Annotated in this window: 42 protein-coding genes and 14 pseudogenes (2 of these 56 running past the window's edge); 32 read left to right on the forward strand and 24 right to left on the reverse strand. The window is 68.2% G+C overall.

Features of this window, described 5'->3' with window-relative positions:
• Window positions 1-609, reverse strand: a pseudogene (locus OG522_RS39715) (phytoene desaturase family protein); its annotated part reaches 800 nt to the left of the window's first position; the annotation flags it as partial.
• 935 nt (window positions 610-1,544) lie between these two features.
• Here OG522_RS39715 and OG522_RS39720 point away from each other — a divergent pair.
• From OG522_RS39720 to OG522_RS39735, 4 genes and pseudogenes are all read left to right on the forward strand, one after another.
• The gene (locus tag OG522_RS39720; protein ID WP_329468336.1) at window positions 1,545-2,699 is read left to right on the forward strand and encodes an ice-binding family protein; all 1,155 of its coding nucleotides are present in this window, start codon (window positions 1,545-1,547) and stop codon (window positions 2,697-2,699) included.
• A gap of 369 nt (window positions 2,700-3,068) precedes the next feature.
• Entirely contained in the window at window positions 3,069-3,599 is a 531-nt protein-coding gene (locus tag OG522_RS39725; RefSeq protein ID WP_329468337.1) for a DUF5819 family protein, read from the forward strand.
• Window positions 3,600-3,678: 79 nt separating this feature from the next.
• The gene (locus tag OG522_RS39730; protein ID WP_329468642.1) at window positions 3,679-4,734 is read left to right on the forward strand and encodes an HTTM domain-containing protein; all 1,056 of its coding nucleotides are present in this window, start codon (window positions 3,679-3,681) and stop codon (window positions 4,732-4,734) included.
• Between the two features lie 564 nt (window positions 4,735-5,298).
• A pseudogene (locus tag OG522_RS39735) lies at window positions 5,299-5,590 on the forward strand (IS5/IS1182 family transposase); the annotation flags it as partial.
• Between the two features lie 85 nt (window positions 5,591-5,675).
• Here the strand turns inward: OG522_RS39735 and OG522_RS39740 are convergent.
• From OG522_RS39740 to OG522_RS41465, 4 genes and pseudogenes are all read right to left on the reverse strand, one after another.
• Window positions 5,676-6,596 carry a carboxylesterase family protein gene (locus OG522_RS39740; RefSeq protein ID WP_329468338.1) on the reverse strand — a complete coding sequence of 307 codons (921 nt, stop codon included), beginning with the start codon at window positions 6,594-6,596 and terminating at the stop codon, window positions 5,676-5,678.
• Window positions 6,597-6,639: 43 nt separating this feature from the next.
• Window positions 6,640-7,581 (reverse strand): helix-turn-helix domain-containing protein, encoded by a 942-nt coding sequence (locus tag OG522_RS39745; RefSeq protein ID WP_329468340.1) that lies wholly within the window; start codon window positions 7,579-7,581, stop codon window positions 6,640-6,642.
• Window positions 7,582-7,928: 347 nt separating this feature from the next.
• A pseudogene (locus OG522_RS39750) lies at window positions 7,929-8,033 on the reverse strand (GNAT family N-acetyltransferase); the annotation flags it as partial.
• 2 nt (window positions 8,034-8,035) lie between these two features.
• Window positions 8,036-8,205 (reverse strand): annotated as a pseudogene (locus tag OG522_RS41465) (IS630 family transposase); the annotation flags it as partial.
• 484 nt (window positions 8,206-8,689) lie between these two features.
• Between OG522_RS41465 and OG522_RS39755 the strand changes: the two are divergent.
• The 4 genes from OG522_RS39755 to OG522_RS39770 all read left to right on the forward strand — a co-directional run bounded on the left by OG522_RS39755 (window position 8,690) and on the right by OG522_RS39770 (window position 14,200).
• Window positions 8,690-9,604: a hypothetical protein gene (locus tag OG522_RS39755; RefSeq protein WP_329468341.1), complete on the forward strand. Its 915-nt coding sequence runs from the start codon at window positions 8,690-8,692 to the stop codon at window positions 9,602-9,604.
• A gap of 597 nt (window positions 9,605-10,201) precedes the next feature.
• Window positions 10,202-10,330 carry a hypothetical protein gene (locus tag OG522_RS39760; RefSeq protein ID WP_329468343.1) on the forward strand — a complete coding sequence of 43 codons (129 nt, stop codon included), beginning with the start codon at window positions 10,202-10,204 and terminating at the stop codon, window positions 10,328-10,330.
• 1,411 nt (window positions 10,331-11,741) lie between these two features.
• Window positions 11,742-12,845: a hypothetical protein gene (locus OG522_RS39765; protein ID WP_329468345.1), complete on the forward strand. Its 1,104-nt coding sequence runs from the start codon at window positions 11,742-11,744 to the stop codon at window positions 12,843-12,845.
• Entirely contained in the window at window positions 12,842-14,200 is a 1,359-nt protein-coding gene (locus tag OG522_RS39770; protein WP_329468346.1) for a replicative DNA helicase, read from the forward strand. The genes OG522_RS39765 and OG522_RS39770 overlap by 4 nt, the downstream gene beginning before the upstream one ends.
• Before the next feature lie 157 nt (window positions 14,201-14,357).
• Here the strand turns inward: OG522_RS39770 and OG522_RS39775 are convergent.
• The 3 genes and pseudogenes from OG522_RS39775 to OG522_RS39785 form a co-directional block, all read right to left on the reverse strand.
• Window positions 14,358-15,308, reverse strand: a pseudogene (locus OG522_RS39775) (transposase); the annotation flags it as partial.
• 204 nt (window positions 15,309-15,512) lie between these two features.
• Window positions 15,513-15,815 (reverse strand): hypothetical protein, encoded by a 303-nt coding sequence (locus OG522_RS39780; RefSeq protein ID WP_329468347.1) that lies wholly within the window; start codon window positions 15,813-15,815, stop codon window positions 15,513-15,515.
• Window positions 15,816-15,928: 113 nt separating this feature from the next.
• The gene (locus OG522_RS39785; protein WP_329468348.1) at window positions 15,929-16,075 is read right to left on the reverse strand and encodes a hypothetical protein; all 147 of its coding nucleotides are present in this window, start codon (window positions 16,073-16,075) and stop codon (window positions 15,929-15,931) included.
• A 1,013-nt stretch (window positions 16,076-17,088) separates the two neighbouring features.
• On the opposite strand from OG522_RS39785, the gene OG522_RS39790 reads away from it, so the two are divergent.
• The 7 genes from OG522_RS39790 to OG522_RS39820 all read left to right on the forward strand — a co-directional run bounded on the left by OG522_RS39790 (window position 17,089) and on the right by OG522_RS39820 (window position 29,525).
• Window positions 17,089-17,493, forward strand: a complete 405-nt coding sequence (locus OG522_RS39790) for a hypothetical protein (protein WP_329468349.1) — start codon at window positions 17,089-17,091, stop codon at window positions 17,491-17,493.
• Between the two features lie 504 nt (window positions 17,494-17,997).
• Window positions 17,998-18,195: a DUF5988 family protein gene (locus OG522_RS39795; RefSeq protein ID WP_329468643.1), complete on the forward strand. Its 198-nt coding sequence runs from the start codon at window positions 17,998-18,000 to the stop codon at window positions 18,193-18,195.
• A gap of 123 nt (window positions 18,196-18,318) precedes the next feature.
• A complete protein-coding gene (locus OG522_RS39800; RefSeq protein ID WP_329468350.1) occupies window positions 18,319-19,635 on the forward strand; it encodes a beta-ketoacyl synthase N-terminal-like domain-containing protein in 1,317 nt (438 codons plus the stop codon).
• Between the two features lie 274 nt (window positions 19,636-19,909).
• Window positions 19,910-26,227, forward strand: a complete 6,318-nt coding sequence (locus tag OG522_RS39805; protein ID WP_329468351.1) for a type I polyketide synthase — start codon at window positions 19,910-19,912, stop codon at window positions 26,225-26,227.
• Window positions 26,228-27,040: 813 nt separating this feature from the next.
• Window positions 27,041-27,787, forward strand: a complete 747-nt coding sequence (locus OG522_RS39810) for an IPT/TIG domain-containing protein (RefSeq protein WP_329468352.1) — start codon at window positions 27,041-27,043, stop codon at window positions 27,785-27,787.
• Window positions 27,788-27,880: 93 nt separating this feature from the next.
• Entirely contained in the window at window positions 27,881-28,900 is a 1,020-nt protein-coding gene (locus OG522_RS39815) for an IPT/TIG domain-containing protein (RefSeq protein WP_329468353.1), read from the forward strand.
• Window positions 28,901-29,060: 160 nt separating this feature from the next.
• Window positions 29,061-29,525, forward strand: a complete 465-nt coding sequence (locus OG522_RS39820) for an Ig-like domain-containing protein (RefSeq protein WP_329468355.1) — start codon at window positions 29,061-29,063, stop codon at window positions 29,523-29,525.
• A 378-nt stretch (window positions 29,526-29,903) separates the two neighbouring features.
• Here the strand turns inward: OG522_RS39820 and OG522_RS39825 are convergent, their stop codons facing one another.
• Window positions 29,904-30,329, reverse strand: a complete 426-nt coding sequence (locus OG522_RS39825; protein WP_329468356.1) for a hypothetical protein — start codon at window positions 30,327-30,329, stop codon at window positions 29,904-29,906.
• A 1,136-nt stretch (window positions 30,330-31,465) separates the two neighbouring features.
• Here OG522_RS39825 and OG522_RS41470 point away from each other — a divergent pair.
• Both OG522_RS41470 and OG522_RS41475 read left to right on the forward strand, forming a co-directional pair.
• Window positions 31,466-31,822: pseudogene (locus OG522_RS41470) on the forward strand (winged helix-turn-helix domain-containing protein); the annotation flags it as partial.
• 59 nt (window positions 31,823-31,881) lie between these two features.
• Window positions 31,882-32,448 carry an IS630 family transposase gene (locus tag OG522_RS41475; protein ID WP_443074873.1) on the forward strand — a complete coding sequence of 189 codons (567 nt, stop codon included), beginning with the start codon at window positions 31,882-31,884 and terminating at the stop codon, window positions 32,446-32,448.
• 18 nt (window positions 32,449-32,466) lie between these two features.
• On the opposite strand, the gene OG522_RS39835 is transcribed toward OG522_RS41475, so the two are convergent.
• The 3 genes and pseudogenes from OG522_RS39835 to OG522_RS39850 form a co-directional block, all read right to left on the reverse strand.
• Complete coding sequence (locus OG522_RS39835) at window positions 32,467-32,835, reverse strand: DDE-type integrase/transposase/recombinase (protein WP_329468357.1); 369 nt, start codon at window positions 32,833-32,835, stop codon at window positions 32,467-32,469.
• A 798-nt stretch (window positions 32,836-33,633) separates the two neighbouring features.
• Window positions 33,634-33,813 (reverse strand): annotated as a pseudogene (locus tag OG522_RS39845) (IS5/IS1182 family transposase); the annotation flags it as partial.
• Between the two features lie 192 nt (window positions 33,814-34,005).
• On the reverse strand, window positions 34,006-34,329 hold the full coding sequence (locus OG522_RS39850; protein WP_329468358.1) for a hypothetical protein: 324 nt from the start codon (window positions 34,327-34,329) through the stop codon (window positions 34,006-34,008).
• A 582-nt stretch (window positions 34,330-34,911) separates the two neighbouring features.
• Here OG522_RS39850 and OG522_RS41480 point away from each other — a divergent pair.
• A pseudogene (locus OG522_RS41480) lies at window positions 34,912-35,040 on the forward strand (transposase); the annotation flags it as partial.
• A gap of 52 nt (window positions 35,041-35,092) precedes the next feature.
• Here the strand turns inward: OG522_RS41480 and OG522_RS39855 are convergent.
• Together OG522_RS39855 and OG522_RS39860 are read right to left on the reverse strand one after the other, a co-directional pair.
• On the reverse strand, window positions 35,093-35,866 hold the full coding sequence (locus OG522_RS39855) for a serine hydrolase (protein ID WP_329468359.1): 774 nt from the start codon (window positions 35,864-35,866) through the stop codon (window positions 35,093-35,095).
• Window positions 35,867-36,296: 430 nt separating this feature from the next.
• Window positions 36,297-36,428: pseudogene (locus OG522_RS39860) on the reverse strand (PIG-L family deacetylase); the annotation flags it as partial.
• Between the two features lie 264 nt (window positions 36,429-36,692).
• On the opposite strand from OG522_RS39860, the gene OG522_RS39865 reads away from it, so the two are divergent.
• The 3 genes from OG522_RS39865 to OG522_RS39875 all read left to right on the forward strand — a co-directional run bounded on the left by OG522_RS39865 (window position 36,693) and on the right by OG522_RS39875 (window position 40,633).
• Window positions 36,693-38,561 (forward strand): ThiF family adenylyltransferase, encoded by a 1,869-nt coding sequence (locus OG522_RS39865; RefSeq protein ID WP_329468361.1) that lies wholly within the window; start codon window positions 36,693-36,695, stop codon window positions 38,559-38,561.
• Window positions 38,558-39,607, forward strand: a complete 1,050-nt coding sequence (locus tag OG522_RS39870; protein ID WP_329468363.1) for a 3-oxoacyl-ACP synthase III family protein — start codon at window positions 38,558-38,560, stop codon at window positions 39,605-39,607. Before OG522_RS39865 ends, OG522_RS39870 begins: the two co-directional genes overlap by 4 nt.
• Before the next feature lie 591 nt (window positions 39,608-40,198).
• Entirely contained in the window at window positions 40,199-40,633 is a 435-nt protein-coding gene (locus OG522_RS39875; RefSeq protein ID WP_329468365.1) for a hypothetical protein, read from the forward strand.
• A 579-nt stretch (window positions 40,634-41,212) separates the two neighbouring features.
• Here OG522_RS39875 and OG522_RS39880 read toward each other — a convergent pair.
• The 3 genes from OG522_RS39880 to OG522_RS39890 form a co-directional block, all read right to left on the reverse strand.
• Window positions 41,213-41,974, reverse strand: coding sequence for a class I SAM-dependent methyltransferase (locus tag OG522_RS39880; RefSeq protein WP_329468367.1), 762 nt, complete (start codon window positions 41,972-41,974; stop codon window positions 41,213-41,215).
• A gap of 31 nt (window positions 41,975-42,005) precedes the next feature.
• Complete coding sequence (locus tag OG522_RS39885; RefSeq protein ID WP_443074874.1) at window positions 42,006-43,187, reverse strand: alpha/beta fold hydrolase; 1,182 nt, start codon at window positions 43,185-43,187, stop codon at window positions 42,006-42,008.
• A gap of 651 nt (window positions 43,188-43,838) precedes the next feature.
• Entirely contained in the window at window positions 43,839-44,144 is a 306-nt protein-coding gene (locus OG522_RS39890; protein ID WP_329468372.1) for a DUF6303 family protein, read from the reverse strand.
• A gap of 308 nt (window positions 44,145-44,452) precedes the next feature.
• Here OG522_RS39890 and OG522_RS39895 point away from each other — a divergent pair, with 308 nt between their 5' ends.
• From OG522_RS39895 to OG522_RS39910, 4 genes and pseudogenes are all read left to right on the forward strand, one after another.
• Complete coding sequence (locus OG522_RS39895) at window positions 44,453-44,749, forward strand: DUF6431 domain-containing protein (RefSeq protein WP_329468374.1); 297 nt, start codon at window positions 44,453-44,455, stop codon at window positions 44,747-44,749.
• A 706-nt stretch (window positions 44,750-45,455) separates the two neighbouring features.
• Window positions 45,456-46,679, forward strand: a complete 1,224-nt coding sequence (locus OG522_RS39900) for a serine hydrolase domain-containing protein (protein WP_329468376.1) — start codon at window positions 45,456-45,458, stop codon at window positions 46,677-46,679.
• Window positions 46,680-46,793: 114 nt separating this feature from the next.
• Window positions 46,794-47,002, forward strand: a pseudogene (locus OG522_RS39905) (IS256 family transposase); the annotation flags it as partial.
• Between the two features lie 72 nt (window positions 47,003-47,074).
• Window positions 47,075-47,785, forward strand: coding sequence for an IS6 family transposase (locus tag OG522_RS39910; RefSeq protein WP_329468378.1), 711 nt, complete (start codon window positions 47,075-47,077; stop codon window positions 47,783-47,785).
• A gap of 78 nt (window positions 47,786-47,863) precedes the next feature.
• On the opposite strand, the pseudogene OG522_RS39915 reads toward OG522_RS39910, so the two are convergent.
• From OG522_RS39915 to OG522_RS39925, 3 genes and pseudogenes are all read right to left on the reverse strand, one after another.
• A pseudogene (locus tag OG522_RS39915) lies at window positions 47,864-47,992 on the reverse strand (transposase); the annotation flags it as partial.
• A 51-nt stretch (window positions 47,993-48,043) separates the two neighbouring features.
• Window positions 48,044-48,611, reverse strand: a pseudogene (locus tag OG522_RS39920) (ISL3 family transposase); the annotation flags it as partial.
• 31 nt (window positions 48,612-48,642) lie between these two features.
• A complete protein-coding gene (locus OG522_RS39925; protein ID WP_329468379.1) occupies window positions 48,643-49,311 on the reverse strand; it encodes an alpha/beta fold hydrolase in 669 nt (222 codons plus the stop codon).
• 153 nt (window positions 49,312-49,464) lie between these two features.
• On the opposite strand from OG522_RS39925, the gene OG522_RS39930 reads away from it, so the two are divergent.
• The 3 genes from OG522_RS39930 (at window position 49,465) to OG522_RS39940 (ending at window position 51,317) form a co-directional block, all read left to right on the forward strand.
• The gene (locus OG522_RS39930; RefSeq protein WP_329468380.1) at window positions 49,465-50,310 is read left to right on the forward strand and encodes an AraC family transcriptional regulator; all 846 of its coding nucleotides are present in this window, start codon (window positions 49,465-49,467) and stop codon (window positions 50,308-50,310) included.
• 271 nt (window positions 50,311-50,581) lie between these two features.
• Complete coding sequence (locus tag OG522_RS39935) at window positions 50,582-50,818, forward strand: hypothetical protein (RefSeq protein ID WP_329468382.1); 237 nt, start codon at window positions 50,582-50,584, stop codon at window positions 50,816-50,818.
• Between the two features lie 229 nt (window positions 50,819-51,047).
• Window positions 51,048-51,317 (forward strand): hypothetical protein, encoded by a 270-nt coding sequence (locus OG522_RS39940; RefSeq protein ID WP_329468383.1) that lies wholly within the window; start codon window positions 51,048-51,050, stop codon window positions 51,315-51,317.
• A 380-nt stretch (window positions 51,318-51,697) separates the two neighbouring features.
• On the opposite strand, the pseudogene OG522_RS39945 reads toward OG522_RS39940, so the two are convergent.
• Window positions 51,698-52,300, reverse strand: a pseudogene (locus OG522_RS39945) (transposase); the annotation flags it as partial.
• Between the two features lie 76 nt (window positions 52,301-52,376).
• Window positions 52,377-53,087, reverse strand: a complete 711-nt coding sequence (locus OG522_RS39950) for an IS6 family transposase (RefSeq protein WP_329468387.1) — start codon at window positions 53,085-53,087, stop codon at window positions 52,377-52,379.
• A 64-nt stretch (window positions 53,088-53,151) separates the two neighbouring features.
• On the opposite strand from OG522_RS39950, the gene OG522_RS39955 reads away from it, so the two are divergent.
• The 3 genes from OG522_RS39955 to OG522_RS39965 all read left to right on the forward strand — a co-directional run bounded on the left by OG522_RS39955 (window position 53,152) and on the right by OG522_RS39965 (window position 55,685).
• The gene (locus tag OG522_RS39955) at window positions 53,152-53,814 is read left to right on the forward strand and encodes a diguanylate cyclase (protein WP_329468390.1); all 663 of its coding nucleotides are present in this window, start codon (window positions 53,152-53,154) and stop codon (window positions 53,812-53,814) included.
• A gap of 184 nt (window positions 53,815-53,998) precedes the next feature.
• The gene (locus tag OG522_RS39960; RefSeq protein WP_329468392.1) at window positions 53,999-54,475 is read left to right on the forward strand and encodes a hypothetical protein; all 477 of its coding nucleotides are present in this window, start codon (window positions 53,999-54,001) and stop codon (window positions 54,473-54,475) included.
• A 7-nt stretch (window positions 54,476-54,482) separates the two neighbouring features.
• Window positions 54,483-55,685: a hypothetical protein gene (locus OG522_RS39965; RefSeq protein WP_329468394.1), complete on the forward strand. Its 1,203-nt coding sequence runs from the start codon at window positions 54,483-54,485 to the stop codon at window positions 55,683-55,685.
• Here the strand turns inward: OG522_RS39965 and OG522_RS39970 are convergent.
• Window positions 55,572-56,912: an ISAs1 family transposase gene (locus tag OG522_RS39970; RefSeq protein WP_329468396.1), complete on the reverse strand. Its 1,341-nt coding sequence runs from the start codon at window positions 56,910-56,912 to the stop codon at window positions 55,572-55,574. The genes OG522_RS39965 and OG522_RS39970 overlap by 114 nt on opposite strands.
• Before the next feature lie 276 nt (window positions 56,913-57,188).
• On the opposite strand from OG522_RS39970, the gene OG522_RS39975 reads away from it, so the two are divergent.
• Entirely contained in the window at window positions 57,189-57,311 is a 123-nt protein-coding gene (locus OG522_RS39975; protein WP_329468398.1) for a hypothetical protein, read from the forward strand.
• A gap of 32 nt (window positions 57,312-57,343) precedes the next feature.
• Here OG522_RS39975 and OG522_RS39980 read toward each other — a convergent pair.
• Window positions 57,344-57,671, reverse strand: a pseudogene (locus OG522_RS39980) (DUF6415 family natural product biosynthesis protein) (it continues 84 nt past the right edge of the window).

The raw sequence follows: 57,671 nt of genomic DNA on the forward strand, positions 1-57,671 counted from the left end.
GGCCGGAGGTGAGGATGCCGAGCCCGATCGCCGAGACGAGCGGGTCCCAGAACGGCCGGAACGCGTGCGCCGCCACCCCGGCCCACAGAGCCTGGGCCTGCGGGGTCCGGAAGAGGCTCGCGAGGACCGCGGGAGGCAGCACGGCCGGGAGGCCGAACCGGGCGAGCAGCAGTGGGTGCGCCGGGATCCGCAGCAGCGGACCCATCACGTCGTGCGCGAGGGCGTCCCAGCGCCGCACCAAGGGCTCCACGAGGGCCCGGTAGCGGCGGCCGTCCGGGCCAAGCCCGGCGGCGGTCTCCGTGACGGAGCGCAGCAGGACCCGGCCGTCCCGTCGTCCAGCGGGTGCACACAGTCGATCTCCGGCAGCCGCCAGCGCAGCCCGTGGCGTTCGAGGCCGAGGGCCCGGAGCGCGGGCGAGGTGACGGCCATGGGGTGGATGGCCGAACAGTGGTCGTGCAGCAGGCCGGGCAGGATCGCCTCGTGGCTGCGCGTGCCGCCGCCGACCTCGTCGGCGGCCTCCAGCAGCGTGACGTCCAGGCCATCCCGCGCGAGGAGGGCCGCGGCGGCGAGCCCGTTGGGCCCTCCACCGACGACGACCGCGGTCGTCATGACGCCAACACCGCGGGCGTAACGCCGGGCGCCGAGCGCACCGCATGACGAGACACGGCGCCGCACATGGGATAGTCCGGGCCATCGGTGGGCCCGGGCTGCCGGGTCACCATGTCGCGCACCGTGACGTGGCCTTGTTCGAGCACGCAGGGCGGCGTCGTGGATCTCATACGCCACAGTCTGGCGGTGGATGGGCTGCCCTTCCAAATGATCACTGACGTCTGCCGTGCTCTTATTCCTCGGTGCTTCCATGCGCCGAGGGCCTTGGTGCGTCAGGGCGATCCTTGCCGTTGGCCTAGTCAACGGATCGGGCCGTCACCGAAAGACGGGTGCGGCTGTGGTGAAGTCCTCTTCGCGGTACCTGGATTGCGGGGAAGTACCGCTCCGGTGACGCGCAGAGGTCGGTCCCCCTCCCTGGTCTCATGCAAAGCCTTCGTGGTCTTCTCGCGGTGTTCCTTCCGCTCCGCCAGTTACGGCTCTCCTCCGGAGAGAATCGCGGAGCTGCTCATTTTCTCAACACGCCGGTGAGGCGTCGGGGGTCGGATGAGGGCGGTCTCGGCCGAGGGGCTGCGGATGCATGAATTTCATTGCTGCCTGGGCTGACCTGGGAAGTGACGTCACCGTGTCGGCTGTTTCGACTAAGCAGGTACGACCATTCGGCCTATTAAAAATTTTCTGAGCATTTGTGATCGGCTCGCCAGGTTGGGCGAAACCACGCGTATGAGTTACAAGTTGAGGCATGCGTCTGCGTAATATTCCAGCGGCAGAGACAGGCGATTCCGTGTGACCGAGAACCGCCAAATACGTCTCCATCCCCCCTCACAGGAGCTGGCCCTTCGATGACGCTCAATATCCCTGTCGCGCCTCTGCGGCGCACTTTGTCGGTATGGACCGCGGCGCTACTTGCCGTGGTGATCTCCGCTGTCGTAGTCGCTGTGTCGCCGACACAGGCAAGTGCCCTCGCCACGTTTGTAGATCTGGGCAGGGCGGACAGCTTCGCGGTACTGGCCGGTTCGGCAACCACCAATACCGGCCCCTCGGTGATCACCGGAGATGTCGGAGTGTCGCCGGGAACGTCCATCAGCGGATACGGGCCGCCCGCCGTGGTGAACGGGACCCAGCACTCTGCGGACACTGTCGCTCAGGACGCCCAGACCGACCTGATCACGGCGTACAACGACGCTGCCGGGCAGCCCTCCGACGGGGCACTTCCCCCGGACGCCGGTGGCCTGACGCTGGTTCCGGGCGTCTACACCGCCTCCTCCACTCTCGGACTCACCGGCACCCTCACCCTGGATGCCCAGGGGAACCCCAACGCCGTCTGGGTCTTCCAGATCGGTTCGGGCCTGACGACGGCGTCCAGCAGCCGCGTATCCCTCATCAACGGCGCCTCACCGTGCAATGTGTTCTGGAAGATCGGCAGTTCGGCCACCCTCGGCACCAGCACCGCCTTCGTGGGCAACATCCTGGCCATGACCTCGATCACCGCCACCACGAGCGCGACCATCGAGGGACGAGCGCTGGCCCGTAACGGTGCCGTGACGCTGGACACCAACACAATCACCCGGCCGCAGTGCGCGGCCGGAACTACCGGTGCGACGACGTCCGGCACCACCGGCGCCACCACGTCCGGAACTACCGGCGCGACGACGGCCGGAACTACCGGTGCCACCACGTCCGGAACTACCGGCGCGACGACGGCCGGAACTACCGGTGCCACGACGGCCGGAACTACCGGTGCCACCACGTCCGGAACTACCGGCGCGACGACGTCCGGAACTACCGGTGCCACCACGGCCGGCACCACCGGCGCGACGACGTCCGGCACCACCGGCGCCACCACGTCCGGAACTACCGGTGCCACCACGTCCGGCACCACCGGCGCGACGACGTCCGGCACCACCGGCGCGACGACGTCCGGAACTACCGGCGCCACCACGGCCGGAACTACCGGTGCCACCACGGCCGGCACCACCGGCGCCACCACGTCCGGGACCACCGGGGGGAACGGCTATGGCTGCAAACCCGACCACAACGATTACGGCGACGAGTACGGCCAGGACGACAGCTACGGCTGTGATCCTGCCTAGCATGCGCAACCCACTCCGGCGGGGTGAGTGCTCGGACGCAACCACTCACGTGCGCGAGTAGGACAGGCGGCGTGCGGCGCGGATCGTCATCGATTCCGCCGCACGCCGCAAGCGGAAGCTCAGGAGAACCAGGTGAGAGAAGTCGGGACGGAAGGACCGGATGGGGCCGTGCAGGGTGGCATTGCGTCAGCAGACGCTGACGAATCGGACCAGGCGGGCGCTAGGCCGACCGTACAGAGGGGGGACGGGAGACCGACTGCGTTCCAAGCATCTTCAGAGCCACCCGTCGCCCTGAAGGCCGGAGTACAAGTCGCCGTGGTCCTGTGCCTGGCAGCGGCCCTGGTACATGTGCTCCTGGTATTCCTGCAAGTGGCACCACCGAATCCCCTCTCCCGGCAGTACAGCCGGCAGGTCAACGCCTGGGTCTTCCCGTTGTTCGAGCAGAACTGGCGGCTCTTCGCCCCGGACCCGGAGTCGGTCAACCGGCAGATTTCGGCGCGGACCATGCACACCGCCCCGGACGGCACCGCCCACGTCAGTGGCTGGTTCGACCTGACCGCCGTCGACACATCTGCAGTGAAACACGACCCCTTCCCCAGCCACACAGCACAGAACATGCTGCGCCGGGCCTGGACTTCCTACCTCGAAACACACGGCGGCGACGACCATCCGCACTCACAACGCGCTCTGATGATCCAGCAATACCTGCGCAACATCGCAGCCGATCGCCTCACCGCCCATCGCCACGGCACATTCGAGTCCATCCAACTGCGCGTGATCACCCTGCCCATCGCCGCGCCGCCCACAGCGGGCGGCCCCGGTCCCGGCACGGCCGCACCACGGCCCACCGACACCCGTTACCTGCCCTGGTGGAAGGTGGCCCGCCATGCAACAGGCTGAGCAGACATCGGCCCCGGCAACCCCGCCGTCGCAGCCCGGACACGGCACCGAACGGGCGAGCGCACACACACCGCAGCACATGCCGGCCCGTGTCGCTGCGCTCCTCACGCTCCTGCTGGAGCAGCCGATCTCCCTGTACGCCGCGGCGGTTCTACGCATCGGGTACGGATTCCTCTACTTCGCCTTCCTGCTACGCGAGTTTCCCCACCGCGACGAGATCTGGGGTCCCGGCTCACCGTGGACGCCGACACTGGCCAAACAGCTCTTCGACCAGACCGGGTGGGCCAGCATCCTCACCCTGTCCGACAGCCGCGCCTACTTCGAAGTCTGCTACACGGCAGCCCTCGTCACCTGCGCACTGTTCATGCTGGGCTGGCGGACCAGAGCGGTGTCCGTGCTCTTCGCGGTCGTAGTGACGTCGTTCCACGCCAGGGCGATCTTCATGACGGACGGAGGGGACACCCTCATCCTCCTCATGGCCCTCTACCTCGTCTTCACCGCATGCGGCCGACGCTGCTCCCTCGACGCGCGCAGAACCCGGCTCCGAGCATCCGCCGACAAGACTCCCCGGCTTCCGCTGGACCAGCCATCCGGCGAGCTGCGACGCCACTTCCGTGACGCGCGCCTGACAGTGGTCACCGTGCTGCACAACTGCGGCATGCTCGTCATCGCCGCCCAGGTCTGCTTCCTCTACGGATCCGCGGGCCTGTACAAGGTGCAGGGTGCCTCCTGGGGCAACGGCACCGCCCTCCATTACGCCCTGCACCTCGACCTGTTCCAGCCCTGGCCCGAGCTCTCCGCCATGGCGGACGAACACGACGTACTGATCGCCATCGCCTGCTGCCTGACGGTGCTGTTGCAGGTGGCCTTCCCGTTCGTCCTGTTCGGCAGGCTCAAGTACCCCGTCCTGACGATGCTGTTGGGCATGCACCTGGGTATCGCGGTGTTCCTGGGCCTGCCGCTCTTCTCCGGCGCCATGATCGTCGCGGACACCGTGTTCCTTCCGGACCGCTTCTACCGGTACTTGGGGCAGCTGTCGCGGCGAGTTGTCCCGTGGGCCGACGTCAGGGAGGCACAGACTCCGACTCCCGCAGAGGCTGCACTGGTACCTCCGCAGTCGGGACATACCGGCTGAGGCCGACACTTGGTGCCGCTGCACGACCGGAAATCTAACTCGCTGGCCGCTCGGTGCATCACGGCTTTCAGCCCTCGTCAGGGCCGCAGATGCCTTCGGCGTCGCCCTCCGGGCTGCCGGACCGGGTAGAGCACCGTGGTTGGGTGCCAGGTCCGGCAGCCCCACCCGTCCAGCGCGCAGACCTGCCTTCTGTCCCGGTCTGTTGGCCGGCCGCAAGCCCGAACGGCGGCGCCCTGGCTCAGTGGATGTTGCTGCCTGACTTCGACGGCCCCTGGTCTCTGAGGGGAAACCAGTGGCCGTCTGCCATGGCAGTCGGTCACCGCGGCCGAACGCGTTGTGGTCCCCCAGCTTGAGCCGAGGAAAGCAGCCGCGGAACCACAGGACACCGGTGCACGCGTGCCAACCCCAATAGCGCCTGTCACCGGCCGAGGTCACGGCACCAGTAACCACCCACGCTCCCCCAGTGAGGTTCCCCCGGTGTGTGGGAGGTGTTGACTAGCCTCGCCGCTTCGCTCGGGCTGCCTCGGCACCGACGGCCTGACGGCTGCTCGCCGACGTTGCGATCTGATTCCGCACGACCTGCCGCCGGGCGGCGCGGTGAGGTACTACTTCACCGAGCGGCGCGACGGCGGCATCGGCCACGCCATTCACGACCTGCTGCGCTGGCAGGTGTGGGAGAAGGCGAGGCGGAAGGCGGACCCGAGCCTGGCGGTGCTCGACCCGCAGAGCGTGCACGCGGCGGCCGGGGTCCCGGCTGAGTCGACGGGGCGTGATGCGGCAAGAAACACCGGGCCGCAAGCACGGCCTGGCCGTTGACGTGTTGGGCCTGGTGATCGCGGTGGTGGTGCTCGAAGCTCGCTGCTGAATGGGGAAGTGGCCCCCGCTGTCGGCGGGGGCCACGATGAGATGGGTGAGGCGAACGGCGGTTGGGCCGCCTGGGGTCAGCTGGTGGCGGGGTGGCCGTCCCACCATTCGCGTTCGCTCTCGCGTGGGTCCTCAACGACCTGGTTGGTGGTGGCGTTGTTGTTGCGGGCGTAGGTCATGACGGGGCGTTTGGTGGTGTCGTAGGCGTCCCAGGAGACCTGTCCTGTCTTGGCGAAGTCGGCCCAGGCTTGGTGGAGGGGGCTGTGGCCAGGGCCTGGGGCGGGTTCGGGCCGGTGAGCTTCTGGCTGTCGGGCAGGGCGAGGGTGTCCCAGGCGAAGGGCAGGTCGACGCTGTGGCAGGAGCCGATCTTGACCTGCAGGTTGTTGGGGGTGACCGGGGAGCGCCAGCCGAATTCGTACAGGTGGGTGGGGGCGGCGGCGTCGGTGGCGCGGGCTTCGCCGATGCGGTAGGTGGGGATACGGAACATGCGGTCGCTCAGCAGCGCGCATGCCACTCCGGAGGCGGCGTCGCGGGGGTAGGCGTTGGTGCCGCCCCTTCTTGTATTCGTCCCAGGATCCGGCGGGGACGCTGTATGCCTTCAGGTGCTTGTCGTACAGGACGGGAAGGTTCCAGCCCACCAGGACGGTGGTGACGATGAAGAGGCGGAACTCCTCGGTAGTGGTGCCCATCAGCAGCGGGACGTTGCTGCCCGCGCCGTCGGCGATGGCGTCGATGGGACACCGGGGCAGCACGTCGCCGTCGACGACGGGCATGAAGGCCAGGCCGCAGGAGGCCATGGTGCTCGGGCCGTACTTGCCCGAGGCCGGGCTTTGGCTTACGTCGGCGCTGATGATGTTCTGTGCTTTGAGCAGTTCTTCGGGGTCGACGCCGGCCAGGGCCTCTGCGGTGGCCTCGACCCCGAGTTCGTCGGCGACGGCCTTGAGGACCTTGCCTGCGTTGGCGGGGGTCTGACCGAGGTGGGCGGTGCCGCTCTGCACGATCGCCTTGTCGCTCCGCCCCAGGTCAGAACATCCCTGTCCCTCACCGAACCCCGGACGAAGAACTGGAGAGCATGTTGGGCGCAACTCCCTCGGTGAGGCCGTCAGAGTACTCAGGGGTGGCTTGCAGGTCGATGTGTGACTTGGTGGCGTCGGTGATGAAGTCGTGGGTGCTGTCTGGGCTGAGGGCTCGGGCCTGGAGGTGGTCGTACATCATGGCGTACTGCTGTACGGCAGACTGTCTTTCCAGGTAAAGGTCGCTGGTGAAGCGTTCCAGGTACACCACCCCTGTCTGCGGGCTGTCGGCGAACCGCAGGATGGAGAACTGTCCTGAGAGGCCCGGGTGGGCGCCCACCGTGTAGGGGAGGACTCGCACGGTGATGTGCGGCTCGGCACCGAGTGCATTCAGATGCTCCAACTGCTCACGCATGACGTCGGGACCGCCGACGACACGGCGCAGTGCCGATTCCTCCAGGACGACCCACAGACGCAGCGGGGAGGTGGGGTGGTAGATCCGGTGCTGACGGCGCAGCAGCACCTTGAGGCGTCTGGCGGCCTGTTCGGCAGTGACCGGGGGAATCGTTTCCTCGATGACGGCACTGGCGTAGGCAGGGGTCTGCAGCAGACTGGGGATCACCATGGGCTCGTAGGCATGGATCGAGGCGGCGTCCGTCTCGAGGCCGATATGGACGCTGTGGGGGTGCTCGCCGTAGGCGCTCCACCATCCCTGCTTTCCCGACTCCTGGGCCATGTGCATCAGGGAGTCGACGACCTGCTGGTCCGTCACCCCGTAGATGGCGCAGAGGTCGCGTACATCGCGGGGGCTGATGGCACGGCGACCGTTCTCCATATGGCTGATCTTGGGCTGAGAGACCATGAGCCGCTCGGCCACTTCCGTGCTCTTCAGCCCGCTGTCCTGGCGGAGGCGGCGCAGTTCGGCCCCCAGACGGCGTCTCCTCACTGTGGGATTGATGATCACCGTCATGCGCGGGTTTCCTCCGGATCCACGTCGTTGTCAGATCCGAAGGCTGCCATGGGACACGACTTGTCGATCATGTGCCATGCCGTCGTGCGCGCGGACCGGTGAAACGGACTGTGACGTTGTCATTTTCCTTTCCTGTGTCGGCATGCCGACTATTCGTGCCGCTGCGTCCCGGGGGCGTGCTCTGAGGGGTGCCGGAGGTGAGGAATTCGCCGGGGAGGCCGCTGGCGCAGGCGATCACCACGCCAGGGCAGAGGCGACGGCACACACGGAACGCGGGGCGTCCAGCGGCTGCTGCAAGCCAGTCACCATGCAGGCGAAGCCGGTGCCCCACCCACCGGCACACCGCGTCACCCCGAAGGAATGCGAAACTCGAATTCGGGACGGTCCCACGGCACGGCGGGCGGGTTCACAAACGCGGTCCCGGTCCGCACCGCACCAACGCGGTGGTAGAAGCCCTTCCCCGATCAGCCGACCGATCAAAATACGGAGGACCGCTGACCCGCAGCGCGGCAGCGATCTCGCTGTTCCTCTGCCTGCCCTCGAAGCGTTCCACGGCCTGCAGCCGGACCCGCTCCCTCGCGCCCTCCCGGCGTCGGTCAGCCCGCCGCCCTGTGCGTATCTCACGCCCAAGGGCTACCGGAACGGACCCGGCACCGCCAGGCGAACGGATCCGACATCACCCAATCAAGTTCAGTAGTTCGGATCGCGTACGGGTGCTGGTGCCCCGTGCCCCGGAGGCCGGGGCGCATGTGCATCGACCACCATCACCCGGATGGCGCACACCCAGACCAACACCGGCAGCGTTTATGGAATATGACAACAGCAGAGCTCCCCGCCTCCTTCTGCAGGCCTGCAGGGGCAGGAAGGCGGGGAGGCAGTATTCGCTCCGGTGTCACCAGGATCGGCAAGGAGACTTCCACTCCACGCTTAACCGACCGCAGCGAGACCCGGAACGCGACGTGGGGACACGAGAGCCTGGAAGTCGATCTGAGCTACCCCTCCTCGATCTTCGAGGAGTTCCTCCATGCGATGAGCGTGATCCAGTTCGAGTGCGGCAGACGGCCGGGCAGGACGGCACCCTCCGCACCGGCTGTCCGCGAGTGCTTGGGTGGCAGCTCCCGTGTATGAGCCGTACGGATACCCGTACTTCCACGGCCCCCACCCCCAGCCGGAGACCTCCGCCTTCTGGGCCCTGCCAGAGCAGCTACAGCACGTCTCGCCAGGGCACATGCTCGGGCCGCCCGGCGAGGCACATCAGCCATGGGATCCGGCCATGGAACTCGCCGGCCTTCTCCAGGAGAGCGCCGTACTGGGGCCGCCGGAGCCCTTCATGCCGGCCGGTTTCGAGAACATCGGTGACACGGCCAGTACGCTGGGCTTCGCCGCAGGGCTGCAGCACGCCCCTGCCGGGCGTTCGCCCGCACCACCCTCCCACGGCCACAGACGGAACCAGTCGAAGTCGCCGGTGATGACCCTGCTGCAGACGGGCAGTCTGTTCACCGCCGCGCTCGTCGCCGTCATCGCCGCTGTGGTGAGCATCCTCAGCGGGTTGGCCATCTGCAACGCCCTGCGCCACAGCGCCGCGCCCCACACGGCCCGTGAAGTGGTCATCTGGTGGCCCCTGCTGATCTACGGCCCATGGACGGTCGCCTCCCTGTCCATCCTCAGATCCGCCCTGCACCAGCGCCGGGCCCTCCATTCCTGGTCCATTGTCCTGCTGTTCTCCAGCCTGGCCACGCTCCTGTGCGTGGCCCAGACACCCAGAACGATCGCTGCCGCGACTGCGTCCGCTCTTCCCGCCGTCGCGGCGCTGGCCTGCTTCCAGCAGCTGGTCCGCCAGATCACCCTCACGCGACCGCCCCGCCAAGCCGCTCCACGACACCGGAACCCGACGCCCTCCGTGGCCGCGCAGCTCAGGCAGACGCCCGCGGCCAGACGTAGCCCGGACAGTGTCCCGGCGGCCTACCCCGCCGCGGACAGCTGGGTGGTCCGCTCTCCGTCGCACAGCCACAGGTTCGGGTAGGGCGCATGAGTGTCGTAGGTGTAAGGCAGTGCCACCTGCGCAGGTCCACGCAGCGCACAGAGGTTGGGGCCACGGGGTCCGGTTGCCGCACCAGCCAGCGGGACGTCGGGGCGGCGCTCGATGTCTCGGTGCGCCCGACAAGGGCCGCCGAGCCGTCACAGCGGGGCCGGGGACGCTGTCGGACGACGACACGGCAGCGGGTCTCACATCGGAGGCGACCGCAGAGGACGAAGCCGGTAGCAGCCGACGGTAACTCCTTGGTCAACCCGGTCCTTCCCACACGTCAAAGGGGCGCGTGCCCGCACCTTTGCAACGAAGATCGAAACCGATAGTCACGGCCCGTGTGAAGACTCAGTCCGACGGTCTACGCATCCGAAAGTTCATGCCCGGCAACGGGGTTCGCGCCGTCGGCACCCGCGGCGTGCGGGGCGCCGGAGTGATAATAAGCGCCGCGGCGCCCTTGGGGACTGTCGCGAGCAGTGCTGGCGCACCGCCAAGAGTTCCGCCGCCGACCTGTCGCCGCGCCGCGCTGCCGAAACTGAACACGCAACGCTTTCCGGCGCCCCATCCCCGCGCCTGCCTCGAAAGGTCAGCACCATGAAGTACAAGCGGCGCCAGGATGCCGCTCCCCAGGCCGGCGAGGAAGCCGTCACCAACCTCCAGCCGGCGCTCGCGCTCGCCGAGGCCATCGCCCCAAGGGTCCATGGTCTGCGGTACCAACGGTGAAAGCCCCATGCCCTGGGGCTCAGCCAGCTCGTGGCCGGTGCCCTCATTCCCCCGCGGCACCAGCCGTCCACTGCCCGGCACCGCCGGGCGCACGACCGCCGTGCCCGCTCCGAGGACGCCGCAGACCCGTCGACGCCCCTGTACGCACAGCTGGCCGCGGCCGACCCCGGATCCGGCGCCACCCAGGTGCCGACCGGACCCGGGCGGCGCCGGATCCGGCCGAGCGCACGATCCATCGGGATTCGCGTGACCTCGTGGACGATGCCGGCCACCACAACGGGCGGCCGGCGTACGGGGTGTACGACCTCTGCGGCAACGCGTGGGAGCGGTGTGCCACCGAGAGTGCTCCTGGGTGCCGGGAGCCGAGGGGCGCCGCATTCACGGCTCCGCTCTTTCGCGTCGCCCCTGCCTCGTGCAACGACGTGGATGACCGCAGGCAGGACGAGGGCACGGGGTTCCGCTGTGGGTCAACCCGTCCGGGCAGCCGTGCAGGTGATATGTCGTCATAAGCCTCCCCGCCGACTCGTCTTGACATGTATTTTCTGAGCGACAAGAGGGGTAACGATGACCGAGCCATCGGCCGTAGTGGACCTGCCGCTGCACGCATTCTGCACCGCCTTGCCGCCACCAGCGATGTGGGGGCGGTTCGGAAAGGCTCACGGCCTCATCCACACGGTGGCCCGGTGGGAAACGGGTGGAGCAGAGCTTCGGGGCCAGCGTCGCGAGGCGTACGCCCGGCTCCTTGCGGAACTGTCCGCTCAGTACCCTGAAGCCCTCGTAGCCTCTGTCGGGAAGAGTCTAGAGATACCGCCGTAAGCGCGCGGAGCGGTCTCCGTCGCCACAACAGAGACCGCTCCCCAGCGATCGACTCGCAGAGCCTTCCAAGAACCCGAGTCGTGAGCAGCGAGGTGACCTCGACTGCGGTGATACCCGTGAACCTTGGGTTCGCGTGGTCACCTACCCCAGGATAGGGAACCTCGTCAGGATAGCCAGCACAGGACATATTTTGCCCTGCATGTCTGGTGACGTCTCTGCTTTCGGCTCCCCTGCCAGGGGAGACCCACCACATGCAGCACCAGCCGTACCTCCGCCGTCGGCTTCCAGCCGATGCGGCTCTGAACTTTCCGCACCGAAGCGGCACACCGGTCCTCGATTTCACACTTGTAGCAGGTGTGACCACCTTCTCGGCCTTCAACACCCCGGCCTCCTGGCCCACCGGCGCCCCGGGCCCGCCCAGCCGGACCCCTTCGCGGATTCCTGGCCGCCCCGCGGAAGCGCAGTCGCCGGCGGAGGCCCACTCATCTCTGCTGACATGTCTTCTGGGGCGGGCACGGCAGACAACTACACGCCCTGGCACGCCTCCAGCAGCACAGCTCGGGATCCCGCTGGCCGCCGTGAGTGGTGGTGCCCGGTGACTGACGAGTTCGGGAACAGCTGTCTGGATCGCCCCTGGGAGGCCCCGGAGGAGGTGATCCTTCGGTGTGAGTTGGTGCGAACGCCGGGATTGCAGCCGGAGGATCTCGGCGTGCTGGCGGAGCTTCTGCTCCGGGACCCTCAGCTCCCCTCGACCATAGAGGTGATCCGCAAGGACCTCCAAGCGCGGGGCTGGAAGATGGGCAAGGACCGGTATAGCGCGATCGCGGGCCGACTGACCAAGGCCGGCCACCTCGCCCGAGTCTCCGTGTACGACGAGGTTGCCCAGCGTCCTACCTGGGTCACTCGCGTCTACCGCAACCCGGCCAACAACCAGCAGTACATCGATCTCGGCATCACCGCATCCTCGCAGGTCAGCACCGAACGGCGGGAAACCCGCGACCCGGAGCCGGAGCCCGGACACGAACCGTTGGAAACCCGCCTTTCGTGTGGGCAGAGCCGGAATGCGGGTTTCCCGCGATCCGGATCCAGATCGCGGGAAACCCGCGATCTGGAAACCCGCGTTTCGCCTGGGCAGAGCCGGGATGCGGGAAACCCGCGATCCGATGTCCACCCCCCGCACCCCCCGGGGGAGGAGGAATCCTCCTCCCCCTACCCCCTTAGCCGCACCACGGGGTCGCTGCTGTCACAGCGGGAGGAGGCGCCGGAGTTCTCCTTTGAGGAGATCCGGTCCGCCGAGGACTTCCTGCAGCAGATGCAGCAGTGGCAGGCAGGGCTGGCGACTGCGCGCAAGAGCGCTCCGAAGCTGCTGCTGACGATGCGAGCACAGAGCTGGCCGGCGCTGACGACCATGGACGAATGCCAGCGCCGGAAACTGGAGGACGAGATTTTCAAGAACACCACAGGCGCTGCCTCGTGGGTGAAGTGCCTGCCCTTGTGGGTGGCGGACCTGCGCCGCTACCGTGCTCTTGGCCCGGCGCCGTCCGCGCAGCCGGGGCCGGCGCCGCAGGACCTCGCTGTGCTGCGGGCGGTCTGCCCAGCGTGCGACCAGTACGGCTGGGCCGTGGACGACGACGATGCGCCGATGCGCCGCTGTACCCACCCGGGCATCAACGCCGACACCCTCGAAGAGCTGCAATGAGCACCCCCGGTGTGGGCATCCCCGCGCAGCAGCCCGACGGAGCCAGGGTCGCGAGCACCGAGGCCGAAACGGCCGTGCTCGGTGCGTGCCTGACGGCTACACCGGCCTGTGACCCGGTTGCGGCCGCCGCATCGGTCTTAAGTGACAGCGGTGACTGGTTTCACCCCCACCACGAGACGATCTGGCGGGCGATTTTGGCTCTGCACGGCCGGAGCAAACCCACCGGCGTGCCGATGGTTGAGGCGGAGCTGCGCCGCAGCGGCGACCTGGAACGGATCGGTGGAGCCCTCCGGCTGTCAGAGATCGCCGCGCAGGCGTGCACTTCCGTCGAGGCAGCGCACTACGCCGAACTCGTCCACGGTTACGCCCGTCTGCGCCGCTACCAGCAGGCCCTGGTACGCGGCATGCAGACGGCCCGTCAGGCCGGCCCCGCCGCCGTCACGGACTCGATCGCCGCACACCAGGCCGAGCTGGAGCACCTTGCCGCCGACCAGAGCGGCGACGACGGGCTCTTCGAACGGTTCGGCGACGGCCTCAAGCAGCACCTGGAAAGCCTGGAGACCACCGTCGAGGCGGCTGCCGTCACCGGACTCACCGACCTCGACCAGGCCCTCAGGATGCGACCGGGGAACGTCGTTGTGGTGGCCGGGCGGCCGGCCATGGGTAAGTCGGCGATAACGCTGGGCGTCGCGCTGGCCAACGCCCATTCCGGCAGGACCACCATCGTGCATAGCCTGGAGATGGGCCGCGGCGAGGTCACCAACCGGGTGCTCTCCAACCGGGCCCGCGTCAGCCTGCACCAACTCATGGAGGGCGGGCCAGCCGTCACCGACAACGACTGGAGACGCATCGCCCCGCGCCTACCCCACCTCTCGGCGCTGCCGCTGTGGATGGACTACACCCCCCGCGTCACCCCGGGCCTGGTCCGCACCCGCATCAAGGCCCTGATCCGGCAGACAGGTCAAGTGCCCCTGGTCGTCGTCGACTACGTCCAGCTCATGTACACCGACCAGCGCACCACCCGGCAGAGCGCCTATGAGCGCGTCAGCGAAGTCAGCCGCGAATTGAAGATCATTGCCGAGGAGACCGGCGCGGTCATCATCTGCTGCGCCCAGCTCAATCGCGGCCCCGAACACCGGGACGGCAAGAAGCCGCAGGTGTCCGACCTGCGTGACTCCGGGCAGCTGGAGCAGGATGCGAGCGGCATCATCCTGCTGCACCGCGAGGACGCATACGACCCCGACAGCCCCCGCGCGGGGGAGAGCGATCTCATCCTCGCCAAGAACCGCAACGGCCCCACCTGTTCGATCACCGTCGCGCACCAGTTCCACTACTCCCGCCTGCGGGACATGTGAGGGCCCCGAGGTTTCCGGTGTGGGGTCTCATGACCCGTGTCCTAAGCTTGACGTTTATCCAGTCGTGCTGGTTATGAGGTGAGTGGCTCAAGGTCCGGTTTGCCTTGTTTCCCGACGGGGTGCACGTGTGCACGGTGCCTGTTCTTCAGACCGGTTGGTCGACCTGAAGGCGGATGACAGTGCCTTCAATGACCGGTAACTCTCCTTTGGGGTAGTCGGCCCAGGCCGAGCGCCGGACCAGTAGCGGGTGCAGCCGGTCCCAGGCGGTGGCGACGGCCATCCCGTAATGGGTGGTGTCGGTCACTGTGGTGATGGACGGGGCCGGCTGAGTGGCTGCACCTTCGAACGCGAACTCCGCCCCGCGCTTGGGCTTGCGGCCGACCTTGCCCGGCGGCTGCGGCTGCGGCGGGGGCGGGAAGTACAGGACACGGTCCGACCGCATCCGCCCCAGCATCTCAACGGGCACGTCTGCCAGCAGGAAAGCCAGGCGGGTCACGTCGTAGCCGGCATCAGCGACGACCAGGACGGGCGGATCCCCGATCTGCCACTGGCCCGCGACATACAGCCGCTGGAACACCTCACGGATCTGGGCGGCGGTGACGGCGATCGCGTCGTCCCACGGACACAGCCGGACCACGTCCAGCACGGCAGTCCACGAGGTCCGTCCCTGCTCCAGAGCGGCCACGAAAGAGTAGGGCCACCCGGGGATCATCTGTGCCGAGCCCCTCCCACGGCCGTAGGTGTGACAGAACATCCGGTCCGGGCTGGTATTCGCATCCGGACGCAGCCAGTTGCTCACATCGACCGCCAGGACCAGCTGCCCCTCTGCCGTCCGTGGAAGCGGCAGTCCCGCCAGTGCCCTACGCAGCCGGGACACATCGAGTTGCCCCCGGTTCACCCCGCCGTACAACGCACCATGCCCACGCCGGTACTCGGGCGCCAGGGACAGCTCGACCAACGTCCTCACCGGGCCGTCCGTGCAGAGCAAGGCGTCACTCAGCTCGAACAAAGCGTCGCGCCGTCCAGTCAGACACGCATACAACTCCGTCCGGAAGGAAGCGGGTTCGGCAAACGCATCCCGCGGGGCATCCCGCTGCAGCAGACTCATGGCTACGGCCTTCGTACTGGTCAAGTGCCTCTGTGACAGAGCACGAGGCCCCTCAATGACCCGCAGCAACGAACTGGACGTGTAGGTTCTCAGGCCGGAACGGAGGCTTTGCTGGTGATCCCCCTTTCTCGTCTCGTTCGGGGTGGGACGGGCAGGGCAGGCGAATTGGTTTGGACGCCGTTGTGTGCCTGTCCCGGGGCGGATCTACAGCGCGAAGTCGCTGTGGCTGGTCCAACTGACGGGGTTGTGCCAGAGGTCGGCCTTCGCGGCGGCCCAGTCCATCTGCCATCCGGGCCTAAGCCCGCGTGCTCCCCAGCTGTCCGGCTGCTTGTCGGGGATCTCAAGTCCAGCCGTGTGCGCGGCGAGCGCGGCCTCGTACACCTCGTGCGCACGGCGCAGGGCCGCGGCCGGGGAGTCAGCGACGCCAGCGAAGACGTGCAGGCCGCGCCGGGCTGGTTCGGTGGTGTTGTGTATCGGGACGTCGACCACATAGATGCGCGGCTGCATGACGTCCAGCTCCTCTCGTGATTTCGGTGGTGAGGACTACCGCGACAACCCAGGCCTCCGGCGATCGGGCAGGCCAGGGCGCACGGAGCGTCCGTCACACCGGTGAGGTCAGGTCAGAACTCCAGATGGATCGTGATCCAGCGCCGGAGATCACCAGCGCTGGTGTGGACGGTGCTGCGGTGCGCGATGAGGCTGGCCGATGTCCCCGCCGCCCCGACGGATGCGGTCGTGACGGCGATCAACAGGCGCGTCCCGCTCACTGCGCATACGGGGCTGTCCGTTCGGTGAGCGCCCTGGCACTCAGGCTCCCGGCTCCGCTTCGAACCAGTTGGGGAGCTGCTCCGGATCCGCCTCGTGGGCGGGAGGCGGCGAAACCACCGCATCTTCGGAAGGCGGTGGCCTGTCCGGCTGCTCGGGTGCTGTCGGCGCGATCACGCGCAACGGAGCCGAGAGCGGGAACACGCTCCGATGTCGTGGGAAGGCAGGTCTTCGGTGAAAGGCTCATCGAGCTCACGCCCCGCGACAGCCGACGCCAGCTGACAGATCTCGCGGCAGCTCACCCCAGCGGCCGACCCGTAGCCGACGCACGACGGTTGGCAGCCGTGGCCCGGAGAGGATGGACGGCCCACCGGTTGGATACAACCCGTTATCCAGCAAATTGACATATGACCGCAACAGCGGACAAAGGACTACCACTCGGATGGCGTAGTCCGGCGTGATGGGGGTTGCGCATACATAAGGTCCTCCGCCATGGGCGGCCTTGACGGTGTTCGCGCCGCACATTCAGTCGTGGCCCGGCTGCAGTTGCGGTCCGGCTCGCGCGCGGCGACTGGCGCAGGGATCGCCCGATGCCGTCCACCGCGGCCCAGTGCCAGTCGGACCGTGGTGCGCGACGCGCGGCTCCGTCACCGCCTGCGCGTTGCGAACGGTGCGCGAAAGTTGTCGCAGCGGGCTCTGTGCCTGTTATGAGGGTGTCTGTAGTTGCACCTGCGGCGTGGGGGGCGTGCCAGTGCACCCGATCGGGTGATGTGGGGGAGTCGCCCCTAGAGATGCCGCCCAGCTTGGGTGCTTACTGATGCACGAACCGGCGGGTCGCCCATCCCATCTCGGGGAACCTTCTTGCGACCCGTTCCGTTCGTCATTCCCAGCAGGTGAAGTGCCAGACGATCAGGGCGAGTTCCAGTTCCCACAGCAGCTTCTGGACAGAGCGGGGATCCGCTCCCGTCGGCCGCCCTTGAAATCAGGCCCGTTCATCACCTCCAGGGAGTTCATCATGAACCGTTCCCGCCTTGCCGCGGCTACCGTAACCGCCGCCATGGCGGCGGCCGCCGCCGTGGGCTTCGCCCCACTTGCCGTGGCGGCTCCCGCCGTGGCCCCCTCGGCCTGTGTCAGCGACCTGCAGACCGCCCAGACCTCCAACAACGCGGCGATCGCTGCCGACCAGGTCAACAACACATCGGCCGCCCGCACCGCCAACCTGTCCACCGCCACCTCGCTCGTATCGGCGATCGGCGACTGCGTAGGGCAGCCGCCGGTGGTAGGGGCCAACGTCCTCACCGCCTCCGCGAGCAACGCGGTCGCGCTCGTGTACAACCTGCTGGGCGCCTCGTCATCGGCCCTGGGGGCCGAGCAGGCGACCGCATCGGCGCTCACCCAGGCGCTGGCCGTCGCGACCTGACGGCTCGTAGGAAGGCACCCCTGAGCGGGGTTGCCTGCCCTTCCACCCCGGCGACGGCCGGACTCGGCCGTCGCCGGACCACCGCGTCTCCCTTACGGGTGACGCGCAGGCCGCCACCCGTCTTCTCCGCGTAGCCGGCGGCGGGTGGCGAGCCCGGGCGGCGGAAGGCCGACCCGGGCGACGTGACGAGAGGCCGCTCGCGTCGGCAGAGGCGCCGGGGGCCACGTGTCCCGGCCCGGCAGGCGACCGGTGGCGACACCGGCGCCGCCCTTCGCCCTCCCCTCACAGGGCGCGGTCCGCAGGCGTAGTGCAGGACATTCGGCCTCGTATCGAGTCATGGCTCCTTTCCACACATGACGAGGTCACTATGCTGCTGGTTTCCCAATTTTTGCGGTCCCTGTGCAGGACCTATCTCCTGGTCTCCCGGTGCCTGATTCCCAGGCGTGACTTCTTCCGACCCGATGAAGGAACTGAACCTCGACACAGGAGCTGGATATGTCGGAAATGATAAGCGTGATGCTTACCGGAGGGCCGGACTGGGCTCCCGCCGTCTGGAGCGTGAAGTCCGTCGAAGGTGAGCCGAAGGTCAAAATCCTGTGCGGGAATGCCTACGAGCATTTCGAGTTCTCGGGCTTCTACCCCGTCGAAGGTGAGCAGAGGCCGCTATACCGCTGGTGCTGCCGTACCTACGTGGCCGAATAGGCCGGTGCGCCGGTCCGGCAGATCAACGGGCCACGCTGCGGCACGGTGACCCATCATAGCCGCCCTTGACCGATCCTGAAGGGGAATCTCGATGAAGAATCCATTCTCACCCGCGGGTGACTCGTGACCAGGCGGACCGGGGGACGAGGGCGAGACGCCGTAGTCACCGGAATCGGACTGTGCCTTCCAGGCATCGAGTCCCCGGTCTTCACTGCCGACGAACTTTGGCAGGTGGCCAGCAATGGAATGTCATGCCTTGTCAAAAAGGGCGTGTACTACGGCAGCGTGAACCTGTCGAACAAATCGTTCGAGGAACGAGTGGTCGGTATTCCTGACTTCTTCTCCCGCCATTACACGGACGCCCACCGCTTCGGGCTGGTATCGCTCGTACAGGCGTGTGCGGACGCGGGCCTCGATGTGCACCGCGATCTCCAGGAGGCCGCCGTCCTCGTCGGCCGCGGGGGAGTGGACGCCAACATCGACAGCTATCTCGCCGTCCTCAGGGCCGACCCCGCGACCCTCCCCGTTGCCGAGGCGATGGAGATGTTCGTCGCGGCGGAGCAGTCCGTCACCCCCTCGGACGTGGCCCTGGTCCAAGGCGCGCTCACACGGTCCAAAGGCGCCAACTTCACTGTTTCGTGCGGCTGTGCCTCCTCCGCCCTCCAGATCGGCAACGCCCAGCGCATGATCGCCGCCGGTGAGGCCGACATCGCCGTGGTGACCGGGGTGGACGTCTTCAGCCTCCCCCTCATCCACAACATCCAGCGTCTGCTGAGCGGAGCCCAGCAGACGTACGACGCCATGCGGTCCCAGGACATGCCCGCCCTCGTGCCGTCATTCGAGTCCTTGATGCGTCCGTACGACCGGCGCGCCGACTGCATCAACCACGGCGAAGGGTCCGCGACCATCGTCATGGAGAGCCGCCAACACGCCTTCGCACGGGGCGGCCGCGTCTACGGCCAGGTCCTCTCGCAGGCCACCACCCGGGACGGGCTCGCCAATCCGCTGGCTTGCGACGACACCGGACAGGCGCTGGTGTCGGCGGTGCGGCGGTGCCTCGGCGACACCTGGGAGATCGACCAGGTGCCCTACGTCCATGGCGGCAGCGACGGCAACGTGGTGGTCACGACGTTCGAGGCCAACGCGATCAGGGAACTGTACGGCCCCGCGTCCCGCGATCTGCTCATGTCCTCCCAGGAAGGCTGCTTCGGCCACAACGGCGCACCCGCGGGCTGCCTCGGAGTGGCCCTGACCCTGCTGATGATGAACCACGGCCAGGTGTGTCCCACGGCCAACTGCGAGGAGCCTGCGGACAACCTCACCTTCGACCCGGTTCCTGGGACGGCCACGCGGCCCCTCGACTTCGACTACGCCTTCACCTTCAACTACCAGGTCGGCGGACTGAAGAGCGCCATCCTGCTGGGGAGTGCCGACGTCTGAGTCCCTCCTCCGCCCGCTCGACTGAGCTGTTCGCGGGCCGTCGCCGACCCGAAGCCGACGGCGTCCCGCGGGAGCACGAGGTCCTGCCAGTTTCCCGCGGTTTCCCGCAGCCCCGCCCCCGGAAGGCCACCTGCCGACTGCGGGCACACGCCAAGGCCGGCGCCCCGCCCCTCCCCTCGCGCTGGCCCTGTGGGCACACCTCCCTCTCCTCGAACTCCCCAAGCTCCGCGAACCACACGCATCCGCTTTTCCCATGGACGACTAGGAGACTCCCGTGGTGGCCCTGGACAAGTACCCCTCTCGCCCCGCGAACGGGCCCATCGCCGTCATCGGCATGGGCTGCCGGCTTCCCGGAGACATCGACTCACCGGCCGCCTTGTGGAATCTGCTGATGGAGGGCCGTGAGGCGGTGGGCGCGCCTCCGCCCGGCCGTGATGCGCCGGCACCCGCGGCCGGGACGTCGGCCGACGCGCAGGCCGTGCATCTGCAGGGCGGGTACCTGACCGACGTTTCGCGGTTCGACGCGGACTTCTTCGGTGTCTCGGGCAGAGAAGCCGACGTCCTCGACCCACAGCACAGGCTCCTGCTGGAGGTCGTCTGGGAGGCCCTGGAGCACGCCGGGCTGCCTCCCGACGGGCTCGCCGGCTCCCGCACGGGCGTCTACACCGGTCTGAGTTACAACGACTACATGGACCAGCTCGTCGGTCTGCCCCAGGAACTGGAAGGCTCCATCCTGACGAACGGTCACTGCGTGGCCGCAGGCCGCATCTCCTACCTCCTCGGCCTGCACGGCCCCAGCATCGCCCTCGACACCGCCTGCTCGTCCTCCCTGGTCGCCTTCCACCTCGCCTGCCAGGCACTGCTCCGCGAGGAGTGCGATCTCGCGCTGGCCGCCGGCGTCAACCTCATGCTCACCCCGCGCACCACCCGGTCCTTCACCAGGATGGGCATGCTGTCCCCAACCGGACGCTGCCACACCTTCGACGCCGCCGCGGACGGATTCGTCCGCGGCGAGGGCTGTGGTGCCGTCGTCCTCAAACGCCTGACAGACGCCCGCAGGGACGGCGACCGTATCCTCGCCCTCGTCCGCGGGTCCGCCGTGAACCAGGACGGCCGCTCCGACGGCATCGCCGCCCCGTCATCCACCGCGCAGCAGGCCCTCTACCGCACGGCGCTCACCCAGGCGGGCGTCGACCCGGCGCAGATCTCCCTGATCGAAGCTCACGGCACGGGCACCCCTGTCGGCGACCCGGCCGAGTTCACCAGCCTGGCAGCCGTGTACGGCAACGGCCTCTCCCCGTGCGCCCTCGGCTCGGTCAAGACGAACCTCGGCCACTTGGAGCCCGCCGCCGGCATCACCGGACTGATCAAGACCGTTCTGTGCCTGCAGCAGGGGGTCATTCCTGCCAACCTGCACTTCACCAGCTGGCACCCCGCCATCGCCGCGGACGCCACCCGCTTCTTCATTCCGGTCGAACCGACTCAGTGGCCAGGGCGGCAGCCGGTCAGGCTGGCTGCGGTCTCCTCGTTCGGTTTCTCGGGCACCAACGCCCACGTGATCCTGCAGCAGCCCCCGCGGCCCAGCCGCCGCGCCGGCCTTCCCGCCCCACGCCGGCCGGAGGGCGCACCGCCCGAGGTGATCCTGGTCGCCGCCGGATCCCACCGGGCACTGCCGGCCGCGGCCGGCCGCCTCGCGGACTGGCTCGACGGGGACGGGGCGCGCGTCCCGCTGCGGGACGTGGCCCACACCCTGGCCCTGCGCCGCAGCCCCGGACGCGGGCGCCTCGCGGTCGTAGCCCGTTCCCGCGCCGAAACCCTGGAGGCACTCCGGCTGTTCGTCGCGGGCCTGCCCCATCCCGCCCTCGTCTCGGGCACGGCCGATGTCACCGCTCCTCACCAGCCGGTATGGGTGTTCTCCGGCCAGGGTTCCCAGTGGTCCGGTATGGGCCGCCAACTCTTCGCGCATCACGGGCCCTTCGCGAAAGCACTGACCGACGTCGATGCCCTCATCCAGCAGGAGGCGGGGTTCTCCGTCCTGGAGCTGATCCGCTCGGACGAACCCCTCACCGGATGCCCGAGGATCCAGCCGGTCCTCTTCGCCCTGCAGATCGCCCTGGCCGCGGCCTGGCAGTCGCACGGCGTCCGGCCCGCCGCCGTCATCGGGCACTCCATGGGAGAGGTCGCAGCAGCCGTCGTGGCCGGAGCGCTCACCCTCGGCGACGGGGTCCGCGTCATCTGCCGCCGCTCGGCACTGCTGGAGCGAATCGCCGGGACGGGCGCGATGGCCAGCGTCGCCCTGGACCAGGCCACCGTGGAGGCCGACCTCGCCGACGCCGGGACCGACGCCGTCTCAGTGGCGGTCCTGGCCGCGCCCGGCACCACCGTCGTCTCCGGTGACGCCGACCAGATCGCCCGCCTGGTCACCCGATGGGGGAAGCGCGGGATCCTCGCCTCGCCGATCGCGGTCGACGTCGCTTCCCACAGCCACCATGTCGACCCCCTCCTGCCCGATCTGCACCAGGACCTCATCGATCTGCGCCCCCGTGCGCCCCGCATCCCCTTCTACTCCACCGTGACCGAGGACCCGCGGCACAGCCCTCTCCTGGGCGCCGCCTACTGGTGCGACAACCTGCGCCGGCCCGTCCGGTTCCGTTCCGCCGTGGCTGCCGCCGCCCAAGACCGCCACCAGATCTACATCGAGATCTCGCCCCATCCCGTGATCACCCAGTCCCTTGCGGACAGCCTGGCCGAACTGACCCCGGACGCACTGGTTCTGCCCTCACTGCGCCGCGGACTGGACGAAACCGTCACCCTGCGGACCCAGCTCGCCGCGGTCCACTGCGGCGGCGGCACCGTCGACTGGATCCCCCTGTACGGCGGCGGCCTTCTGACGGACGCCCCCACCATCACCTTCGACCGCACCCGCCACTGGACCTCGGGCGAGGCGCAGCCGGCCGACGCGGGGGCCCTGCCCGGCCGGCACACCGAGATCCCCGGCGAACCGATCCGCCACACCTGGACCGCCGCCGCCCCGGCTCGCCATCTGCCCTGGCTCAACGACCACCGCGTCCACGGCACCGCCGTCCTGCCCGGGGCGGCCTTCTGCGCCCTCCTGCACACCACGGCCCGAACCGCACTGGGCGGTGTCACCACGGACATCGAGACCACCGACATCGCCTTCCACGACCTGCTGCGCCTGACCGACGACACCGAAATCAGCACCACGCTCACCCTTGCCGCCTCCCAGCAGGCCACCGGTGAGATCCACTCCCGCCAGCCCGACGGGTCCTGGCAGCTGCACGCCTCAGCGGTCACCCGCCGTGGGCTCACACCCCAGGCCACTCGTGCCGCCTCCGTCCCGGACCTCGACCGCAAGCACCCCGTCCCGCTCGATCCGGCCGCCCTCTACGCCGGGTTGCGTGCCTGCGGCCTCGAACACGGCCCGGCCTTCACCGGCATCACCAGTCTGCACACGAACAGCCACCGGGACAGCTTCTGGGCCCGCATCCAGCTTCCGCCCGCCGCCCGCACTCCCGAGCACGCGCTGAGCCCCCACCCCGTCCTGCTCGACCTGTGTCTGCAACTGCTGGTCGCCGGAGCCGGTCACGACAGCGCACCCGCGCCCATCCTGCCGGTCCAGGTCGGCGCCCTGCGCATCCTGGGCGACCCCTCACGGGCCGTCCACGCGCACGCCTGGGTCACCGAGAACACCGCGACCACCCTCGCCGGACACGTCCGTGTCCTGGACGCCGACGGCCGGCCGGTCCTGGCCCTCGACGGCGCGCGCTTCGCCCGCCGCGCACCGGCCGAGGGCACTACCGTCGACCAGTGGTTCCTGGAACTCGGGTGGCATCATGCGCCCCGTTCCCGCGCCAGGCAGGCACCTCCCGGCAGGTGGCTCGTCGTGGACGAGGGAGACGGCGAAGCCGGACGCCTGGCGGCGCTCCTGCGGGACGCCGGTGCCCACGCGGAGGTGCGAGAAACTCCACTGAGCACGGAGGGGCTCGCCGCACTGGCCGATGTCTTCCGCAACCACCTGGCCGCTGGAGCGGGACCCTGGCGCGGTGTCGTCATGCTGTGCGGCACGCCGTCCGCCGACGACAGCGATCCCACCCACGGCGCGGAGCAACGCGCCAGGCGACTGCTCGCCTTCGCTCAGGCAGCCGAAGACCACGACGGAACATGGCGCCTGTACACCGTCACCCGGCACGCCCGCGCGGTCACGGCGGACGAGGCCGGCCACCCCGCCCACAGCACCGTACGGGGCGTGGCACGTGTCCTCGCGATCGAGCACCCGCGCCTGCGGCCCACCCTCGTTGACGCCGATCCCGGAGCACACGGGCTGCGCGCGCTGGCCGCCGAACTCCTCGCCGACGCACCTGAGGACGAGGTCGCTCTGCGGGATGACAGCCGATACGTGGCACGCATCGACCGCGCCCCCGTCACTCCGGCCGAACGGACTGCCTCCACCACCCGGGTCGTCCGGTACGGCGAGGACGGGTTCCGCCTGCGCGCCGGACGCCTCGGCGATCTCGACAGCCTCGAACTAGCGGCAACCGGCCGTCGTCACCCCGGCGAGGGAGAGGTAGAGGTGCGCGTCCAGGCTGCGGGGCTCAACTTCCGCGACGTCCTGACAACCCTCGGCATGCTCGGTTCGGAGCCCCTCACCCCGTACCGCATCGGCTTCGAGTGCGCGGGTGAGGTCACCGCCGTGGGAGCGGGCGTGGACCACGTCCGCGCCGGAGACACCGTGGTTGCCGCCCAGCTCGAAGGCGGCGCCTTCGGCTCCTTCATCACCGTTCCCGCCACCGCCGTCGTCCCCGCCCCGCCCGCCCTCACCACCGAGGCGGCAGCAGGACTGCCAACGGCGTTCCTCACCGCCTGGTACGCCCTCCACCGCGTCGCACGGCTGGCCCCCGGTGAACGCGTCCTCGTCCACTCGGCCAGCGGCGGCACCGGTCTGGCCGCCATCGCCGTCGCCCGCCTGCTGGGCGCGGAGGTCCTGGCCACCGCCGGCACCGAGGAGAAACGACGCTACCTGCGCGGCACCGGCATCCGCTGCGTCATGGACTCCCGCACCCTGGACTTCGCCGAACAGGCCCGCCAGGCGACCGGCGGCGAGGGCGTCGACGTCGTCCTCAACTCCCTCGCCGGCCCCGCCGTCCGCGCCGGGCTCGAAGCGCTGCGCCCCTTCGGCCGCTTCGTCGAACTCGGCGTACGCGACATCTTGGCCGACGCCGCCCTCAAACTCGCCCCGCTGCGCCACAACATCACCTTCTCCACCGTCGACCTCATCGAACTCCAGCAGCGCAAACCCAAGTTGTTCGGCACGCTGCTGCGCGAGGTCATGGACCACATCACCGAGGGACGCCTCAAGCCGTTGCTGTGCACCGCCTATCCGCTCGATCTGGCCGCCGACGCCTTCCACTTGATGGCCGGCGCCCGGCACATCGGCAAAATGGTGCTCACCGTCCCCGACAGGGGAGAGACCACCGCCGTCCTGCCGGACGGGCCTCCCGTCGTACGCCCCGACGGCGCTTACATCGTCACCGGCGGCCTGGGCGGTCTCGGGCTCGCCACGGCGCGCTGGCTCGCGGAGCAGGGAGCGGGCCGTGTCGTCCTCAACGGCCGCCGGTCCCCGTCTCTCCAGACCGCACGCGCCGTCAAAGACCTGCCCGGGCAGACCACGATCGTCCTCGGCGACATCTCCCTGCCCGGCACCGCCGAACGGCTCGTCGAGGCCGCCACCAAAGGCGGTGTGCCGTTGCGCGGGGTCGTGCACTGCGCCATGGTCCTCAGCGACGCCGCCCTGGGCACCATCCGCGACTACCAGATCAAGCGGGTGTGGGCCCCCAAGGTCACCGGTGCCTGGAACCTCCACCGAGCCACGACTGGACACGCCCTGGACTTCTTCGTCCTGTACTCCTCAATGAGTTCCCTGCTGGGCAATGCCGGACAGGGAACGTATGCTGCCGCCAACGCCTGGCTCGACTCCTTCGCCACCTGGCGCACCCGTGGCGGCCTGCCCACACTGGCCGTCAACTGGGGTCCCTGGGGCGAGACGGGGCAGGCCACCGATTTCGCCGATCGCGGCTACGAGACCATTCCCACCCGCGAGGGGATCGAGGCCCTGCACACCCTGCTGGCCCATCAACGGGTCCAGACGGCCGTAATTCCCGGCCCGCCGCAGACCTGGATCCCCCGTGCGGGCTCAGCCTCCAGCCTCTTCGCGCTCCTCACGCCGGACGACCTCAAGACTCCGGACGAGCCCGAGTCCGGCGGCTCCGGCATCCACGCCCGCCTCCAAACCCTGCCTGCCGGCATCGCACGCCAGAGCGCCCTGGAGACCTACCTGGGCGACCACATCCGCGCCATCCTGCGCACCGGCAGCGCCACGCTGGATCCGCAGACCCCTCTCAAAGCCCTCGGCTTCGACTCGCTGCTGGCCACTGAACTACGCGTCCGCCTCGAAACCGAACTCCCCGTCCGTCTCGCCGGGAACTTCATCTGGCAGCACCCCACCGTGGCCTCCCTCGCCACGGCACTCGCCGCCCTCATGGGCCTGGCAGCAGAGGCGAAGACATCGTCCTGACGCCGGTGTCCCCAATGCGCTCCCGCGGCGCGCCCCTCCATTGGGGTGACGGTGCCAGCAGATGCTTGCGGCACATGCCACAATCCTGAGTCAATTGAGAATCCAACCGGTGGGCAGCCCATCCCTCTTGGGGGGCGTGGCCCTGTTATGGCCTGCGGCTCTCTGCTGGCCAGGGAGCCACCGACGTACCAGAGTCGCGATGGGCCCCCTCGAGGGGGGTTGGATCGCCAGTCGGTGCCACTTATGTGGTACCGACTGGTCGGTTGTAGGGCTCTGTCACCTGCCCCGTGCGACGGCCCGGGCGGGCTCGAAGCGTTGATGACATGCCGCTTCCACCGGGCCGCTACCACGACCTCGCCGCGCGCCGCCCCGTCGGCTGGGCGATCTCGTCGCCGAAGACCTCTCCCCACCGTCCGCGGGGTTTGCTGGCCGCTGGTGTCGACGCGAACGTAGTGGTCTCGGCCCTTTTCCAGGTGCGCGCTCCGCCATTCAGGTGACAAGTGGAGTCGGAGACTTGTCAGCGATACACCCGTATGGGTCACTTGTAACAGCAAACCGGTGGGCCGCCCATCCCAATCCGGGGGATCGTGGTAATGGCGGCGCCTGCCGGTTTTTTCTTTGGGCGTGTGCAGGAGCACTCCGCGAAACCCCCGCAGCCTGAGCGAGCCGCTCGTCCTCCCCTCAAGCGGCTTCCGTGAACGCAGGAACTCACTGTGCACTTCGATGCCGCTCTGCCAGGCGTGTCTTTGGCGCCGGGTGTCCCGCCGGTCGGCTGTGTCCTCTGTCCCTGTTCTGACAGCGAGGAGTCTCTCCATGCCCATCTCTCCGAACCAGGGTTCGACCGGCGGTGGCACGCTGGTGACCATCACTGGTACGAACCTCTCCGGCACCACCGCGGTGAAGTTCGGCACCAAGCCGGCCACCAGCTTCACCAACGTCTTGCCGACCCAGGTCACCGCGGTATCACCGTCGGGTACGGGCACGGTCGGCATCACCGTGACGACTCCGGGCGGTACCAGCAACCCGATCCCCTTCTTCTACGTCGGCGCCCCGTTCAAGTCCTCGCTGGGGGCGACGTCAGGCCCGCTGGTCGGCGGGAACACGATCACCGTCAACGGTGTGGGGCTGTCGACCGCGACCAGTGTGTCCTTCGGCGGGGTGCCCGCCACCCCGACGGTCGTCTCCGACACCCAGCTCAGCGTCACGGTGCCGGCGGGTGTAACGGCGGGTTCCGTCGGGGTGAGCGTCACCACGGCGGGAGGCACCAACAACGGTTTCTCCTACACCTACGTCGACGTTCCCACGGTGGCCACGGTCCTCCCGTCCTCCGGGCCCACGTCCGGTGGTACCGCCGTGACGATCACCGGTACCCGCCTCGACACCACCGACTCGGTCACCTTCGACGGCGTCGTGGCACCGTTCTCCGTGGTGAACTCCACCACGCTGTCGGCGGTGACTCCGCCCGGTACCGCCGGCGCGGTGGACGTGGTGGTCACCAACCCGGCCGGCTCGGCCACGGCCAGCGGCGCCTTCACGTACGTCGCGGGCCCCGGCATCTGATCACTCGTCCCGCCGCCGCCCGGCTCATCAGCGGGCGGCGGCGCCGTCGTGCCCGACTCCGGGCCCCGACCCAGGCCGCCGCAGGAGCACTTCATGCCGCCCACACTCAGTGCCATCAGTCCCTCCCTAGGCCCCACCACGGGAGGCACCACCGTCACCCTCACCGGCACCGGTCTGACGGGGTCCACATCCGTGCGATTCGCCAGTACGCCTGCCACGTTCACCGTCAACTCGGCCACCCAGATCACCGCCGACAGCCCCGTCGGCAGCGCGGGCGCGGTGGCGGTGACGGTCGTCAGCCCGGCCGGCACCAGCAACGCGGTGACCTTCACCTACGTAGCAGCCGTGGTCCCGGTGGTCACGGCGGTGGCGCCCAACAACGGTCCGACATCGGGCGGCACCAGCGTCACCATCACCGGGACCGGGTTCACCGGCGCCACCGCCGTGCGCTTCGCCGATGTGCCGGCGGCGTCGTTCACCGTCAACTCGGCCACCCAGATCACCGCCGTGACGCCGAGCGGAAACCCCGGCGGCGCCGCGGTCACCGTGACCGCGCCCGGGGGCACCAGTGCCGTTTCCGCCGCCGCCTACTTCTTCTACGCCGCGCCTCCCGTACTGACCGATGCCGGCCCGGCCCAGGGCCTGACGTCCGGGGGAACGGTGGTGACGCTGACCGGGTCCAGTCTGCTCAACGCGACCGCGGTCCGCTTCGGCTCCACGAACGCCACCTCCTTCACCGTGGTGTCGTCGACACAGATCACGGCCACCGCGCCACCGGGTACGGGAAGTACCCAGATCACGGTGATCACCCCGGGCGGCATGAGCAACCCCGTGCCCTTCGCCTATATCCCCGCTCCCACACTCACCAGCCTCGCGCCCGTCAGCGGACCGACTTCCGCCGGCACGGTCGTCACCCTCACCGGCACGAATCTGGCCACCGCGACAAAGGTCACCTTCGGCGCCACGGTCGCCTCTTTCACGGTCAGCTCCGACACACAGATCACGGGCACGGCACCTGCCGGGCCCGCCGGTCCGGTGTCAGTGAGCGTCACTACCGCCGGCGGCTCCAGCGCTGGCCTGATCTATACCCGCGTCGCCGCCCCCGGCATCTGAGGCGCGGCCGGCCTGGTTCCAGCGGGTGTGGCCCGCTGGTCCAACCGGGTTCCCTCTGCGCGCGGCCTCGCGCAGGAGGAGGTAAGTCGCCTTAGCCTGAAGATCACCCCAGCACGTACGACCCTGCGGGACACGTCCACCGACGTAAGGAACTGAACCGGTGAGAATCACGCGAGGCAGAGGAACCCTGGTCATCACCACCGCGCTGGCGGCCGTAGTGGGGCTGGCATCGTCCGCTGCGGCCGTGGCGTCGAACACCACCGTGACGGCCACTCCGCAGACCACCACCGCGGGCTCGCTGGTGCAACTGCACGCATCGGTCGGCTGCCAATCCGATCCCGGCGGCGGTCTGGGCGTGACGTTCTTCGACGGCGGCAACCTGCTGGCCACGGTGCCCGTGACCGCCAGCGGCCAGGCCGACTTCAGCACCACCTTCACTGTCGGCACGCACACGATCACTGCCTCCTACAACGGCAACGAGACGTGCGATGCCTCCAGCAGCACCACGACCGTCGAAGCGACGACCGCACCCACTCCACCCAGCACCACCCCCGGCTTCTGCCTGCTCGCCTGCGGTGGCCTGATCAATTTCACCACCGGCAACATCTCCAACTACATCTCGTGAGCACGGCAAGCGCACAGTGAGGGATGGCGCCTGGACAGCGTACGTTCGTGAACACTCGGGCACAGACGGGACCACGGGGTTCACCGACGATCGCCGCCAGCTCATCGAGCAGAAGTCCCGACTCGGCGAGCGGTACGGGTTGTGTGGACCGTGCGCGAAGGAAGACGCCGACTGTGCGGACGCCACCTTGGCCGCCGGAGCCGAGCCACCTACCGCAGGGAATCGGTCGGCTGTCTGGGCATCCTCGGGAGGTGGGCCGCTGGCTACGGGGTCAGGTGACCGGCGATGCGGCTCCGATGCCGTCCAACCTCCCCGGTGACGAGCTGCTTTCCGTTCTCGTGCACATCGACATCTCGCCTCGGCGGGTGCCCCCCGAAGTCATGAAGAGCAGACTTCACGACCCGTGAACAAAGCCATCCGCCTGACGCGCCCGCGGTCGGGCAGCGTCCACAGCACCCCCGGCTCGTCACTGTCGGCGAACGCCGCCTGCCCCAACAGACTCGCCAGGTGCGCCCGGTCTTCCCCCTGCGGCCCGTCGGCGCGGCTGTGCTGCTGACCGAGCTGGAGGTAGCCCCGCAGGGTCTCCGGAGCCATGCCGGTGTGCTCGCAGTACGCGGCAATCAGCATGGACACGGCGACCATGGTGTCCGCCGCGTCCGTGGCCCGGTACAGCGTCATCCGCTTCCAGTCGTGCGCGACGTCCGGAGCGGCATAGTTCATGACTTCTTGGCAGCGCTCGACCGCTTCAGACACCAGCTGGTTGACCGCGCGGCGCAGCGGCGCGGGCATCGGAGTGCATTCCATGACTGCACGCTATCGGCGCCACGCCCCGCGAATCCCGAGCTGTGGTCGCTGATCACCCGTACGCACCAGCGTGTCCCACATGGTGAGTTTGAGGAAGCGTTTGTGCAGCAGAGGGGGGTCCGTAAAGTTAACTGTGAGAGTTCTTCTGCGGCCCGGGATGGGTTGCTGCCAGGCTCGGCGCTCGTGATCCGGCATGACTCGAGAGTTAACTGGCGTCCCGTCAGGGGCTGCCGTTCCTCCGAGATGTCTGCCGGGCGCGGGCGTCGGCCTGGCCCACCCGTTGGCTTGATCAGCAGCTTGTCCGCCCTGCGGCGTGACTCATCACAGTTCCGCCACGGGGTGACTTCACGTGCTTCCGCAGTCCTGGCCCGGGGTGCCGACGGGGTCTACCGGCCTTCTCGTCGTTTTCGGTGGCCGGCTCGGTCGGAGGGCACGGGCTCTGCGGGTACCCGTGTCTGTCCGGGGTGCGCGGTGCCGTCCGGGGCGTGCGGCTGCGCGAGCTGCTCCCCCCTCAATCGGTCCCGGCGGCTCTTCTGGTTGGAGACCCACACCCCGAGGCGTACATCGTGGTCATGCCCGTCCAGGGCGATCCGTTCGGTGTGCTGACGGGGAAGGCGGCCGCTGCCTACGCTCGCGCGGTACCTGATGCGGCTGGATGCGTTTGCTTTCTTGGCGTTCAGGGGGGGAGGCGCCGCCCTGAACACCGAAGCCGGGCGAGGTTCAGGCACACCACGGGCCCGGGGCCAGCCCGTCCCCGGGGCTCGTTTGAGTCACGCTGCTCAACGACAGCGCGGCCGTGCGGAATCGGTCAGGCAGTAAGTTCTTCTGACACTGAAGCGAGTTCATGCTCAGTGCGGCCAGGCATTGTTCTTGAGACTTCGTTAGCAGGACGCCGATGCACCGGTCCCCCAGTTCCCGGTGGAGAAGCTGTGGGTATTTCCGACTAGGGTTATCGGGCCGCATACAGGCTCCCACTGCCCAGTCGCATCGTGGTAGGCCTCTTCCTCGATGCGTACAGCAGGCGTGAAAATCTTATTGATCCGAAACGGTTGGTGTTCTGGGTCGTTGATCCCTGTGTGAGTGAACTGGTGGGGGACGCGCGGCAGTTGTCGCCTTCGGCGCAGGAGGCGCTGCGGATGCGGGCGGTGGCCGCGTTGGTCGCGGGGCGGGATCGCGAGGAGGTCGCGGCGGTGTTCCAGGTGTCGCTCAAGGCGGTGGACAAGTGGTGGGCGAAGTTGCTTACGGGCGGTCGTGAGGCGCTGATGGCTCAGCCCCGCGGTCGCCAGGTCGGTGAGCACCAGATTCTGAGCACGGTCGAGCAACAGGCCGTCCGGCAGGCTGTTTTGGATCACCGGCCGTGCGATGTGGGTCTTGCGAGCCAGCTGTGGACCCGGGCAGGGGTGGGGAACCTGATCGCGAAGCTCTACCGGGTACGGCTGACCGAGCAGGGCGTGGGCAAGTACCTGCGCCGCTGGGGCCTCTCGTTCCAGCGCCCGGACAAGCGGGCCGTCGAGCAGAGCCCCGAGGCGGTGCGGGTGTGGCAGGAAGAGACGTGGCCGGCGATCCGCGCCAGGGCGAAGACCGAGGGAGCGAGGTGCTCTTCGCCGACCAGGTCGGCATCCGCTCCGACCAGGTCACCGGCCGAACCTGGGGCGAGAAGGGGCGCACTCCGATCGTGCGCCGCACCGGCAACCGGTTCTCCGTCAACGCGATGTCGGCGATCAGCACCAAGGGCCGCATGCACTTCATGGTCTTCACCGAGACCTTCGACGCCGATGTGATGTGCCGCTTCCTGGACCGCCTCGCCGGATACTTCGCGCACAAGGTCCACCTTGTCCTGGACGGCCACTCCGCCCATCGCTCCCGCAAGGTCCGTGCCTGGCTCGCCGATCACCCCGACCGGATCGAGCTGCACTTCCTGCCATCGTACTCACCGGAGCTGAACCCGGACGAGCTGGTCAACGCCGACCTCAAGCGCAGCCTGCCCATGCACCCCCGGGCCCGCGACCAAGCCCAACTCGCAGCCGAAACCCGCAGATTCTTCCACCGCCGCCAACGCCAACCACACATCATCCGCGGCTACTTCGGCAGCCCCCACGTCCGCTACACCCTCGAATAGAACCCTTTGAGTTTCGGATCAATAGAAGCCGGTGATCCAGGTCGCGATCCGCAGCCGGGCCTCGGTGCGGGTGGCGAACGTGTGCCGGTGGACGTACTCGACCTTGAGCACGCTGTTGAACGCCTCGCTGACGGCGTTGTCGAAACACGGCCCGACGCGGCCCATGGACTGGGTCACGCCCAAGCGGCGACAGACCCGGCGAAAGCGCCGGGAGCCGTACTCGCTGCCGCGGTCGCTGTGGAAGATCACGCCCTTCACATCACCGCCGCGGGTGGCAGCGGCCATGTTCAAGGACGCCACGACCAACTCGGCGTCATGACGTGCGCCCATCGCGTAGCCGAGCAGCCGACGCGAGAACAGGCCGATGACGGTGGCCAGCCGAGCCACCCGCCGTACCCGGCGGCCGTGGCCCCGCGGTCAGCCGGGCCTCCCTGCAGGCCGACCTCCTGGCGGCCGACGCCCGCACCGCCCGGCTCGCCGCCCAGGTCCGCAGTCTCGAAGCCCGCCTCGGCGAGGCGCTCGGCAACCAGGTCTGGCGCGAGATCGGCATCGGCGGGCCGGACGACACCGAGCGGCTCAAGGCCCGGATCATCACCCTCGAACAGCAGGCCGTCGACCTGGAACCCCCCTGCAGTTCCTCCAGCCGGGTGGGCAGCCGCCGGATGTAGCGGGCGGGATCTCGCTGGCGTTGGGCACCGGGAAACGGGACGATGTGGCAGCCATACCCGGATTGCCGCCTGCCAGGCCAGGCCCGGCCGGTCACCACGGACACCGAACTCGGCACCCGAGGCGCCTGGGGGATCAAGGAGTGGGCGGGGCGGGCGAGGCGGACCGAAGCCGCTGCCCAAGGGCGCGCCTACAGCCGTTCGGCGTCAGCGGCGGTTGCCCCTGTGGCTCCGGGCGGTTGTGGCACGGAGACAGCGTGAGGCATTCAGATGGTGGCGGGCCACCGAACTGGGACCGCTCCTCACCGCACGGGTTGGCGTTCTGCCGGGCTTCGGCTTCCTGCCACCGCGCCGCTGGGGAGTCTGACCGGGCACTGTCCACCGAGCTCCCACCGCCCCGGGTCGGCGGCCTTGACGGCGCGCGTTCGGCGAATACGTCCTGACGGCGTTCTGCCGTCTGCCGCAGCGCTTCTTTGCGGTCCGGCTTGGAGAGCCGGCCGAGACACATGTGACCGTTTGCGGGTTGGGGGGCGAGCATCGGCCCGAGGCTATTGATGATCCGGTCCTCGCCCGACTTGGACACTGCGAACGGCGGGGCCAGTTGGCGCATGGTTAGGTTCATGCCCCAACCGGCCCCGACCAGCAGTGCCCGGTCCTCCAGCCACCGGCTCCATGGCCGAGCCTTGGCGACCGCGCCAGCAGGAAGCGTGGGTTCTGCTGGGCGGACACCTCGTCCGGCTCCGGACTCCGCAGCTCCAAACCCTGGGCGACTGGTTCAGGGCCGCGGCCGTTGACGACGACGGTCAAGCACTTGACCAGGCCCGCAGGGCTGCCCGGCCCCGACCTGTGGTGGTGGCGACAGCCCCGCATCCTGGGGTTATGGGGCAGCCCTTTAGGAGAGCCACGTCCACTTGGTGTTGTTTCCGCTGCTGACGTAGCAGGAAGCCCAGGTGTCACCGGAGGAGTAGTGGCCGACGTAGCAGGGTTCGGGGGATCCGATCGTGCTCGTGCCGCGGATCGTGGTGAAGCTCTGGTTGTAGTTCAGATCTCCGCAGCGCGCCGTCACTACGTCATGGGGGAAGTCTCCACGGGGTGACTTCGGGATGCTCAGACAGACCTGGCTGGCACTCCCGCCGGCGCGCACCATCATGATCCTGCCGGCGGTGAGTCCCCACCAGATGGCCTGATTGCTGCGCGTGCAGGGCACCATCTTCACTGCGTGAGCGTATGGCGTGCCGTTGTCCGTACCCTGCAGACACTTGCCGGTGGCCGCGTTCTTGATCATGTTCTGGAAAGAATCGGCAGCAGCCGGTGATGCGGCTATTCCGGCTTGGGCGGTCGCGGCCAACACGGCTGTGGTGAGAACCGTTCCGAGGGTTCGATTCATCAGTAGTCCCCTTCGTGTGGTGGGTGCCATCCCTCCGAAAGGTGCGGCACTCTCGTGCCCGTCCTTGAAGGCTGGCGTGATGTCCGGACCATGCTGGCAACAATCCGCGCCATCACTGAGAAGTTTCCCCTCGCATTGGGCGAAAGTTGTTCACACGTGCTTTCCAACGGCGGAAACTTGAGCCGCCCACATCTCAACTGGCGTACGACACCTGGTTGGCGACCTGCCGGTCTTCAGCGCGATCGTGTGCAGGGCCGCGTTGGGCTGCCGGTTGCCACCCCGTCAGGTCCCCGCAGCCGGGGATGTCCAGAAGGCCCGGGGCGAGGACGCAGACCCGGGCGTTGAGGCGCCCCGATGTTTCCGGACAACGACCCAATAAGGTTGCTGTGAACAGGAAACGAGGAAGAGTAAGTGGCGCCGCCCAGCAAGTACACCCCGGAGTTCCGCGAGGAAGCCGTCCAGATCGCGCTCCGATCCAGCAAGACCATCTCCGAAACGGCTCGCGAGATGGATTTGAACACGGAGACCCTCCGGGGCTGGGTGAAGAAGTACAAACAGCGCAATGAACCTCCTGCCGATGCCGAGCTCACTCTCAGCGAGCGTGCATCGCAAAGGGAGTCCTACTCGGTGCGATCCCGGCGATTCTCCCTCCGCGTCCATGCGGCCTTGTTCGAGCAGCCAGGCGTCCACTGCGGCTCTGCGGCCGGGGGAGTAGCTTGAACCGGTGGGCGAGCCCTATCCGGGACTCGTGTCCCTTGGCTGGGGCCAAGAAGGCCGCGTCGTGCTCATCGACTTGGAGCACGTCGGGGTTCTTCCGCAGCGGCTGCCAGTGGGATACCTGTACTACAGCCGGAGATCTTGTGACGTTGCCTGGGGGTTGTCGTTGACCGGGCATGATGCAGGATGTGACGGCTGAGCTGATAGCCGAGTGGCGTGACGAACTGACGGTGCTGACTGGCTCGTTGGGGTATTTGTTCAACCGGCCGGAGCCGCCGCCGGCCGTGGCACCGGCCTGCCGCCAGACCCGGGCCACGACCGCCTGTCCGACCTGCGCCAGGCACAGGTTCGTGGCGAGGTTGGACGAGTGGGTGACCATACGGCCGGCGAGCCAGCGCAGTGAGGCCAGGGTGCCCAGCCGCTCCCAGGGCAGCGGATCGCTGTCCCACTCCGGGCTGTTGCCATAACGGCCGCCCGTCACCGACCGGAACTCGTTGACCACCGGTCTCCGCGCGTCCAAGTCCAGACCGCTGCGATGCACAGCCGCCAGCACGGCCACCTTCATGGTGCTCGCCGCATCGTGAAGGACGTCCGCGTTGCGCAGCACCACCGGTTCACTCCCCCAGGGCGCCACCACCACCGACAGCACCCCCGCATCGTATCGACGGTTCAAAGATGGGCTCTCACTCCATAAGCCAGTCATCCACGCCGCCGCTGACTTTGTAGAGGACCTGGGAGGAAGGCCCCTCCACGGCCTGGAGTCCAAGATTCCCGCACTGATTAGCGGGGGCGCTGGTAGGGAGTGCTGCGGTGAGCGCTGTGCCGATTCCTTGCGCCTGAGTGGTCGCGCCGCTGGTTCGGCCGGCCGTGCCGCTGTTGGCGCAGGCGTTATTGAACGCGCCGTTTCCGAAGCCAATGATCGTGGTTGCACTGGCGGGTGTTGAGGCGAGAGACGCCCCTGCAGCCGCAAGTGCGAGGGCAGAGATCGTCCTGATCAAAGTCATGTACCTCTAACGAAACTCGGACGCTCCCGTTTCGCCCGGACGGTGGTTCACACCGGAGGTCACTGCCCGCACCTAGGTCGCTGTGACGACCGCGGTGTGCGCGCCTGCGGCCGCATGCCGGGCGAGGCTCCCGCCTGCCGACAGCGACTCGTCATCAGGGTGCGCGAACACCCCCAGCAGGCTCGGCACGTGGTGATCATGACCGATCACGGCCAGGACGCCCCCGCGGCCAAAGCGCCGTTCGCGAGACCCATGCCGTCGGACCAGGAAGAGCAATCTCGGGCATGCGTCCATAGCATGCACATCCGTTCATCTTTCTGTGCCATGACAGAGTTTCACTCTTACTGATCAACGGCAGGTCAGTCAGCCCACCCCCTTCTGAGAAGATCACGACGCCGGAGACCGGACACGTTACGCATTGTTATGCGCACGCCCGGTCACGAGTGTGCGCCTCGCGAAGGACGCCTGCTGATGAATGTCGGCCCTCTCGGCCCTCACCGCACCACTCCCTCACGCCCCTGGCACCTCACCGCCTTCCGCGTTCCCTCCGACGGCGCCTCCCGGCCCGCCGACACCGCGCTGGTCGGCCGGGTGCGCGAGCTGCGCGCCCGGATCCTGTACGACAACGGCCGCCGGCCGGAATTCCGCACCGCCTCCGGTGATCATGTGGACGACCAGCACCTGGACTTCGGCGCCTGGCACTTCGTCGGGCGACGCACCGCTGATGGACCGCCGCTCGGATATGTCCGGCTGTGCACGCCCGAGACCGGGGAGCGGTTCCAGTCCCGCGCGTACCTGGGTGAGCAGGCGTACGCGCAGCTGCTTCTGGACAGCGGCCTTGGGACGGGCGAGATGTACGAGCACAGCCGGCTCGTCGTCGAGCACCACGCCCGCAAGCTGGGTCTTGGCGTGCAGCTCAACGCGCTCGCGCTGGCCGCCGCCCGGCATCTGGGTGCGAAGGCGATGGTGGGCACGTCCGGGACGAAGGACGGGCAGGACGCGTTCCATGCCCGGTTCGGGTTCTACCCGGTTCAGGGAACGCGGCGGTACGTCGAGCACTACACCGAGGACGTGGTGCTGCTCATGTGCCGCATCGGGGAGGCGGCCGGGGACTACTCCGACCTGGTCGCCGAGTACACCGCCCTCTTCCCGCAGCTGGTCGTGGACGCCCGGGCCGTACGCCTGGACGCGCCGGCCGTGCACGAGGAGGCGCCGGAGACCCTCGCCGCCGCCCTCGCCTCGGCCCGCACCGCGCTCGCACCCGACCAGGAGTCCTGTCTGCCCGAACCTGTCGCAGGCTGCAGGGAGTTGCGCGCCCTGCTCGCCTCGGGGCGCGTGCGGGAGGTGCACGACACCATCGAGCAGCAGATCACCGAGCTGGTGCGCAGCCGCGAGCCTGGCCCGCGCTACGACGACCCGGCCGAGCTGGCCGCCGCCCGCGAGCGGCAGTTGGACGGGGCCGAGCCGTGGGAATACGGGAGGTGGTTCTTCCACCCGTGGTCCGGACGCCTTGTCCACGTGCTGCCCGCCCCCGAGTTCCGGATGGTGCGCACTGACCGTAACCGGGGCAAGATCGACCGGCCCGAGCAACGGCGGCTCCTTGACCGCCGGATCGGCGTGATCGGCCTCTCGGTCGGCTCGGCGAGCGCCCTGACTCTGGCCATGGAGGGCATCGGCGGCGCCTACCGGCTCGCCGACTTCGACACCCTCAGCCTCTCCAACCTCAACCGCCTGCGCGCCGCCGCCCACGACGTCGGCGTCAACAAGTGCGTGCTCGCGGCCCGCCAAATGTACGAGATCGACCCGTACCTCGACATCGAGATCTTCCCCGGCGGCCTGACCGACGTGGTGATGGAGGAGTTCTTCACGGCGGACGGCGGCGTGGACCTGCTGGTGGAGGAGTGCGACACCCCGTACGTGAAGCTCGCCGCGCGGGAGCGGGCGCGGTCCCTGGGCATCCCAGTTCTCATGGACGCCAACGACCGCGGCCTCCTCGACGTCGAGCGCTTCGACCACGAGCCCGGACGCCCGCTCCTGCACGGCCGCCTGGGCGCCACCACCCCCGCCGACCTGGCCGGGAAGCTCACCTTCGAGGAGAGTGTCGACCTGATCCTCGCCATGGTCGACACCGACCGGATCAGCCCCGAACTCGCCGCGTCCATCCCGCTCATCGGCACCGCGTACAGCTCCTGGCCCCAGTTGGCCAGCGGTGTCGCGCTCGGCGGAGCGCTCACTGCCGACGCCGCCCGCCGGATCCTCCTGGACCAGCCCCTCGCCTCCGGCCGCTACTACACCGACTTCGACGTCCTGCTCGCCCCGGAACGGAGCACCGTGTCATGACCTCCACCACCCTCACTCCTGTGGAGATGCCCGGGCTCTGCCACCACACCGGGGACGGGCTGCCCATCCCCTTCTCGGTTGCCGGGACCGGGCTCCACCTCCCCCCAACCGTGATCAGCAACGCCATGCTGACCCGCGTCCTGGACACCACCGACGAGTGGATCGTGAAGCGGACCGGCATCCGCGAACGCCGCCGCCTCGCCCCGGACCTGGCCACCTCCGACATGGCGATCGCCGCCGCCCGCCCCGCACTCGATGCGGCGGGCATCGAGGCCGGCGCGATCGACTCCGTGATCGTCGCCAGTTACACCGGCGACATGCCGTTCCCGTCCACCGCCCTGATCGTCAAGGACGCACTGGGTGCGCACCGCGCGATGCCGATGGACTTCTCCCAGGCCGCCTGTGCCTCCGGCGTCCAGGCCGTGCTCACCGCCGCCCACCTGCTGCAGAATCGTTCCATTCGTTCGGTGCTGCTGATCGCCGCCGACTGCGCCTCCCGGATTACCCATCCCCAGGACCGCACCACCGGCGTCTTCTTCGGCGACGCGGCCGCAGCCGTCGTCCTCACCCGCACCGAGACCCCCGGCGCCGGCCTGCTCTCCTACGACCTGGGCTCCACGCTCACCTACGACGTTCAGGTCCAGGCCGGTGGCTCCCGCATGCCCACCTCCCCCGACACCGTCGCCGAGGGGCGCCACTACCTGGAGATGGACGGCCGCACCGTGTGGCAGACGGCCACCACCCGTATTCCCGAGTGCATCGACGCCTCGGTCCGCCGGGCCGGGCTCACCGTGGACACCATCGACCACTTCTTCCTCCACCAGGCCAACCTCAACATCCTGCACGAGGCGACGGCCGCCCTCGGCATCGCCCCCGCCAAGGTCCTCGTCACCCTGGACCGGCTCGGCAACACCGGGGCCGCCGGAATGTTCACCGCCCTGCATCACACCGTCTCCGAGGGCTGTCTGAAGTCCGGCGACACCTTCGTGATGTCGGCGATCGGCGCCGGATTCCAGTGGGGGGCACTGTGCCTCAGACAAGCCTGACCCGGAACGTTCCCCCCCAGGCCGGGCAGTTGGTGAATCTCAGACGGCATCCGCATGCCGGGGGTCTATCACGACGGCGGACCAGCTGAAGGATTTGCTGCGACGTGAGCGGGGCATCTCCCCAGCAGGTCGGCGTGGCCCTGGGCGGCGGTGACGTCGAATGGCCGGGGCACGGCATGCCAACCCGATCCAGCCCACGCGGAGAACGGGACCGGCACGCTTCGAAGCGTGCCGGTCTCCTCAAGGTGGTGGGGTGTGTTCAGCTCACAGCACGGCGTGGCACGCCTGCCCCTGAACCCGAGGCTCAGGGGCAGGAGTGGGTACGTTCCTGCCCCTGATTCACCCACCAAACGTGCGGGCGGCGTGCCGCTATATCTCCTCGAAGCGCCACTGCTGTCGAGGACCAGCTCCGCGTCCGGCCGCGACGGCTCAAGCCGCCCCGGTATGTGGGGGGCGGCGGCCGTGCATCCACAGCGCGGTGCGGTTCAGGCCACCGGCCGAGGTGCTCTCTGTCGGCCTGCCTGCCGCTGCAGGAGGCTGACGACCCAAGCCGGCCGCGGTCGCGGCACGCATCAGGCGAAGGAGTCACCCATGGGAACCGTTCCCGACGGCATCTACCACATCAAACTCGGCGACCAGCAATTCCTCACCATCGGGCAAGAGGGCGCCGTCACCCTTGTGCCCGCCCAGGATGAAGGGCAGACGTTCGAGGTGAGGTGCACCCGCGGCGACAACTACGCCATCTCCAGGTCCTCCAGCATCTGGCCCAGCCCGTTCGTGTGCTATGACGGGGCCCCGGCGGCCCCGTACGACGGCGCGAGGGTGCGCCTGCGGGTCAGTGACTTCCCTCCCTGCGAGTGGAAGATCACCCAAGGTCCGCAGCCGGGAACCCTCACCATCGCTGTCGCCGGTGACGGGCAGCCCCTGACCATAGGAATCGCGCCGATGACGATCTACCCGCCCTTCCTCCAGCTGACGTCCAGTTCTGGCAAGGACCTTGGCTGGACGTTCGAGGACGCCAAGTAGCCGCAGTCCCCTGATGTGCCTCGGCCGCGCCGGATACGGCCGAGGCGCCGTCGCTTCGCCGAAGGGACACCGGTGTTCCCCGACGAGAAACCGCAGATGCCGGCACCGCCCCTGTGCGCGTACGGCACATACCTGCCGACGGCCTGCGGGACAAGGCCACGCCGCCGTGGGAATCCTCCGGCCACTTCCACGTCGCACCCAACCGCCGGATACCGAGGCACCACAAAGTCCCGATCGGGTTGCGGCGGAACACGGAGGCGTCACTCACGGGGCGCGGGGGCATTGCTGGTGGTGTGGATCGTGAAGCAGAGCCCAAAGTTGTGCACGCTGAACTGCTGGGTGCGTACTGGCTGGAGAGTTCACAGCACGGGCCGCAGAACGGTTGCCGGTGCCGCGACCACCTGCGGCTGACGCGGCCGTGGCGGGAGAACCTGCGGTCCGCGATGACGAGCCTCGCTGCGGGAGCGCTCGTGGTCGCGGTGGCCGTCGCGATCCGGGGAAAAAGGTGACGCAGGGCAACGGCCACCGTCGCGACCGGAGCGGCCTGATGCCCTCCCAGATCCCAGGACTCCATCCACGTCAGGGCCGAGTGGCCACCAGCAGATCAACCACGTACGTCTCCTCCACCACCTCGTCGGGGAACATCTCACGCAGTCGCCTGCGCTCCCCCGAAAGAAAGGCCCGTCTGTCGTCCTCGGCAAGCACAAGGAACGCCGAGCGACTGCTGATGTTGGCAAGGTGGATGTCGAGGGAGACCGTACGGCTCCACCGCACCTGGCGGCGCGCCACCCGGAGCCCGGACAGGCCCGTGAGGCGGATGGCGTCGCTGTCGTCGGGACGCACCCGAGACGTCGGCTTCACTGCGCAGTGGTGCGCGATCCGCTGGTGCTGCTCTCTGATCCAGGGCACGTCGAAGGCCGTGGTGTTCCACCAGATCGCGAGCGCACCGCCCGGAAGCAGAACCCGCAGCGCCTCCGGGACCGAGCGGGCGGTGTCGGTCCACTGCCAGGACTGCGCGTACGTGAGGAGGTCGTGGGAGGCATCCGCAAGGGGGAGGGCGTTGCCGTCACCTCTGACGATCGGCACATCCGGGAGCACGGTGTGGAACCGGGCAGCCATGGCGTCGCCCGGCTCAACGCCGATCACATCAGCCCCGCGCTCACGCAGCAGCGCGGTGGCGATGCCGGTGCCCGCGCCGACATCAGCGACGCGGACACCCGCCAGAGGACGGCCCGTGAGCTGTTCGATGCGGTCGAAGAGCGCGGGCGGATACGAAGGTCGGCTGGCCGCGTACCGGTCAGCCGCCGCGTTGAACGAATGGGCGCGTGAGCTGGCAGTCATCCCCGCATCATCCCCCTGCCCGCCTGGGAGGTCAGCAGGTGGTCGGTGCGGTCCTGCCGGCGAAGCGGTCCGCGAGCCAGGGAATGCCCTCGGCGCTGGTGGCTTCGGTTGCGGCGATGTGGCCGGGGACAAGGTTGCCGGCGAACTTCACTGTCGCCCCGCGGCGGCACCAGCCCACGGCCAGGGTCTTGCCGACCTGCTGGGGCACGACATCGTCCAGAGCGCTGTGGGAGAGCAGGACGGGCACCGCGGGCTTGCGCCGGCCGAGCTGCTGGTCGGCCACGATCGTGTTCCACGGGGCGCGCCCCAGGCGTTCGGTCAGCGGACGTCCGTCCACGGTCAGGAAACGTGAGTTGAGGAAGGGGTACTTGGCGAGGGCCTGCGTCGTGCACAGGTTGTCCCGCAGGTCGTTGGCGACGCGCTTGCCGAGGGCGTTCAGGTACGGGTTGATGTCAATGTTGTACGAGGTGGCCAGGCCGGAGAGGGCGTAGTTGAAGAACGCCCCGTAGGCGGAGCCGTCCATGCTGTCGGCCACCTTGTTCATGTCCGCGGGCGGAGCGCCGACGACGGCGCCCTTGATCTTCAGCTCGGGCGCGTAGGCGGGGGCCAGTTCGGCGGCGGACGCTGTTGCGCCGCCGCCCTGGGAGTAGCCGTAGAGCGCGACCGGACCGGCGTCCGGGAGGTCCACCGCATCCAGACGCTGGGCCGCCCGGACCGAGTCCAGGACGGCGCGGCCCTGCGCCTCGCGGTCCATATAGGTGTGGACTCCGGGTGTGCCCAGCCCTTGATAGTCGGTCACCACCACGGCATAGCCCTGATCAAGGAGCTTCTTGACAGGCAGCGCCTCGTACTCGGTTCCCTCGCCCAACTGGCGGGAGGGGGCGCACTTGTCCGCCAGGCCCTGGGTGCCGGGCGCGAACGCGACGATCGGGCGCTGGGCGTACCGGGAAGTCGCGGGGTTGAGCACGGTGCCGGTGACCGCGATGGCCTTCCCCGTGCGGTCGGTGGTGCGGTACATGATCCGGTGCACGTCCGCATTGACCTTGAACGCCTTGAGCGGATCCAGGTAGAAGACACCCGGCTCCGAACTGAGCACGTCACCGTTCCCGGCGGGCAGAATCACCGGCCGTTGCCGCAGGCGCAGCTGGTCGGCGGCGGCAGCCCCGCCAGAGGACACGCTGAAGACCAGTACGGCGGAGGCTGCGGCAGTCAACGCTGCCACGGCACGACCGCCCAGGGGACGACACCAAACCACGAAGGCTCCTCGGTCAGTGGAATCAAGAGTTCCACTACCTATCCGAGACGCGGCCCATAACTCTACAAATGCACTGAACTGTCGTATCTACTGCATAAATCGACCCTCTGCGGCAATACCCCCGACCATTCGGGTCACCCGCGGACCCCGCTCTTGATCAAGCCCTCGCCCCACGGCACGTACACCACAGTGTGGGGCTCGAAAAGTCATCGGTGCGGCTCAGGCCGCGTATCGATACTCGTTGATGATGCCGCCGAGGACGCGGGTGGGCAGACCCGCTGAAGATCCAACAGATCAACGCGTACGGCTACAGCGACACCTCGACCGCCGGCTACGAGGAAGACCGCCGGGAACAAAGACACCATCGAGAACAGAATCAAGACCGCGGTCTGCAGCGGCCAGGTCCCCCTCGACGACGTCCGCCACGCCATCACCACCAACTGGACCACCGCCCTCACCGTCACCGGCATCGGCTGACACGCAGAGCGCCGGGTCACAGGACGGCTGGTTCGAGGGCGTCGTGCGGTCGCCCGCGAGCTGCTGCGCATCACGGACTTCACCGCCGCCCAGCGCGGACAGATCACGCCCGCGACGGAAGCCGGGGGCGTCTCACAGAGTCGCGTCGTACTCAGCGAGCCGGTCGTCCGCCAGACCGGGACCGAAGCACACCTGGGCAGCGACGACCAAACAGACCTCTTCGCCGTCCTGGTCCTGCGTCTGGGTCCACTCCCAGGGGCGCCGTCCCGAAGCGACCAACTCGTAACCGAGTTGGTCCAGCACCCTGGCACGGTCCTCCCGGGGCGGGATCCCGCGATCGGCCGGCAGGCTGACCGACGGCCAGTGGTTCACACCCACCCCGGGCAGCACGATGCAGATCGCCAAGTGCCCCGGAGCCGACGATGCGGCTCGCGGCACACGTCTGTTGGGCGACGCTCAGGGTGAGTACGTTCTCGGGGGTTCGCGACGTTCACGGTGAGCACAGCTGATGAGCGTCACACTGACTTCGTGCGCGACGACACCGTGCACATCAACCTGCCCCGTCCTTCCAGCTCTTGGTCGCGGAGCTGCTCTTCATCGACAGCCTGTCGCCGGTTTCCGTTCGGGTGGCCCGTCTGCCCGGCCGGAGTGAGTGATCGACTTCGCGGGCAGCGTGCAACACGAGTTGTCCCTGGTGCGGGGGCAGCGTGCCGGTGACGCTGGTGGGATGCGGGAGGCAACAGCTCGTGATCGTCGTGCCCGAGTCCGAGGAGTCCGTACTGCCGCCCTGCCCCGCCTGCGAGAAGCCGCTGCGGCCCTGGGGCCACGCGCGCGAACGCGTGATCCGCCTGCCTGGCGGCTCAGTTCGGCACCTGCGCCCACGGCGGGCCCGCTGCCGCTTCTGCCGCACCACACACGTCCTGCTGCCGCCGTACTGTCTGCTGCGGCGGGCGGACAGCGTCCACACCGTCGCCCAGGCCCTGCTCGACCACGCCGCCGTGAGGGCGGGGTCGCTGACGAGGGTGGCGGGCTGGACGAGGTAGGCGCTGACGATGAGGGTGTCCCCGGCTCCGGCCGCGTCATCACCGAAACCCTGCGCCAGTTACAGAGGGCGGTCGCCGAGGGTGGTGTCGCGGGTGACGGTGCGGGTCAGGAGCCAGACGGGCGGGTGGTGATGACCTGGTCGCTGACGTCCTTGTCGGACAGACCCCGCCCTCCAACAACGCGTCCACACCGAAGCCGAAGCCCTGCCCGCGGGCCAGGTCGAGGTGGGCGGGCAGCCGGTCTTTGTGGAAGACGCGCTGGAGCCGGCGCCGTTGCTGCCGGTGGCGGGAGTGGGGGCAGGCGAGCATGCACCCTCGGAATCGGCGAACTCACCCTCGCCCTCGCCGCCCTCACCCGCCGCTGGCAGCTCACACCCGCCACCACCACACCCGTCCGCTACGAAAAAGACATCGTCATCCGCCTCCACAACCTCCACCTCCACCTCCAACCCCGCGACCGAAGGGCCTGACCCTGCACCCACAGAAACCCCGACACCACGACACCTGGCGAACCCAGGGCTAGAGCGGGGTGGGGTTCTCCATACCCCCGCCAGGGGGGCTCCGTCATGGCCACCCATCGCTTCCCATGAGTGAATGATCTTGGGCCGGACGCACCGTCCGGTCGGCCGATCGGCGTCACAAAATGCCCTGTTCATAAGGGAGTTGCGTAAGTCGAACGGCCTCCAAGACATGTGAGGTAATCACCATGACGCTGCCACGAAACTCCGCCCCTGACGCCCAGTCCAACTCCGCTTCCACGCGCCGCCGTCTCGCCCTTGGCTCCGTGGCGGCGGTCGCCGTCACGGCGGCGCTGGCGATGCCGATGTCCACGGCGTGGGCGGCCCAGCCAGACGTCCGAGCGGCCGGTTCCGGTCGGGTGGACCTTCAGCGGGGCCTGGACGACATCGTCCGCAACGACGGAGTGGTGGGCGCCGAGGCCACCTTGGTGAACGGTCACGGGCGCAGCTCCGTGCGCAGCGGCACTGCCGAACTCGGCACCGACCGGCCGGTGCCGGGCCAGGGCTACTTCCGGATGGGCAGCAACACCAAGACCTTCGTCTCGACCGTCGTGCTGCAACTGGTCGGCGAAGGCCGCATGCGGCTCGACGACACCGTCGACCGATGGCTGCCCGGAGTGGTCAAGGGCCACGGCAACGACGGCCGGCGGATCACCGTGCGCCAGCTGCTTCAGCACACCAGCGGCCTGCCCGACTACGCCCCTCACCTGCCCATCCTCGACGGAGACCAGTTCCAGAAGCACCGCTTCGACCGCTACCAGCCGCGCCAACTGGTTGATATGGCCCTGCAGGACCAGCCCACCTTCGAGCCCGGCAAGGGCTGGAGCTACTCCAACACCGGCTACATCCTCGCCGGGATGATCATCGAGAAGGTGACGGGACGTGACTGGAGCGACGAGGTACGTGCCCGGATCATCGAACCCCTCGGCCTCAAGCACACGTTCTCCGCGGGCACGCGCACGGGCCTTCCCCGGCCGCACGCCAAGGGTTATCACCAGTTCAAGCCCGGGGGGCAACTGGTCGACAGCACCGAGATGAGCATGACCTGGGGCAGCTCGGCGGGCGATCTCGTCACCACCTCGAACGACCTCGCGACCTTCTGGCAGGGTCTACTCGGCGGCAAGTTGCTGGGGCCCAAGCAGCTGGCGCAGATGCAGAAGACGGTGTCGGCCCCTCAGGAGGGCGACACAGCGGTCAAGAAGGCGGGGCTGGGCATCTTCTGGACGCAGCTCAGCTGCGGCGGCGGCTCCTGGAGCCATGGCGGGTCCACCGTCGGCCATCTGAACGCCAACGGCTTCATCGACAAGGGCAAGAAGGGAGTCATCGTGATGCGTTCCACCAACGTGAACAAGGATGACCGCGACGAGCGCACCGACCTGCTCGTCGACGCCGCCTTGTGCAAGATGAAGTGACCGTGCGGGCAGGGTCTGTACGCTCACCGGTGTAATTGATGATCATGGAAGAGACATCAAGTGACTGACACCGTGACTGAGTCCGTGACCGTCGATGACCGGGCGGGACCGTCGTTGGATGCCGCGACGGTCGAGCAGAAGCTCATCGCCAGCTCGTCGCGCAGGCCCGGAGCAAGGGTCTGCAGCTGACCGGTGAGGGCGGGCTGCTGCAGCAGCTGACCATGACGGTGCTGGAGTCCGCCCTGGAGGGCGGGATCACCGGCCATCTCGGCTGCGACAAGCACGACCCGGCGGGCAAGGACGGCGGCAACTCCCGCAACGGCACTGTCACGTTGGCTGACAGGGTGGGAGGATCCTCGGGCTGATCACGGTGGAGGGGGTCGTCCGTGGAGGGCATGTCGCAGTCGTACAAGGGGCACCGGTATCCGGTCGAGGTGATCTCGCACTGCGTGTGGCTGTACTTCCGGTTCCCGCTCAGTTTCCGCGAGGTCGAGGAGCTGATGCTGGAACGCGGCGTGTTCGTCTCGTACGAGACGGTCCGCCGCTGGTGCCTGAAGTTCGGTCAGCAGTACGCCAACGGACTGCGCCGCCGGCGGCCCCAGCCCGGCGACAAGTGGCATCTGGACGAGGTCTTCATCAAGATCAACGGTGAGCAGAAGTACCTGTGGCGGGCTGTCGACCAGGACGGCAACGTGCTGGACATCCTGGTACAGAGCCGCCGGGACACGGCTGCGGCCAGGCGCTTCTTCCGTACGCTGCTGACCAAGACGGGCGGGGTGCCGCGGGTGATCGTCACGGACAAGCTCCGCTCCTACGGCGCGGCCCACCGCGAGGTCATGCCCTCCGTCGAGCACCGTTCCCACAAGGGCCTGAACAACCGGGCCGAGAACAGTCATCAGCCCACCCGGCAACGCGAACGGGCGATGAAAGGCTTCCGCAGCGTGGGCGCCGCGCAGCGTTTCCTGTCCGCGTTCAGCGGCATCTCACCCCACTTCCGGCCCCGCCGCCACCTGATGACCGGCACCCAACACCGCGCCGAAATGACCGTCCGCTTCACCATCTGGGAGCAGATCACCGGCGTCACCGGCCGGCCTGCCGCCGCCTGAGCCCAGGGCCGGCACCCGGCCCCACCACACCTCGACACACCGTCAGACACCCGCACACCCAACAACGTGACAACGCCCGCGCATCTCGTATCTGCCCTGATGGCCGCTGACCGACGGATGCGTGGCCTTCCAGGCTGTGACCACGGGCTCGACCAGGGCCCACTGCTCATCGGAAGCGTCACTCGAGTACGGCTTGCGCATGCTCATGCCACAACCCAAGCGAACCCCGAACGCCTGACCGGCCGCGATACCCCAACATCACACCATCGAGCGATCACAAGTCGGACAGAAGATCACGTTCCGCACTCTGAACCCGCTGGCTTCGAGCAGGCTCCTGGCGATGTAGTTAGTGAGGCTGCGAATCCGACGGCGGAGCCGCGCAGGTGCTCAAGTCGGCCGTTGATGGCCTCGGTCGGTCCGTTGGACGTGCCGAGCCGGTCGAAGTAGGCCAGGACGTCGGCGGCACGCATGGCCAGGGTCCGACCCAACGTGATGACCTCGGTCAGCTCGGCGGGTAGACCGTCGCTGACGGCGTCGATCAGCTTCTGCATCAGCTCTCGGCCGCGGGTCCGGTCGGGTTCGCGGTAGCGGCGACCATCCGCTGGTAGACCAGGTCGCCTCGACCTCGACATGGACGTCAGTGGCGAACAGCTTCCACAGCCGGTCGGTCTGCTTGTCGGTGAGCAGGTCCGCACCGGTGTGCAGGGTGCGTCAGGGTGCCATAGAGCGGGTCGCCTTTGCGGCCACCGTGCCCGCGCGTGTCCTGCTGGACCCGGCGCCGGCACAGATCGAGGGCGTCCCCGGCCAAGCGCACGACACCGGCAGGCCTGCCGTCCGTGCGTCGATGCGTCCGCAGTTCATTCGCCGAGCAGTATGGCGGCGACCGCCTCCGGGGCCTCATGCATTGCGTCGTGTCCGGTGGGGAGGTCGTGGACCTGCCACTCGGGATCGGCTTGGAGTCGGGTGCGCAGTTCAGCGAACGGCGTCCGGTCTTCCCATCCCGAGCAGTATACGAACTCCCGACGGGGAACCTGGGCGAGCGTGCCCGAGAGCCGGATCGTCTGCAGGAACGAGGCGAGGGGATGGTGACGACGCCGGGGGTCGCCGCCGTCCGGCGGTCGGACAGCGTAGCCGGTGGCCACAGCGCCGGCAGCGAACACTTCCCGGAAGTGGTCGTTCGTTGACGACCAGCACGACTCGCCATCGCGCGGTACGTAGGCGTCCAGATGCACCAGTCGTGAGATCCGGCCGCCGGCGCGGTCGGCGGCGGCGGCGATCACCATCCCGGCGTAGCTGTGGCCGACCAGCGTAGCGCTGGTGATGTGGTTGCGATCGAGGTGCCGCAATACGTCGTCGGCGTGCGTGTCGAGGTTGGCGGTCGCGACCGTCACATTGTCGTCGTCTGGCCGCAGACCGGTCAGGGTCAGGGCGTGAACGGTGTGACCGGCACGCTCCAACAGCGGAACCACCGCCTCAAACGACCAGGAGCCCTTCCAAGCGCCGGGCACAAGGACGAACGTCGCCATGCGTTTCTCCTTCTCTCTCAAGCCGCGGCATCGAGGCATGCTGCCTCCATGCCATGTGGTGCGGTCGGCCGCTCCGTGCGACTGAGGACCACTCGGCATGGAGGAAGTCTCACCGGATCAAGGACTGGCTTGCTACCGATAGGCTGCCAACCGATGCCCGTTCACCGCCAACCTCGCCGATCATCCGACGTGACGTCACATGTGTGGCCCTCTGGTGGACGTCACCTCTGGCCGTCGGGCGGGACGAGCGCGACGCAGTCGCACGCACGGGGGCACCTGGTGTACGCAGCCGGCGGTGTCCTGGCGGTGCACACCGAGCGCGGCACGTCGATCGTTCCCGCCAACCGGGTCGCCTGGACCCCCGCCGAGTTCACGCACCAGCACCGTGCGCACGGCGACACCGATATGCGGATCGTCTTTCTCGCGCCATCCGTCGCCCGGCTCATGCCGGATCGACCCGCCGTGTTCCTGGCCTCCGACCTCGCCCGCGAGGTCGTGCTCGCCCTGACCGGTCCCGGCAACTACGACGACACCACGCCCGGTTACAGCCGCTCCGCACGCGCTCGCCTGGTCCGAGTCCTCGTCGAGGAACTCCGCGAGGCGGACGAGCAGCCGCTGCACCTGCCGGAGCCGCAGGACGACCGGCTGCGGGCCATTGCCCGGATGCTGTCCGAGGACCCGTCGGACAACGCCACGTTGGCCGAGTTCGGGAAGGCGATCGGGGCCAGCACCCGCACCCTCAGCCGACTGTTCCGCAGCGAACTCGGCATGACCTTCTACGAGTGGCGCACGCAGCTACGCGTCTACCACGCGCTCGTGCTCCTCGCCGACGGCCACGACACCATCCACACCGCCAACGCCTGCGGGTGGGCCAACCCCAGCGGCTTCATCGCGGCGTTCACCGCCGTCGTCGGAACGACGCCGGGCCGCTACCGAACCAGTCGCCGGACCACCGCCCGCGCAGCTCAGCTCCCGAGGGTGGTCAATTCCTCGGGGTGACTCGTACGCGCACCCCGGGCATCTCCTGTTCGTGAGCGGACAGGAGATGACCCCGCGTCCCTCGCGATTCCCTCACAACGACGGCGGCACCAACCATCGGCTTGATCACGCGACAAGCCAGGACCGCACGATCAGGCCCAAAGCGTTGCCCCACGACGACCAAACCGAGCCTCGTCGAGCCCGGCGATCAGCCCGCAAGGTCTGCACCCTCGACTGCGAAGAGCCGGGAAATCGGATGCCCGATTGACGAGAGCCATGCGAGCATCGGCCGGTGACCGACGTTGAAGAGCTGTTCGCCGCCGACCTGATCGGCAGGCGACTGTTGCGGGTGACCACAGCCTGGCAGCACTACGCCGAGGACGAGCCTTCACTCCTGTCCCTCACGGAGCTGGTGGGAATCGGTTTGCCTTCTGGATTCATGGCTGACAACAGGCTGACCAGCTGCTGCGGGGTTGGTGGTCTGCGGCCGGCGGGGGCACAGCGTGAGCAACGCAGCACTACAGGCTGATCGGCCCCGCTGCGAATGCCCGCGCGCTCGAAGTCTGGCGCGCGAAGTCCTCTAACCGGACGATAAGATACAAAATGACATCAGTACGGCGTAGCGGCTCGACCGCTGCCGCGGGTATCGGAGCCGCCACGCCTCACCGGCCGCACCGTCACCATCCAAGGCAGGTTGAATGATGAACCGGACACGTCGTCTTGCAGCACTCACGCTCTTGGTGGCCCCCGCTCTCGCGGTGGGCCCTACCATCGCCGCCCAGGCCTGGACCACCACGGCCCCCGCAGCCGCGAAGTGCAACGTCGAGGTGGACTCAGCCGGCAAGTATCACGTGTGGGGGGAAGGATTCCCCGCTGGCACGAAGGTGACCTACTCCGGCTCCACCTCGGGCTCGGTCCCCATCGACAAGTCGGGAAGGTTTGACCTCGGCGGTCTCACCGGAAGCAAGTACGTAGTCAAGACGGCGCACGGCAAGACCACCGTCACCTGCACAGCGGTCCATCACTGAGACCCCACGAACGACTGAGGGCCAAGCGGCATCCTCCGACCTGACCCTTCGTCGTTCAGAGCGGGGCGACGGGAATCGAACCCGCGTAGCTCGCTTGGAGGATCGCGTACGCACCTGCGCGTTGACCTTCCGGCTGGCTGACCCCCGCACGCTCCCGCTCACCTGCCCGGCTTTCCCCGAGGCTCCCGCCGAAGACCTTCCGCTCGGGCAACCACCGACGGACAGCGCGTCCGGGCGGAGTCGCTGGCCCGTGCCTTCCCCGACCGTCGCCGCCACCAATACGGGGGCGTCCTCGCCCTGCCCGAACTCATCACAGCACTCGCTGTGGCCGGACAGGACGACCAGTTTCACCGGCTTGACTCTGAAGCTTCTATAGATCGTCAAGCTGTAGGAGAGGGCTCGGGTGTGCCGCTGAATGCGTTGGTCAGGTGGTGGTAGACCTCGCGCGCGACGAAGCGCTTGAGGCACCTGAAGATGTCCTTCGTCTTGAGTCCTTCGAGGGTGCGCCGGGCGACGTAGTCACGGGTGCGCGGGTCGTGACGCATGCGGACCAGCACGATTGTGTGCAGCGCGCGGTTGGCCTGTCGGTCTCCGCCACGGTTGAGCCGGTGGCGGTCGGTACGCCCGGAAGAGGCTGGCACTGGCGCGGCGGCGCACAGGTGGGCGAAGGAGGCCTCGGATGCGAGCCTGTCGGGGTTGTCCCCGGCGGTCACCATCAACTGCCCGGCGGTCTCGGTCCCGACGCCCGTCAGCGCGAGCAGGCTCGGTGCGGTGCGGGCGATCAGGACGCGCAGGTCTCGGTCCGCGTCCGCTATCTCCTCGCTCAAGTGCCGGTAGCGCCTGGCCAGGCGCTTGAGGGCCAGTCTTACGGCTGTGGCCGGGGCGGCCAGATCGGTGCCCGGACGGCTGACGGCCAGCCGTCGGACCAGCTCGGTGGTAGTCAGCGAGCGGAGTGCTTCGCGGACCTCAGCGGGCGCGGTGAGGCGTTGTCACGTTGTTGGGTGTGCGGGTGTCTGACGGTGTGTCGAGGTGTGGTGGGGCCGGGTGCCGGCCCTGGGCTCAGGCGGCGGCAGGCCGGCCGGTGACGCCGGTGATCTGCTCCCAGATGGTGAAGCGGACGGTCATTTCGGCGCGGTGTTGGGTGCCGGTCATCAGGTGGCGGCGGGGCCGGAAGTGGGGTGAGATGCCGCTGAACGCGGACAGGAAACGCTGCGCGGTGCCCACGCTGCGGAAGCCTTTCATCGCCCGTTCGCGTTGCCGGGTGGGCTGATGACTGTTCTCGGCCCGGTTGTTCAGGCCCTTGTGGGAACGGTGCTCGACGGAGGGCATGACCTCGCGGTGGGCCGCGCCGTAGGAGCGGAGCTTGTCCGTGACGATCACCCGCGGCACCCCGCCCGTCTTGGTCAGCAGCGTACGGAAGAAGCGCCTGGCCGCAGCCGTGTCCCGGCGGCTCTGTACCAGGATGTCCAGCACGTTGCCGTCCTGGTCGACAGCCCGCCACAGGTACTTCTGCTCACCGTTGATCTTGATGAAGACCTCGTCCAGATGCCACTTGTCGCCGGGCTGGGGCCGCCGGCGGCGCAGTCCGTTGGCGTACTGCTGACCGAACTTCAGGCACCAGCGGCGGACCGTCTCGTACGAGACGATCACGCCGCGTTCCAGCATCAGCTCCTCGACCTCGCGGAAACTGAGCGGGAACCGGAAGTACAGCCACACGCAGTGCGAGATCACCTCGACCGGATACCGGTGCCCCTTGTACGACTGCGACATGCCCTCCACGGACGACCCCCTCCACCGTGATCAGCCCGAGGATCCTCCCACCCTGTCAGCCAACGTGACAGCGCCCACGCTCGGCTTCTCGCACCATCTCGTCCGTCAGAGGCTGCTGGACACCGTAATCACCGTCACCCCAGAACGTCGCCATGACCTCATCGAATCGCGCCATGACACGAAGCCTACGGCTCAGTCGCACTGGCTTCCGCTGCAAGATCATTTCTTAGTCCGGAGAAACCGTTTCAAGGAGATCAACGACACCCGGGGCCACGCGGTCGGCGACCGCGTCCTGGCGGTCACGGCCCAACGGCTGACCGCCTGGGCAGGCGGCGGCGTGGTCGGCCGGATCGGTGGAGACGAGTTCGCGCTCACCGTCCGCATCGCACCCGCCTACCACGCGCTGCGCCTGTCCCACCTGGCCGCGCTGCTCGCCGAGCCCGTCCCCGTCGACGGCGAAGCACCGGTCCCGGTCGCGGCGTCGATCGGCGCCGCCACCCCGAACCGGCTCACCATCACCGACCTGCCCCTGCTCCTGAGGGCCGCCGCCGCCATTCTGTATCCAGTGACTGTTGTTGCTCTCCTGGGCACTTGGACCAGATCAGATCCTGGTTCGGCCAGCCGCTGGGGGACGTGGAGCCCGCTGACACCGACGCGTACTTCGAAATGCCTGCGGAATTCACCCAGCGGCACCCAGCTGGCCAGGTCACAGGCGCTGACGACGTAATTCGATGGAGACAGGTGGCCGGTTGAGGATGGAGCGCGCTGGCCGCCGACGTCACCGCGGCGGCAAGCAGCGGCAGCGCTGCGTGCGTGAGAACCCTGCGTAGATCCGCACTCGGATGTGGTGATCTCTGGCATCATGACTGCGTGGCCTGACTACTGTTCAACGGGGGTATGCAGTGGGCGCGTTGTCGCAGCGAGAGGCTGTCGTTGTTCTTGAGGCTGCTCAGGTGCCAGCCGCCCGGATGCTAGCAGCGGAACACGGCATCGAAGTGGAGCAGGTCCCACGTCTCGGCATTGAGCCCGTCACCACCGTAACGCTGGTGCTGCTCGGTGCGGCAACTGCGGTCGGCGCCGTCCTACACATCCTGGAGCAGCGCAAGGGCGGCCAGGTGATCGACTTGAGGCCGGGGGCGCCGAAGGCGTTCTACCGAACCCCGGACGTCGTCTACGGAACCGTGATTATCGTCGCCGTGGACGGGAAAGTGGACGTGGAGGTCAGGGAGCCTGAAGGCATGTTCGGCAAGGTGATTTCCACTCTGCCAGAGTTGCTTGCTGGTGGCGGCGATAGCATTGAGCAGGTCGCCCAATCGGTCACGGATAGGTTCGGCCGCGCCGTGGAAATCGAGACAGCCCGGACTTCCGATCCAGGCAATCCTGGGTGAGTGACTAATGGACGCGCATCACTTCCTTGCTCAGTTGCGGGCGCAGACCTACGCCGATCTAGGTATCTCTCTCACTCGTTTCGGCTCTGCCGACCCGGAGCGGGCGATCGACTGGATGCATCGTGATGCGTGGCCCCGCGAACGGCTTCAAGATCCCCGGTCACGTACGCTAAGGGATTATGCAAAAGAGCACATCTCGGGGAAAACGTTCGATGACCTGATGTCCCAATCCCTGACTAGGATCCAAAAGAACATCGAGGCGACCGCAGCCACCCGGGTCGACGGCATCGATGTTGCACGCCGCCGCCTGCTCATCTCTCATCTGCACACAGGGCAACTGAATGCCGTAAGCATGCGAGTTCCTGGTAACTCTCAAGACTATCTAGTACTTTTCGAAGACCAGATCACCGAGTTCGCCAATAAACTTAGCAGCATAATCGCCTTGACTGTCTTTCACGGCCCGTTCGACAGCGATGACAAGGTCTGGTTCACTCTTAGCTTGCCCGAAGCGGCCGAGCGAATTGAAAACGATCCCAGCATTGCCGAACGCTTTGCAGAGGTCGTGGTCGACTACGCGGTTACGGGTAGCATCACCGGATCCGGGCAGCACAGAACGCCGCTGCCGCCATCCAGCTTCGGACTTCTGCTTTATGCATCACTCTTCTATTTCGTAGTTGGGCACGAGTGCGCCCACATCATCACGGGCCATTGCGATGAAGCGCCAACACGCAAAGGGGTCTTGCCGGCAGTCGAAGTCGAGTCATTGGAGTATTCGTGGGTGCGAGAGGCCGAGGCGGACTATATCGGCGCAATCCTGGCGATCAATGCGGGTATCGAGCACGCGAACAGTGACGTCGTCGGCGGCTTCCTCGGCATCTGTCTATTTTTCGACGCACTGGAAGTGATGGATCGCGCGGTTTCACTGTTGGAGACCGGTGACGAAAATGCGTGCCAACTCGGCTCCCACCCGCCCGCGATTGTGCGTTTGCACCTTCTGCGCGAAAATCTACCGCCTGCTTTTGGGGGCGCCCCAGGGGTGGTCGAGAATGTGCAAAAGGCGCTTAAGATGGCTGAAATTCAAGAAGGCATTATTCGATTACTGTGGTCCTATACCCGCCCAGTCCTGCTGGATTTTCGACGACGTGGCGTGACAGCGGCCAGAACATGGCGCACGATACCGAAAGAATCTGGCAAAGATTCGCCGATTTGAGACTTTCGTAACCGTCGAAAGGCAAAGTGGGCCAGCGTTCGCACCGGAACACGACAAACTGGCACGCCAGGGCTTCGGCGTAGTCGTGTGATGTCCGGTTCGTGATCCTGTGAGGCCGAGTAGGGCGAGCGGGCGTTTCGGGTCGCGGGAGTTGGCCCGGAGTGCGGCGGCGACGTTCTGGGTGCCGGCGATGCGCAGGGCGCCGATGGCAAGGTTGCGCCAGGTCGCCATGGTGCGGGGCGCATTGCCGGTCCGAAGCTGCGAGGCGTCCTCGGCGAAGGTGGTGTCCCGCATGTGGTGCAGGGCCTCGATCTGCCAGTGCGAGCGGATCATGTTGGCGAGCTGGGCGGGAGTGGCCTGCTCGGCGCTCAGGCTGGTGGCCGCGTAGACGGTCTTGATGCTGACCTTGCCGCTCTTGCGGTGCAGGCGGCGCCGCTTGAGCTGGACGGCCTGGCGGGCGCCGGGGAAGAGCAGGTTGTTCACGGTGCAAGCCTTGATGCGGCGGATCTCGCCACGGCCGTGACCGCTCTCGCGGATGCGGCTCTGGAGCGGAATTCGCTGCCAGGGAAGGGCTTTGAGCTGCTTGCGGAGCTTCTTCTGATTCTCTTTGACGATCACGATGTAGTGGGCGCCTCGACTGGCGAGGTACTGGGCGTGCTCGCGTTGGGTGTGCATGGCGTCGCTGGTTACGACCGTGTCGGCCAGGTCGGCGAGGTTGTCCAGAAGGGGCTGGAAGCACGTGATCTCGTTCGTCTTGTCTCCGACGTCCAGCTGGGCGAGGACCAGACGGCTGGTGTGGTCGAGTGCGGCCAGCAAGTGGATCTTGCGGCCGTCGGCTCTGGCGGCGCCGCGCAGGCTCTTGCCGTCCGCCCGGTCAAGCGCATCGGCATCAAGGCGGGCCAGGGTGCGGCGGATCGTTGTCTCGCACGGCACCGGCCGGATGCCGGTCAACGGGCAGCGACGGGCGCCGATGCGGTCCAGGACCGCCGATGGCGCATCGGCGGCCCACTCGCTGATGGCCAGGAGCGAGGTCGCGCCGGTCAGCACGGCGCAGGCGGCCAGCGCCAGCACATACACCAGGCCGTGGCGCACACCACGGGGCTTGCGCGGATCGGGGACAGCGGCCAACCGGGTCAGCAGCCCGGGCAGTTCGTATTCCGCGGCATCGGGCTGGTCACGGAGTTGGTCAAGGACGGGCGGGATCGGAGAGGATACGACGGCAGGCACGGACTTCCGTAGGGATCACTGGACTCGACACCCACATGATCTTGGAAGCTCGTGCCTGTCCTGCGTCCGGGCCACCGCCGGCACACATCGGGAAAACCCACTCAAGCCGCGACTACGCCGAAGCCCTGAGACCCCACCGAGCAGCCGCTCCTACTTCTCTCGGGGGCTGGCTCCCGCGTCGTCATCACCCGAGTCCAATGAGCCAATGACCGGCCTGTGCACATTGAATCGCCCCGGGTTTGATGGAGACATCGAAGACCCGGAAGGATGCCGATCATGGCTGCTCCCCGCAAGTACCCCGACGAACTGCGTGAACGCGCGACGCGCCTGGCGGTCGAGGCCCGCAAGGACCCGGTCGGCCGGGCCGGTGCGATCAAGCGCATCCTATTCCGCGGCTGAACCCCTCACATCACTCCAGAAAACCAGCTAACTCAGTCTCCACAAAACCCGGGGCTTGACATTGTGGCCGGGGCGGGTTCGGTGAGGCGGTCCAGCCGGGTGTAGAGCGCTCGCACGAGGCGTGCGCGGTTCTGGGCGCAGCGGGCGGTGCCTTCCAGCGGGGCGGACAGTCGTCCGTCGGCTTCGCGGAGGACGACTTCGGCGAGGGCGCCGCGGCCGTCGTTCTTGGGCAGTGCGGCGGCGTGGCGCCGGACGTCGGCGGCCACGGCGCGGGCGTGCCCCGGTGAGTTGGAGGGCTATCTGCTCGTAGTCGCGGGGTGCGAGGTCCGGGTCTGTCCACGCGAGGACGGCGGTGACGAG

The sequence above is a fragment of the Streptomyces sp. NBC_01431 genome (assembly GCF_036231355.1).
Lineage (GTDB): Bacteria > Actinomycetota > Actinomycetes > Streptomycetales > Streptomycetaceae > Streptomyces.

What these genes read in the sequence shown, in the direction of transcription:
- OG522_RS39730 (WP_329468642.1), top strand. Translation starts at nt 3,679, where the DNA reads ATGCCGGCCCGTGTCGCTGCGCTCCTCACGCTCCTGCTGGAGCAGCCG.
- OG522_RS39745 (WP_329468340.1), bottom strand. Translation starts at nt 7,581, where the DNA reads ATGACGGTGATCATCAATCCCACAGTGAGGAGACGCCGTCTGGGGGCC.
- OG522_RS39760 (WP_329468343.1), top strand. Translation starts at nt 10,202, where the DNA reads ATGAAGTACAAGCGGCGCCAGGATGCCGCTCCCCAGGCCGGCGAGGAA.
- OG522_RS39770 (WP_329468346.1), top strand. Translation starts at nt 12,842, where the DNA reads ATGAGCACCCCCGGTGTGGGCATCCCCGCGCAGCAGCCCGACGGAGCC.
- OG522_RS39780 (WP_329468347.1), bottom strand. Translation starts at nt 15,815, where the DNA reads ATGCAGCCGCGCATCTATGTGGTCGACGTCCCGATACACAACACCACC.
- OG522_RS39790 (WP_329468349.1), top strand. Translation starts at nt 17,089, where the DNA reads ATGAACCGTTCCCGCCTTGCCGCGGCTACCGTAACCGCCGCCATGGCG.
- OG522_RS39795 (WP_329468643.1), top strand. Translation starts at nt 17,998, where the DNA reads ATGATAAGCGTGATGCTTACCGGAGGGCCGGACTGGGCTCCCGCCGTC.
- OG522_RS39810 (WP_329468352.1), top strand. Translation starts at nt 27,041, where the DNA reads ATGCCCATCTCTCCGAACCAGGGTTCGACCGGCGGTGGCACGCTGGTG.
- OG522_RS39815 (WP_329468353.1), top strand. Translation starts at nt 27,881, where the DNA reads ATGCCGCCCACACTCAGTGCCATCAGTCCCTCCCTAGGCCCCACCACG.
- OG522_RS39825 (WP_329468356.1), bottom strand. Translation starts at nt 30,329, where the DNA reads ATGGAATGCACTCCGATGCCCGCGCCGCTGCGCCGCGCGGTCAACCAG.
- OG522_RS39865 (WP_329468361.1), top strand. Translation starts at nt 36,693, where the DNA reads ATGAATGTCGGCCCTCTCGGCCCTCACCGCACCACTCCCTCACGCCCC.
- OG522_RS39870 (WP_329468363.1), top strand. Translation starts at nt 38,558, where the DNA reads ATGACCTCCACCACCCTCACTCCTGTGGAGATGCCCGGGCTCTGCCAC.
- OG522_RS39875 (WP_329468365.1), top strand. Translation starts at nt 40,199, where the DNA reads ATGGGAACCGTTCCCGACGGCATCTACCACATCAAACTCGGCGACCAG.
- OG522_RS39880 (WP_329468367.1), bottom strand. Translation starts at nt 41,974, where the DNA reads ATGACTGCCAGCTCACGCGCCCATTCGTTCAACGCGGCGGCTGACCGG.
- OG522_RS39900 (WP_329468376.1), top strand. Translation starts at nt 45,456, where the DNA reads ATGACGCTGCCACGAAACTCCGCCCCTGACGCCCAGTCCAACTCCGCT.
- OG522_RS39910 (WP_329468378.1), top strand. Translation starts at nt 47,075, where the DNA reads ATGTCGCAGTCGTACAAGGGGCACCGGTATCCGGTCGAGGTGATCTCG.
- OG522_RS39925 (WP_329468379.1), bottom strand. Translation starts at nt 49,311, where the DNA reads ATGGCGACGTTCGTCCTTGTGCCCGGCGCTTGGAAGGGCTCCTGGTCG.
- OG522_RS39930 (WP_329468380.1), top strand. Translation starts at nt 49,465, where the DNA reads ATGCCCGTTCACCGCCAACCTCGCCGATCATCCGACGTGACGTCACAT.
- OG522_RS39950 (WP_329468387.1), bottom strand. Translation starts at nt 53,087, where the DNA reads ATGTCGCAGTCGTACAAGGGGCACCGGTATCCGGTCGAGGTGATCTCG.
- OG522_RS39965 (WP_329468394.1), top strand. Translation starts at nt 54,483, where the DNA reads ATGGACGCGCATCACTTCCTTGCTCAGTTGCGGGCGCAGACCTACGCC.
- OG522_RS39975 (WP_329468398.1), top strand. Translation starts at nt 57,189, where the DNA reads ATGGCTGCTCCCCGCAAGTACCCCGACGAACTGCGTGAACGCGCGACG.